The following is a 46,728-nucleotide window of genomic DNA, read 5'->3' on the forward strand; positions in this document are numbered from 1 at the left end:
AGCTGAATTATTCTGAAACGAGCAGTTGGTCAACGTCACATTGCTGCTTTCGTTGCAAATGCCCCCCCCAGTAGTACCTGAATTGTTCTGAAACGAACAGTTGGTCAATGTCGAATTGCTTTTGTAATTGTATATACCTCCGCCATAACCTGCCGAGTTATTGAGGAAGATGCAATTGCGCAACGTGGGGCTATTTGCTTGCGTAGGGATTGAACCATCCGGATTTACTGCGACGTTGAGGATGCCACCGCCGTATAGCCCAAACGAAACACCAAAATTATTCGCGTTACCATCCCTAATAATAAATCCGTCGAGCACCGCTGTGCTAGTCAAGGCTATAACATTATGGATGACATGGTAGCTGTTGTCGGTGGAGTTGCCCGCCGTGCCGATGTCGCCACTGAGAACGGTGGTAAAGCTGCTAGGCTTCCGTTCGCTGAGGCTGGTGGGGCTACCGGTAGGCGCAAAACCTCCGTAGATGGCTACCCCGCTCTTCATCGCGAAGCTTATGGTGCGGCTGGCAGGCCCCGTTGTGGAGGTGGGCTTGTAGGTACCCTGGGCTACCCAGACCTGCTGGGCGCCTGCTACGTTGATCTGGCTTTGCAAATCGCCACTGGCATCGGTCCAACTACCCCCTGATCCAGATGCACCCGCCCGAACGTAGCGGATGGGCGAAGCGGGTACCACAGTCAGTACGTAGGCGGCACTCAATACCGAACAACCGGTAGCGTCAGTAGTCCGCACGGTAAGGGTAAAGCTGCCCGACTGGGTAGGTGTGCCGCTTAAGATACCCGTTGAGGCCAGACTTAGCCCTGCAGGCAAACTGCCGCTGACCAGACTGTAGCTATAGGGGCTGCTCCCCCCCGAGGCCACAAAAGACTGGCTAAACGTAGTACCTGCCGTAACCGTACCCGCGCTGGGGATGGTAAGCGTGATAGACGAAGGGGTCGCCTGGAACTCGTAAGCACCCATGTCGATGCGGCTGCCAAACACGCGAGCGTTACCTGTCACATCGGTAGTGGTAGTATTAGCTGCATTGTCGCCCGCATTAAGGGCCAAACTGCATCCGTTGAGCCGCGCATCACTGCCGCTTACAAAGGGCAGGATCGACGTAGTGAGATTACCCGTTCCGGCGTTATATCCCGTCACCGAGGGCTCAAAAAGACTATAGTTGACCGAAATCGAAGCTTCCTGGTTATTGAAAGTGCTGGCACCGCCGTTGTTCCATACCACACAGTTGATTAGTGTTTGTATACTGGTGCCCTGATCTCTGCCATCGTTGAAAAGAGCCCCGCCCGAGCGGGTTGCCGAATTGGCCACAAACGAGCAATTGACCAGAGTGAGGCTGCTGTTGCCGCTCGAATACCCGGCGTTGCAGATGGCTCCGCCATTGTTGGTGGCATTGTTACGCTGAAAAACGCAATTGACCAGCCTGGGGTTACTGGTACCGCTCGAATAGCCAGCATTGTAGATAGCCCCACCATCGGCGAACGCCCTGTTGTCCTGAAAAACGCAATTGATTAGGCTGGGGCTGCTGGCCCCGCTCGTATAGCCAGCATTGTAAATAGCCCCGCCATTGTTGATGGCACTGTTATTCTGAAAGATGCAGTTGCGAATCAGTGGGCTACAAGTGTTTCCTGATCCGCTGCCATTATTGAGCATGCCCCCGCCATTGTTGTCGGGAGAGTTGAAAGTGTTGGCGTTGCCGCCATTGATGACAAATCCATCCAGAATGGCCGAGTTATTGAGCCCTGCGGGGTTGCTGATGACGTGATAGCTGTTGTCGGCGGAGTTGTTGGACGTACCAATGTAGCCACTGAGAACGGTGGTAAAGCTAGCGGGGTTACGTTCGCTGAGGCTGGCAGGGTTACCTGTAGGGGCAAAACCTCCATAGATAGTTACCCCGTTCTTCATCGAGAAGCTGAGGGCACGGTTGGTGCTACCCGTTGGGCCGGGTTTATAGGTACCCTGAGCCACCCAGACCTGTTGAGCACCTATCAGGTCGATCTGGCTTTGCAGGTCACTACTGGCATTGGCCCAACTGTCGCCCAGTCCAGTACCAGACCCTCCCGCTTTCACGTAGCGAATGGGTGAATTAGGATCACTTATCTGCAGGATATAGGGCTGACTTAGGGCCGAACATCCGTAGGCGTCGGTGGCCCATACCGTGAGCGTGAAGCTGCCATTCTGGGTGGGTGTACCCGATAGTACGCCCGTTGTAGACAGATTCAGGCCCGTGGATGGGCTACCACTAGCCAGACTGTAGCTGTAAGGGCTGCTCCCCCCCGAAGCCACAAAGGATTGGCTAAAGGCTTGTCCCGACGTACCATTCGTGGTAGCCGGTTTGCCAACGGTGATAGTTGCGACACGGTTCTCGACCGTCGTAGTAGCCAGGGCGGTACATCCATTGGCATTCGTGACCAGCACTGAATAGTTTCCGGCCTGCGATACGGTGTGCTGGTTGCCTGTGCCCGTATAACTGAGCCCCGGTCCGGCGAAGGCGTACGTGAACGGTCCCCCGGTACTTCCTCCTCCGGCAGTCAGCGTCATACTGGTTGAGGTACAGCTCAGCGGCCCACTGCTGACGAGCGTAGCCGTGGGTGGAGCGACGGGAGTCAGATCGGTGGTAGCCGTGGTACGTAGTCCGTTGCTCTCCACGACGAGCGTAAAGGACTGTATACCTGTGCCTGTAGCCATTCGACTCTGACTGAAAGCAGCCGCAGTGCCCGAGCCGCTGAGAGGGGTTCCACTGCCGCCTGAAAGAGTGTAGCTGTAGCTATCGGTAATATTTCCCAGGCTGGCCGTAAAGGTAATCGGGCTAACCGGGCAGATAATGTTGGGACTAGTAGCCAGCCCGGTAATGGTAGGGGCGAGTAGAGACCGATTAAGTCGTACACGCACCGTACTATTACTGTAATTATTGTCCACGGCCAGCAGGTCCAGATCGTTATCTCCATCCACATCGCCAAAAGCTACGCTGAGGGGATTAGATCCTAGCGCGAGTTCAGCGTTGCTGACAGGGGGGGTGAAGTTGCCCAATCCGTTATTAAGCCGCATACTCACCGTATCGTAACCATTAGCGACCACCAGGTCCAGATCGCCATCCGCATCTACATCCCCCAAAGCCATAACGCCAGGGCTAGTCCCGGTTGTGAAGTCTGGGTTATTGGTCGGTGGCGTGAGCCCTCCCGATCCATTGTTAAGCCGCACACTTACCGTAGCACTGTTGTAATTAGCGACGATTACATCCAGATCGCTATCCCCATCTATATCGCCCAATACCAAATTCTGGGGAAGCATTCCCACTTCGGAGTCAGGGTTAGTAGCCGGGGCGGTGAAACTCCCTGAACCATTGTTGAGCCGAACGCTCACTCTGCTGCCCGTACTGACCATATTCGTGACCACCAGATCCAGATACCCATCCCCATTCATATCACCAAGTGCCACACCCAGGGGATAGCTCGATAGAGATATCTCAGCGTTGGTGGCAGGGGGCGTGAAGTTACCTGCCCCATTGTTAAGCCGCACACTTACCGTACTACCGTTAAAACTATTGGGGTCGAATTTCAAACTAGCGGTGACCAAGTCCAGATCGCCATCGCCATCTATATCCCCCAGTGCTACGCTGCTTGCATTAGACCCTGCAGACCCTATTGCAGGATCAGGGTTAGTAGCCGGGGACGTAAAACTGCCCGACCCATTATTGAGCCGTACACTCACCGTATTGTCAAAGAGATTGAGGGTGACCAGATCCAGATCGCCATCCCCATCCAGATCGCCCAACAGCACGGTGGCAGAACCGTTCCCCACGGCGGCAGCAGGGTTAGTGGGGTGAGGTGTGAAATAGCCCGACCCATTGTTAAGCCGTACACTCACCGAGTTATTGGACGAATTAAAATGGGCGGTGACCATATCTAAATCGCCATCCCCATCTATATCCCCCACGGCTACGCTGCGGGGGTCATTTCCCACGGTTGGGTCGGGAGTGGCCGCCGGTAGCGGAACATTAAAATTACCCCGGCCACTGCCGCCTACCCCCGTGGTAAACTGGAAGACCTGCCCCCGGCTGAGTCGATTTCCTGCCGTGCTCTGTATGGCCGTTGTGCTGGTGATACGTACCGTCTCCCCCGGCTTAAAGTTGGTGCCAGGATCGAAGCTGATCGTGCTGCCGCTCACGCTGGTGATTCCCCCTTGTCCATTTTGCTGGAGCCCGCCCCGCTGAGCACTGAACACCCGCAAGCCGGTCAGATTGGCTACGTTACTGGAAATAGGCTGGCTAAACGTAACGCCCACATTAGTTGTGGTGGGAGCGGATCGAGCGTTGCGGGCGGGGCTAAGTCCTGTAATGGTCATGTTCTGGCCGGGTGCCTGTGTAGCCAGGCTCAGCAAGGCACCTAGAAATAGGAGCAGGCTGACGGCTCGCTGTAGGAAACAAGTGAAAACAGGTAAAGAAAGCCTCATAGAACTGATGAGTTACTAGATGGTTAGTGAGAACGTAAGCATACAAAAAGGGCCAGTATTATAGTGGGAAGCAGTCCGCTGAACAGGAACAGGCCATGGAAAAACGTAATGGTTGTCACTAGATCAGTTAGAGTAGAACAGCTGGCTCTAGGCTACCGAAAGCCCTTGCAAGTTTAGCCCACGGCTGTTAGAATCATGTGCAGATTTCGCCCAAATAGGTGCACATTTTACTCAATCCAGTACATTTTTGTCACATCTTAACCAAAAAGTGAAAAAGAAGTAGTCGATTTGCTTCATTCGTTCAGTAAAACAAACTTGATATATCCAGGTTAATCTAGCGGTGAGTCTATGTTCTTTCTGTGTTAAACCTCACTGTCAGAACAGAAGAAAAGCTTTACATTTATAGCAATGATCCAGCACGGGGTATGATGGCAGCAATCGAATTGCCTACTGGGTGTACGTATTAAACTAAGGCACTAATTAGAGTTGACAGCCCATCCTCCGAGTCGGACAATAAGTAATCACCATTGGCAAACGATCAGCCTGATCCTTGCTTTCCTATTAGGCAGTTGCCCATGGGCTGGAGGTCAACACTTTGTGGCCTCCGTTCAGCGGTATGGCCCCGATAACGGCCTGGCACATCGCGAAGTGAACGCTATTCTCCAAGACCGCCGGGACTTTATGTGGTTCGGTACGAACCTGGGACTTAGTCGCTTCGACGGGGCAACGTTCACGACTTATACTCGGGAAAAAAATGGGCTCGACTTTGACGATATTCGTTCTATCGCGCAGGATGCCGATGGTTTACTATGGCTGATGGGCCCCGTAGGCAAGTCAAACATTACCCTGTTTGATCCGATAACGGGCGTGGCCACCTCCTTTGAGAAACGCTTTCACCGATCCCGACCTACACACTTTTTCGGGGTAAGGCAGTCTCTGATGAATGGTAAAGATGGAACCATCGTGTTTGTCGATTACCAGCCAGCCAAGTTGAATAGTTACCATTCCAAAATGGGGTTACGGACGGTATCGCTACCGCAGTACAAGCGAGTGACGTTGGAGGCTGTTACGGCTCGAAATACGGTCTGGATCGCTGCCGACGAAACCAAGCTGGTCGAATTAACGATGGACGGGCGCGTGTTGCACACGTATGATCACCCACAAGCTATCCTCTCCTGCCGGGGTCAATCGAATTCCAGTGCGGAACTCTTTTATCGACACACAAAGGGAAATGGCCCATCAAGCCCGATCCTAAAGCTATATAAAATTGACGGGGCAGGTCATCGCCAGGCCTTTTCCCCTACCCTGATCGAATCGGCGAAAATACTATATCCATTAGCCTACGCTTTTAATCAGCATGGCCTACTCTGGAATGGCTGTCAATTGCGAGACTCCACCGGCCGAGTCCTTCTCGATATCACCAGCCAGCTACCCAGCGGTCTGATTGAAGACCGAAGTTTTTTTTGTGATCGGAATGGGGGTATGTGGCTGGGAACCAGCTTTGGGCTCTACCAGATCCGGGTGGGCCGAAACTACTTTCAGCGCTTATTCTATGAACCTGGCGAGGAAAAAAAACCCGCCGTTCGGGGCATTACCGCGCTGGGGAAAACACTCTATACGAATCTGGAAAATGTAGGTTTGTTCAGCAGTACGTTTTCGGGTGGGTCGGCCCGTCAGTTGCTGGCGGACCAGGGGGTTTTCAACAGTATGAGCAATCCACTGGGCGGAAAGCTGTATTTAGCCCAGATTACTACGTTGGTGTCCTACGACTGTAAGACCACAAAAACCACCGTGATGCCGACCCCTGGTCCAGGAGCGATGATCTGGAGCATTCATCCTTATTTGACAAAACCCCATCGGCTGCTGGCCGGTGGCGATCCAGGTCTGTGGCTGGTCGACCCGGTCGCTAACCGAGTAATTCCCTTCCAAAGTTATAACCAGTTTTCCGAATTAGCCCAGGCTCACATCCTGCACGTCGGCACCGACCGGCAAGGCACGATCTGGCTCTGCTCCACAACGGGGCTGTACACCGTCGACCCCGAAAAGGGTGTTACAGGCCGCTACTGGCAGAATGGCCGGGGATCATTCAGGCTACCAGCCGACAGCTACCAGCATTTTTACCAGGACTCGCAGGGGTTATTCTGGTTGGCAACGGCCAATAGCGGGTTGGTACGCTGGGATCGCGCCCGAAATAGCTACCGCCAGTTTCGGCGTGCCGACGGGCTGAATAACGATAACATTTACGCGGTGTATGCCGACCATCGGGGTCACCTCTGGCTCAGCAGCGATAACGGCATCATGCAGTTTGATCCGGTCCGGCTCACCACCCAGACCTATACGATGCCCGATGGCATTACCAACAACGAGTTCAATCGCATCGCCCATTACCAGGATACGCAGGGACGGCTTTATTTTGGCGGGCTGAACGGGATAACAGCTTTCGACCCGCGTGATTTCGACGCCGAGCCGCCCCTACCCGACCTGCCCCTGCGCGTGGTCTCCTTTCACCAGTTCGACACCGACCGTAACAAACTGGTCGACAAGACTGCGGAACTGCTCAAGACTAATCAGATCACCCTGCAACCCGGCGACCGAAGCAGTATCCTCGACTTCGCGCTACTCAACTACACCGATGCCCAGAAAAATACGTACGCCTACCAGTTTAGTGGACTGAACGATACCTGGCACTACCAGACCGAATCCCACCTGAGGCTGGGCAACCTGCCCTACGGCGACTATCAATTGCTAATCAGGGGAAAGGCCGCCGACGGGCGAATGTCGGCGGTCCCGCTTTCCATCGACATACACGTGTTGCGACCGTTTTACCTGCGGGGATGGTTTGCTATTCCACTCTTTTTGTTGCTGCTGGGTGGGGTATGGGCATGGGGCCGATGGCGTGACCGGCAACACCAGAAGGCACAAATCCGGTTACAAACCCAGATTGACGAGGCCACCCAGGTTATCGCCCGGCAAGCTCAGGATCTGCAACAGCTAGATGAAATCAAATCACGTTTTTTTGCCAACATCTCCCATGAGTTCCGCACGCCCCTGACGGTAATTTTAGGCCTGGCCGATACCCTATCCCAGTTGGCAGACCCTCAGCTACGACAGTCGGCTGCTCTAATCGAACGCAGCGGCCGCAACTTGCTGCGACTGGTCAATCAGATTCTGGACCTCTCCCGACTGGAGGCCGGCCAGATGCCGCTCAAACTCGTACGGGGCGACTTGAATCGCTTCATTCGGTACGTGGTTGAATCGTTCCACTCGATAGCCCGGACGAAGGAAATACAGTTGATCATACACGTTGACGAAGACGTTCGTGAGGCCGATTTCAATCCGGATAAGCTACAGGACATTGTGGTCAACCTACTAGGCAATGCCCTTAAATTTACCCCGGCTGGGGGGCAGGTGACGTGTTTGGTGGCCATTCAGCCCCGCTGGCAATCGTTTGCCCTGGCAGGCTACCACGAAGTACTAACGCCAACCGGCCATCTGAACGATCTGTGGATTCAGATCACTGTCAGCGATACCGGTCCCGGCATTAATCCCGCCAGCCTGACCCGGATTTTTGACCGCTTTTATCAGGTCCAGTCTGATACGGCCGAATCTGCCAGTGGGGGCACTGGTATTGGCCTCTCGCTGGTGAGGGAGTTGGTTAGCCTGATGCGGGGCGGTCTGGCCGTTCGTAACCGACTGGGTCCGGAGGAATCCAGTCTGAATCCGGGTGCTGAATTTGTCGTTTGTCTGCCCCTGACCCGGCAGGCTCCCTTGGCCGACGATGTACTGCCCGCGCCTGTCTGGTCTGACCCAGTCTGGAGGGGCCCAGACTGGGTCGAAGCCCTTGATCACCCCGTGCTGCTGCTGGTAGAAGATAATGACGATGTGGCAATCTACATTCAGACTTGCCTGCGGGAGGAGTATCAAATTATACGGGCCGAAAACGGGCAGATCGGTATTAACCAGGCCCTAGCCACCACACCGGACCTGATTCTGAGCGATGTGATGATGCCCGTCAAAGACGGCTTCGATCTCTGCGACACTCTAAAGAACGACGAACGCACGAGTCACATTCCGATTGTCCTGCTCACAGCCCGGGCGGCTTTAGACGATCGGCTTACCGGCTTACGGCGGGGGGGCGATGCGTATCTGGTCAAGCCGTTCCAGCGGGAAGAACTGCTCCTCGTGCTGGGCAATCTACTACAGGCCCAACGGCGACTACAGCGCTATTATAGCCAACGGGCGCTGGGTAATCTACAGTCCGGTTCGGCTCCCGCCAACGGAAGCGACGCGATGGAAGATCAGTTCATCATCAAACTGCGCACGACCCTGGAACGTCATTTGAGCAATGTGGCCCTTGATACGGCCATGATATGTAAATTGATGGGCATGAGCCGCAACTCGTTGTACCGCAAGGTAATGGCCCTGACGGGCATGTCGGTCATTCCGTATCTAAGGGTGCTTCGTCTGCAAAAAGCCGAAGAGTTACTTCTCAATTCATCCTTGAGCGTTGCCGATGTTGCTTATGCGGTGGGCTTTGACAATCCCCGGTACTTCAGTCGGGTTTTTTCGGAAGAGAAAGGGGTTTCTCCCAGTAGTTTTCGGGAGACTTAGTAGCCGATCTACCTTTCCCATTCGTTGGAAACGTTCTGCAATATTCCTGACTACACCCTTCTAAAGTAGTTTGGTCAACACTTTCCAGGACGAGTCAAAGCAAAATAGTCCTAGAAATTCTCCGATTCTAAATAGAGAAAGGCTCACAGAAAGGATATTAACGTTTCATTTTATACAACTGCACACCTGCCAGTAGAAAACATCCTAGCCCATAATCTTCAAAATCAGGTTTGGTGTCATACATAACGGGTTGGCCATCTTTAGGCTCTTTGCCAGTTCCCTGCACATAACCCAAAAAACCATTTGGGTGCACCGAATCAGTTGTCATAGCATTCCACGCTTTCGTAATAATCGGACGATACGTTTTTGCCTCAAGCAAACCATTGTTAATACCCCAGGCCATTCCGTACACAAAAAGTGCTGTTCCAGTAAGTTCTTTCCCTCCATAATTGGTTGAGTCGTGTAGACTTACGTTCCAGTAACCATCCGCACGTTGCAACGGAAGCAACGCCTGTGTCATTTCCCGATACGTTTTCACATATTCATCACGATGGGGAGCGTCTTTCGGGATGATTTCCAGTACCCGAACCAGAGCAGCCACAACCCAGCCATTGCCCCGCGACCAATAACAGTCCTGACCATTGGGTTCCTGATAGGGTGGCACAAAATCCTTATCTCGCCACCATAGCCGGTCTGCCGGATTATAAAGCCCGCTACCGCCATGCTTGCTTTTCGAGTACATATAAATCTGGTACATCTTCTCGAAATAAGCCGGGTCTTTGTACAGAACGCCCAACTGGGCGAATACTGGCATCGCCATTTGAAGCGCGTCTATCCAGTTCCAGTCATCTACTTTATCACTACGTACCATGGCATCAATCGACGCTTTGATGTCATGAATGCGTTCGGGCTTGCGATCAAGTAGATAAAGTTCAATATAGGTTTGACCGCAGCATTGGTCGTCAGCGTTACGTGTATTTATACCGCTACGTAGCCCCCACTTATGTTTTTCACCCCAGTCAACGGCATAATCGTAGTACGCTTTCTGTTTATCGATGCCATACAGCGCCATCAAACCTTCGTAATACACGGCCCGCGTCCAGATATTGCTGGGTCGAGTTTTGTTGGTAACGATTTCCTTTCCAGGATCAGGCCAGGCTTTCATGAAGTAGCTATTGGCCAACGTCATTTTAGCCAGAATTTCCTTTTTATCTGGTAGTTTAGACGAAGTTGGTTGGGCCAGCACAAGAGAACAATTCATTAAAAAGAGTATCCCGCAACCAGCCAGTTTTTGCAGGGAGGATTTCAAAATGGTACGTAGCATGTGCTATTGAGGGATAAAGATAATGTGCAGAACAGGTTTTCGAGCTATGATCAGCTATCGTTTGGCACTGCTCAGATACGATTGCAGAGGACATTTTTTCATTTCCCGCAATCCCTCCGCAACAGAGCGGGCATTAAACTGGGCTCCTGCCCGATTGGTATGGGTATGATCGACCGGAAAAAAGGCCGCTTTTAGGGTTTCTTCCGTGTAGCCAGCTTCATATTGGCGTGCGATAATCTCATTCAGGTCGATAAAAAAGGCCCCTTCTGCTTTTGCGACTTGAGAAGCCCATTGCGCATAATTATCCGAAGCTCTAACCACTTTGTTCTCTCGCCAGACATTACGCGGCACCAGCGAACAAACAATGGGAATTGCTCCTCTGGTTTTCGTATCGGCAATATACTGACGCATATACCAGCCATACGAATGGACGATTTCATGCTTTTTTGTCAGCTGGTTGTCAATTTCTTCGGTTTCGTCACCAATTCCCCGAATGGTACCACGGGCGCGTGACGTATCGTTGATAGCCCCGGCATCATTGTGGCCAAACTGCATCATCACAAAATCGCCGGGTTTTAGTTTGGCTTTAATTTTCTCCCAGCGGCCTTCAGTCAAAAAAGTACGGCTGCTACGTCCGCCAATCGCCTGATTGTCGATATGAATCCGGGACGTATCGAAGTACTCCCCAATTACACTCCCCCAGCCCCAGAGGCCGTCGGTACCTTTGCCCGATCCATTCCGTACGGTTGAATCCCCGATCAGGTAAAGGGTGGGCCGCTGAGACTGTCGGCCAGCCAGACAAAACAGTGCGAGACAGGAAAAAATAACGTAACGAAATAAGGTCATCGTTTGAGCTGATTAGAAGTAGGAAAACGATACGTTGGGCGGGGTGGCTGTTTCATGCCTTGCCCCAAAAAGAAACCCGGATGAGGAGGCTGGTTGTACCCAACGTTTTGCCAGGCAATACTGAGCCGATACTGCGGGTCCTGCATGAGTGTTACCAACCGATGCTGGGTAGGGATCGTGGTGGTATAAATCCGCAGGCTCTTATTGTCATTGCTACGTAACACGATTTCCTCGCGCCAGTCACCAAACAAATCGGCACTGAGGGCGGGCGTGGCTTTCGTACCGTTGTTCGACGAACAGCTATCTGCCGTAAACAACCGAATTGCGGGCCCGTTCGTCTGATACTTATCCACATGATTGCCATCCAACAATTCACGGGTTAAGTCACCATCCCACCAGACCAGAAAATTGACCGAGGAAGGGCTGTCGCCGATACGTTTTCCTTTGGTCGAGAATAAGCCATTGGAACCCGACCACCACAATTCCGCGCCAGGATTGGCGGGATCAATATCGTCGGCAACGCCCCGGCCTACGTCCTCACCAGAAAACGTCCCCCAGAGAATGTCGCCAGTACGGGCATCATACAGGGCTGCACCAAATCCTTTTTCGTAGCCGGGAATGGGGGATTCGTTTTCGTGAATACCCCAGACTTCCAATCCCGGCCGGGCTGGATCGAGGTCTGATACGTGCAGGGCGTCGCCGTGACGTAATCGGGTCGTGTATAACCCCTTACCGTTATCGTCTACGCACATGGACCCGTAAATGATTTCGTCTTTACCGTCGTTATCGACATCGGCAACGGTCAGATTGTGATTTCCCATACCCGAAAATCCATCCGGTGCCTGCTGCGAATCGAACACCCACCGGGACGTCAATTTCCCATCCCGCCAGTCCCAGGCGGCCAGAACGGTACGTCCATAATAGCCCCGGCACATCACCACGCTGGGCAATTTCCCATCCAGATAAGCCACGCACGCCAGAAAACGATCGACCCGGTTGCCATTGTTATCATTGCCGCCGATGCCCCCAATTCCGCCCCAACCATCCGTCGGATAGCGCGATGGAATGTAATCGGTAGTGGCGAGAGCAGCACCAGTTTTTCCGTCGAAAATGGTAAAGAACTCGGGGCCATCCAGAATTTTACCTTCCAGCGGTCCGTCGGTTTTGGCCCAGTGTTTCGTCGAATCGCCAATTACTTTTCCAGTACCATCAATCGTTCCATCTGCTGTTTTGCAGGCTAGTTCGGCCCGTCCGTCCCCATCCAGATCATACACCATAAACTGGGTGTAATGGGCGCCTTCCCGAATGTTACGTCCCAGATTGATACGCCAAAGCAACGTGCCATCTAGTTTATAGGCTTCCAGAATGGGCGGATCAGTACGTCCTTTTTGGGAATTATCACGGCCCCGGCCAGCCTGGTGCAGAATCAGTTCGTAGGTTCCATCGCCATCCAGATCGGCCGCTGAGGCATCGTTGGGTGTATAACCGGTGGGCGTTTGCAGGGGAATAGTTAAATAGGGGGACGTAGCACTTGTTGAAAGCGTATACGAACCTTCTGGTTTCTGTTCTGTTTTTCCCACCACAGAACGGACACTGTACTGTGTATCCTGCCGGAACGTAGCACTGGTATCAACAAAATTGGTGCCTCCTGTTAACGGGCGTTGATTTAGTTTGACTGGTCGGCTGCCCGTAACGGTACGATATACATTAAACGCTACGTTATCAGGATCATTGATCAATAGTCGCCAGCTTAAAAACACCTGATTCGGACTTGTACGGACAGCTATAATGCCCCGATCCAATCGCTCCAAAGTACGTTGCGCCGATGACGGAACTGTCTGGAACAGCAGCCCAGCTACCAACAAATAAAGAATTGATTTTGCCATAACGATTCTCTAAGTGGAGTGTCGCTTGCCAGATGATTTGTAGCTTAAAGAGCCTGAGCGTTTTTATCGCCTACCAGTAAGAGCGCAAAAAATACCCCAAAGTCAGATTTAAAACCCGCCTTTGGGGTGGCTATTTTACCAGCCGGGATTTTGCACGGTCGTTTTTTGATCGGCCGTCAGAATGGCCCCGTTTTGTTTTACACCGTCCAGAAATTTCTGTGGAATGGGACGTAGCAAATGCTTCGGCATGACCGGTTTAGCTTCGTCGTTAAAGGCAATTGCTCTGGCCGATAAGGTTTTGGTGCGCGACAGATCTTCCCAGCGCATCAATTCGCCCATCAATTCTCTGGAGCGTTCGTTCAGGATAAAGGCAATAAACTGATCTGCTTGCGACGTAGCACCCACTTTAGTATAAAACTGGTTGGTTGCGCTAAAGATGTCGGCCTCACTTTTCAGGTGCATGGCGTCGAGCGTAGTGGCGGTAGTAACGGTCAAATTGTTCGATTCGAAATAGCTGTTTTTATCTGAGTAGGATACAAACTGAGCCGTGTTGGCAGCGGTATTATTTTTGTACGCTACGCCCCCGTCGACATACGTAGCACGATCTTCTCCTGCTTTATAAGCTGCCCGATCACGGATTTTGTTCAGATACGGAATCGCAGCCGCGTATTGCCCCAGCCGGCCCTGTGCTTCGGCGGCAATCAGGTATGTTTCGGCCAACCGGGCCAGAATACCGTCCCGCTGGCCGAACTGCGAGGCAACTGCATTGCGGGAACCATCCATAAACTTGGATAATGCTACGTACTGACTTGTGTTGTAATTGCCATGACCGCCCAAAAAGTTTTCAGCCTGCCCGGCAAAATAGCGAACAAACATGGAGGGGGCACGTAACGTAATGCTAGTGGCTGTGTAGCGCGTATCGCCGGGTGCATTCACGATGTACAAAACGGCCTCTTCACCACCCGCAAATTTTGGCTTACCAACCAGACTCGGGTTGGGTGCCGTAGCTGCTGTCCAGGTGGGCGCCGACGATGGCCGGTTACAGAGGTAACGGGTTTTGAAGCTTTTCCAGAAACGGGAATCGTTCACCCGGTCATAGACATCGATCGAGTAATCGGTGGTACGTAACCGCTGAAATTCCCGGTCGCCAGGAATATCCCGCTGCATACCCGGCAAAGTCTGGTAAATAGACGGATAATAAAGGTGCACCTGGTTACCATAACGACCCTGGGTAGCCGTGTTGCCGGAAAACTGAGCTGATAGAATGATTTCCTTATTGGTTTCGTTCGGGCCGTCGATCGCGCTAAAATTCCATAAATCGCTGAAGTTGGTGGCTAGTGTATGTCCGCTGGTGTTAATGACCAAATCAGCGTATTTAACAGTATTTTGCAGATCAGCGGTTTTCGTGCTGCTGTTCCAGTCGCTGTTGATTTCACTCGCGCGGTACAGGTACGCCTTAGCCAGAAAATGGGCCGCTGCCCACTTGGTAAGCCGTCCGGTTTCGGTAACAGTCGCCGGCAGTAACTCATACGCTTGGGTAAAGTCCTTCACGATCTGATCATAAACCTGCTGCGCCGAGGATCGGGTAAACTCCTCTTCAATGCTGGTCGACGGAATCAGTTTCAAAGGAACACCGCCAAACTGACGTACCAGTTTAAAGTAATCGAATGCCCGCATGAAGTACCCCTCGCCTAATCGGGTATTGGCGGCAGTGCCACCACCATAATATTTCGGTACGTTCTCGATCATGATGTTGGCCGAGTTGATGTTCCCGTACATATTATCCCAGACGGTCGCTACGTCGCCATTCTGAGAGTTCAGGTTGGCATCATACGAATTAAACATTTGCTCGGTACGGTCGCCCCCGACGGTAAACTCGTCGGTTCCGTAATTAGTCGTCGCATAGGCCCACTCATAGTTAAAGTGAAAGCGTAAGCTCTGGTACATGCCAATCGACAAACCATCTAAACCGCTGGGGGTTTGGAAGTTCTGCGTGGTCAGTAGCGTGATCTGGTTTTCTTCCAGAAATTCTTCTTTGCAACTGGTCGATACGCTCACCAGAGCCGCAACCAGTGCTGCCGAATATATAGATCGAGTAATAGGTTTCATGGATGATTAGGTTAAGAATTAGAAGCCGACGTTTACACCGAAGACAAGGCCCCGGTTGAAGTTGGAACTTCCCGTATCAGGATCAAGCCAGTTTATTTTTGAATAAATCAATCCGGGATTCAGCAACTGAGCGTATACCTTCGCCCGCGACAAGCCTATTTTTTGGACCAATGTTGTGGGGAGAATATAGCCTAACGTAACGTTGCGGATTTTGACAAATGAGCCATCCTGATAATTCATTGCATTTCTAAAGGGATCACCTGCTGCACTGTTGTAATTGGGAGCCGGGTAGTCATTGGTCGGGTTAGTGGGCGTCCAATAATCGACCATGCGTTGGGTATACCGCCCCTGCAAGCTTTCTGCTCCCGACTGCACAAGGAAATTTAACCGCGAGAAAATAAACGCCGATAGTTCAAGTCCTTTGTAGGAGAACGTATTGGTAATGCCACCCGTCCACGCTGGGCTGCTGCTGCCCCGAATTACCCGGTCGTTATTGGCATCAATTTTATAGTCGCCATTCTGGTCAACTACTTTAATATCACCCGGACGGAAGGTTTGTCCGTTGGCCGCAAACTTCGCCATCTCTTCCAAATCCTGCGGGGTATTTTGCCAGATTCGGTCTTTCTGATAATCGTAGTAAACGCTCAGCCGCCGACCAATGAACCAGAGATTATTAAGGTCATCAACGGCACCATTGGCCAGGCTAACGATGCGATCTCTATTGGTACCGATGTTCAGAGTAGAGGTCCAGCCAAACTGATTTGTCCGGATGTTTTCCGTATTTATAGTCAACTCAATTCCCCGGTTAGCCGTCTCACCAATGTTCGTCAGCGAAGTTGTGTATCCATTGATAGACAGGATACTACGTAGCATCAGCAGATCGGTAGTACGTGACGTGTAGAAGTCCAGGGCACCGTTGATACGTCCTTTGAACAGATTGAAATCGACCCCCAGATTCCATTGCCGCGTGTGTTCCCATCCCAGTTGCGGGTTTGGCAGTGAAATGGGGGTAGCCAGCGACGCATCCGACGAAACGTAGCCCGCCTGTACCGAACTGCCGAAAGTATAATAAAGTGTTTGTAGTACGCCCTGCGTGGTATACGGCGAAATAGCTGCGTTACCGGTCACCCCCACTCCTACGCGCAGTTTCAACTCATCGATCCAGGAAACGTTTTTAATAAAGTCCTCCTGATCCAGCCGCCAGGCGCCCGATACCGAGGGGAAGAAATCCCACTTCTTGCCCGGAGCCAACTGAGAAGCGCCATCCCACCGGCCAAATGCCGTCAGTATATACTTACTGTTGAAGTTATAATTCGCCCGGGCCATGTAGGATACAAGCGACGACTGAACCAGGTTACTGCCAAAGCCATCCAGCGCGCTCACCGAGTTCAACTGATACCATAACTGACTGTTATAGGGTAGCTTGGTAGCCGTCATCGACGAGGTTTCCTGCCGATACGACGTAGCATTCTGCAACAACGTCAGGCCAATACTGTGCTTACCAAAAGATTTGTCAAAGTAAACTAGTTGATCCAGCGACCAGGAGAAATTGTTGGTATTGTTTAGTTGGGCATAATTGGTTGAACCCGGCTCACCGCCCCCCCGGTTGATGGAGTTTTGGTCCATCCAGCGGCCGTTGTTATTGTAATAAAAGTCAGGGCCAAAGTTCATCCGGTACCGTAATCCGTCCAGAATCGTAACCTCGCCGTACAGGGAGGCCATAGCACGGGTCACTTTGCGCAGGTTGATATTATATTGATCTTCCCCAATCGGATTCAGAATCGTAATGTCGCCACCGGGCAGGTTGATACGTCGGCCCGTACTGTCATACGGAACGGCAAAGGGAAGCATTCCATTGGCCGCTGCATATAGACTTCCGGGACCCGTTGCGTTGGACGTGGCAAATCCGTAATTCTGTTTGCTGAACGTACCATCAATCGTTCCGCCCATTTTCAGCCACTTTACCGGATTGACATCGACGCTCACTTTGGCACTGTAACGGGTAAAATCCTGCCCAAGCTGAGTACCTTCATTGCGTAGATACCCGAACGAACCGTAGGCTTTAATTTTGTCGGTTCCTCCGCTGGCGCTGAGAATATGGTCGTGCGTAATACCGGTTCGTTTTACCAGACTTCTCCAGTCGGTTGTTGGCACCAGATCGCCGTTCCAGGTACCATTCGACCACCCTTTATTTATATTGGCCAGCGCGTAGGCATCGCCCGCAAATATACGCTGATCGTCTACCTGACTGGGGGCATCCGGGTAGCCCGTGCCCGCTGGCGTTGTTCGTCCGGCCAACGTATTGAGGTAGTTGATACGTCGATACGCATTTCTCCGGAAGTCAACGTACTGAGCCGAGTTCATCAACTGAAGCCGGTCCTGAATCTGCTCGAACGTAGCGGTTCCTACGTATTCAAGCACCAAACGACCACTTTTTCCCCGTTTGGTATTCACCATAATCACCCCATTCGCTCCGCGTGAGCCATAAATGGCAGTAGCCGAAGCATCCTTTAAAATGTCAATCGTCTCAATATCATTCGGGTTGATGAATTCGATACCGCCCGACGAAAGGGGTATACCATCCACTACGTAGAGCGGATTGTTGGTAGCGGTTAATGAGCGATTACCCCGAATCCGGATGCTTCCCATTTCGCCGGGGCGCTCATTCGACGTGATATCTACACCAGCAGCTTTCCCCTGAATAGCCTGTAACGCATTGGCAACGGGTCTGGAACGAATCTCGTCGGCATTGACACTCACCACCGCAGAAGTCACATCGGTACGTTTCACTGTGTTGTAGCCTACTACCACAACTTCATTGAGCGTTTTGTTATCGGGTGATAAATTAACATTCACCGAAGTTTGTGTGCCAACCACCACCTCCTGCGAAGCATACCCTACCAACGAAAATACCAGGGTAGTTGCGGTGCCCTCTGGCACGGTCAATCGGTAACGGCCTTCCGCATCGGTGGTTGTACCCCGATTCGTTCCTTTCAAAACAACATTGACACCGGGTAAGCCAGCATTATTTTCGTCTACTACTTTTCCGGTAATGGTCTGATCCTGAATTACCGACGTAGCGGCCACAACAATTTCCCCGGCAGGTTGTGTGGTCGTATTGCTGGTTTGATTATTCCCCGTTGCGTTGAGTTGTTTATTTAAGATGATGTTCTCTCCCGACACCGAAAACTGAATCTGAAATGGGTTTAACAGTTTTTCCAACACTTCGTTCAAGCGTTCGTTATGCGCTTTCAGGCTCACTTTACGATTGCGAACCAGCGATGGAACGTAGGAGAAACGAACTTTGGTTGATTTTTCCAACTTCTTTAAAACGACACTCAGATCTATCTGCTCGACCTCAATCGAGACAGGCCGATTCAATAGCTCCTGCGCGAAACCATCCCGCCCATAGGCTAAACTGCCCAGCAGGAAAATCAGCATTAACGGAATACTGGCTTTCATAATCAGCGCAATACAGTTGCGTTTGGTACTAGTTTTTTTCATAATTTACCGACGGTTTTTGGATTTTTAAAAACAAAAGCCCCCTGGCTCCTGCAAAAGGAGTTGTGTTCGCCAAAACATCAAGGGATTACTTAAGTCGCGGGGTAGAATGGATCATGAGGCCAATCATGAACCGTTCGTATACCCGGCGGCTTTTTTGTGAAAGGGTACTTGCGTTACGTCATTGAGATGGGTTTATGGTTCGGTTTAGTTTAGGTCAGCAATTGCGGTAATTAATTATTCGCAGCCCGCACTGGTAATCACGATCTGCGTATTCTCCACTTTGTAGCTGGCGCCAATGGTCTTGCAGATGATATCTAATTTGGTGTAGAAAGGTTCATCGGCCAGCGTTGAGGTCAGAAAACAGTTTTTCATCTGGCTGGCATTATATTGAATCGGAATCCCGTAGGTTTTTTCCAGTTGAGCAAATACATCGGCTATTGGCGTATCTTCAAATTGAAGTATTGGCGGCTGACTATTCAGGTGTAAGCTGATGGGCTGGCTAGCAATAGTCCGGGTTAATTGATTTTCGTCCGTCACAAACGTAGCCTGCTGATTGGGAGCCAACATTAACTTTTCGGCTTGCCCGGCGTTGGCCGTCTTGTTCATGAAATAAACAGCCACTTTACCCGACCGGACAATTACGGATACCTGTTTGCCACTTGTTTTGATAATAAAGCTTGTTCCGACCACACGGGTAACCAGTCCGTCTGCATACACAAAAAATGGATGTTGTATGTCTTTGGTAACCTCAAAAAACGCTTCGCCACTCAGATAAACATTACGGGAGGCTTCTTTGGCCATTTGGCCTGAGTAACTAATTCGGGCGTTTTTTGCCAGTGTAACATGGCTTCCATCCGGTAGAGTTACGGATTGGGCCGTTTGATTAGCATTAACAATCTCAGTCAGAGACGTAGTGGATGTTTTGACGAGCTTTTCATACGCATAAGCGGATTGGTTCGATTGCCAGGTCCAGTTGAAAATAGTCCAGCCTAGTCCTATCAGTAACGTAACGGCTGCCGCTACGCGCCACCCGGTTGAATAACTGTCCAACCGACGTACCGGTACCTCTTGGGCTTCTGTTCGGGCTAATACGTTGTTAATGTGATACGTTACTTCTGCGTCGGGTAGGCTTGGCAAGTGTCCCCCCTGCCGTTGGTCGTCAATAAATGCTTTTGCTTCATCGACAGCTTGCTGTTTCTCCGGATAAGCAGCAAGAAAGTCGTTCCAGATCGTTCCCGTCGACGGACAGCCAGCTCGCACCCAAACCAGAAAACCATCGTCCAGCAGGAAGTCTTCAACGGTGTAATCCTTATATTGCTTCATGGTTAAACACCATTCCTGGCAAGTTCTATAAGGAAGGGCAAAAAACTAAAGGAGAATAATCAAAAATTAGACAAAAAATTTTATATTTTTTCTATTATACTGATAATCTTATGGTTACGATTCAAAAAAGTCAACTGAAGATATAACAGAAAACTAGAAGAAGCGGCTTCCAATGCTGGCGAAAAGCGCGAATGGCCTGAAACAATAAATTTGCAACAGCCGGACGGGAAATATCCAGCAACTCTGCAATCTGTTCGTTGCTTAACTCCTCGTAAAATTTAAGATGGATAATTTCCTGCTGCCGCTTGGTTAGGTGAACAAGCGTTTTTTGAACCTGAGATTGTTTTTCCTGATGGGTTTCTTCAGTTATAATACGGTCTTCGGTATACGTATCAGTAACAGGTTCGTCCCATTCATCGGGTATTTCCTCCCAGTTGAGGAAACGTTTCTTTTCTTTAAAAATCAGGTTTCGTAAAGCTGAAAAGAGATAAAGTTTTAGGTTTCTGGCATCGTTCAAAAAAATCCGACGTTCCCAGAGATCAACAAATAGATCCTGAACACAATCGTTTATTTGATCTTTGTCTTTTAAAAACTTGGTTCCATAGTGAAATAAGGGTCTATAATAGACATTCAGGAGCGTCTCAAAGGCGCTGCGGTCACCTTCTCGAAATGCCTGCCAAAGAATTTTATCATCCTCACTCACGAACCTCGTTATTTGTCTATCTCCTAGGGAACACCACAAATATAAATGCGTAACTACGTTAAAGAATAATTAATATAGTAATGTTTCAATGTTGTTAATAGCGAAATGTACCAAATTTACCCCCTTCTCAAATTAAATGATAGTATCCGGGGAGAGCATGACGACATACTTCCAGTAAAGGGCATACACTACCATTTAGCCTTGTATTAAAAACGAATGATTGTCTATTTATGATGGGAGTAGTATATAGAATTACACTTTCTAGTTTCCATGTTTCGACTGCTTTGGCTCTAGATGATTTACAGTGTCCAATGATGAACTTGTTCGTGCAAACACAATCGGACGGTTATCAACAAAACCATTCAGAAAAGAAAATTAAAAATAAACCACCATTAACTAACTATCTGCAATTAAGCGGTTTATATGAATTTATTACTTAAGTAACACCGGTCACGAAAGCGTCGGTAAATTTTAAGAACAAGACACTTACGGAGTGTCGTCCGGATTGGCCATTATTGCGAATTTGTATTTATCGCCGTGGTAATACGATTGTTCAATTTCTACTACTTGATCGCCTGTACAGATAACAGCACTATCGAGCACAAAAGCGGGTGTTGGTTTATTGAGCTCAAAATTGGTGGTATTCGGTTCCAGGATTTTCACACTCAGCGTTTGTTGGACTTCCGTGATCGTCAGATGAAACATATTTTCGTATATCCTGAAATAAGATACTTCCGTGGGTATTCGGTTGATCTTCGGACAGAGTCTGATAGAAATATATTTGACCTCATCTTTAAGCAGTAGATCATCTGCATAACGGAGCTGGTGAAGTTTCAGGGCAGGGCCGTTGATAATAAAATGTCGTCCGTTTATCTCGGATGAAACGCCATCTGGCAAAACTGTTTTTTCCAGGACGATATTCTTGGGGGTAAATCCTTCCGCAATCAGGCTATCGTGAAAACCGCGACGGGTGGCGTATATAGAGCCTAATTTACGCAGTAAATTAGGCTCTTCCGTCCGATTTAAGACGTAAGTCCCTTTGCCTTTTATGCGTCGTGCCCATCCTTTGGATTCAATTTCGAGAAGCGTTTTACGCGCAGTTGTATTACTAATTTTAAACGTTTTAATGAGTTCATTTTCAGAAGGCACCTGATCCCCTGGCAGTAATTCCCCTTTTTTTATTTTCTCGATAATGCGTTCGCTTAGTTCAATAAATTTCGCTTTTGCTGTGTTTAGCTGAGTAGCTGCCCCTTCTATTCCCATCCAGTTCAATAGAAAAATAAGCTGTTAATAAGTTATTTTTGGCTTATTACCTAGGTAAAATGTATTGTCATTAATACATTTTACAAACTCTGTAAATATACATATTCCATTTCAGGATTAAATCTAAACTGTAGAGGACTGAGCCTGTTTCAATAAGTTAAGATCAAGCTATTCATCTGGCCCGAAGCGCATGAGTTGGTCTTTAAAAGTAAGGTCTCCAGCACGACCAGAGACCTTTACCAGTTCCAACCTATTTATAAAAAACACAATAAATCACCGTTTTCTTTAGGGTGTTTCGTTAAAAAAGACAACAAGGCCGTCTTTGCCAGCCACGATAATATCCTTTTTTCCAGTGCCTCGTAAGTCCGTAACAGAGAAATAAAGACCAGCACCTTTGCCCTCTCCATACGGGCCATAGCTGATGAAATTTTTCGTAAATGACTCACCATTCCACTTAAAATAATACAGCCCTACAGGATCAGTCGCTCCGGGGTCATTGCCATTGTGCGCCCGGTAACGCTTTCCCGTTATTAACTCCTGCTCACCATCCTGATCAATATCGACCCACTCCATGCTATGATATTGCGATTGAAACGGATCAATGGGATGCTTTTTAAACGTTATCTGTTGCCCCTCTCTTTTCTGCTCATACCAATCCAGACCATACTTGTGGGCTTGCCCTACAATCAAATCCATGAGTCCATCTTTATTCACATCCGCCACAATGATGGGTATGCTGGCATGGTCTAACTTAAGGCCAGGGTGATGTTTCCATAACTGTTTATCCGATAGCTTTTCGGGCGCTTCTAGCCAGCCGTCGGAAACAATAAAATCGCCCCGACCGTCGCCATTTATATCCCCAAAGCCGAGGCCATGCCCGTGTTTCTCCGCTACTTTGGTGGCCGTAAACTGACCTGTCGGTTTACCGGCCTGATCAAGAATCAAGCTATAATAGACTAATGGCTGGAACGGCGTATTCGGAACAATCTCCATTCGACCATCGCCATCAACATCCCAGGCACGTATCGTTTCGACATTGCCTGTTTGAGCAAGATCATGTTCTTTCCACTCGCCATTATTACCCGGATTTTCACGCCAAATCATTTTTTTATTGAACCAGCCTCCGGTTATGTAATCCATTTTCCCATCGCCATTTACATCTAATGGAATGGTGGAGAAATCATCAAAATATTCGCCCTTTCGATTATTCTGGCCAATCAAATGTCGGTTTTGGAAAGCAGGTCCTTCATACCAGTAACTTCCCGATACGAGATCCAGCTTCTGATCGCCGTTGACATCGAATACCCCAACTGATTCTGCGCTTTCGGAAGCGATTAATTGTTTTCGAAACTCAACACGCGGTTGAGATTGACCGGAAGCCCCTTGAAAACTACTCAGTAAAAACAGGATGATGATACGTTGTTGTTTTAGACGTTGGGTTATTTGGTTGATCATGGTTTGATTCATTAGTATTCATGATAATTAGCGCAATCGTGCTTCTCTGCTACGTATCTGCTATGGATTGGCCGCTCGCTCAATATCTTTTACCCACCCTTCCTGCAACAGGAAATGCAGCCGGGCATACTGCCCATTTTTCAGGCAGTCAAGGGCCTTCTGATAGTAAGGTTTAAACGGCGCTATCACATCTGCCTGCGTCGAATTGATGGTCGACGTTACGTCATTAAGGTTTGCCTCGATTGTTTTCATCCAGGGACCCGGCTTAATAGTCCCACCCGTTACGTTCAGGTCAGGGTTATCACTTTGAAAAACCAGTAACGCATAGGGTTTCAATGCCAAGGGCTGTTCTTTCGAAAGGACGAATTCTTTTCCAGTTGCCGGTTCGGCAACTTTTCCATCGCCCGACAATGTCAATGTTAATTGAAGCGGTACCGGCAAACGATTCAGGACGTAGTAATAACGCTTTCCGTTAACGATTGCCTGCCTCACCCGAACAGGATCTTCTACCGATGCTACGTCGTCAAATTTTACCGCCGGAATCGCTCGAAAAGCTTTACTAAATTCGGCCAGATGATCTTCCATTCCATACGTACCAATCAGGAAACCCCCTTTGGTAATACGTAGCGCATCCGAATTATTTAAAGCCGCAACATAAGACTCAAGGCTATGAAAATCAGTCGCATTCAAGGTCGATACGCGCCAGGTCAGTTCGCCGATACCGTTCTTACCGACAAGCCCTGCCAGCGGTTTTGTTTTGCCAATGGGATCTTCCCAGTATCGATCATGAATAGTTACTTCCGTTTGCTGTTTTGCGGCGAATGCTTTAATAACTTCCGGTGCCAGAAACACGGTTCTGGTTGATTCGATATTTACCGCTTTATAGTTTTGGGATAGCCTCCACCGCAAATCGGCGGGAACCTGCGTAAAGCCCAAAACAATATTGCTGTCCTGTGTATAAAGGCGTGGGTCCATACCCGATTCACGAAGGGCGTCCAAAGCTGATTCATCCAAATAGTGGGAAAGCTGGTTATAGATCGCAAACCCAACAAACACGCTTAACGTCAGCTTGATATCTTTCCCGAAGCGAGCTAATTCATCCGCGAGATCCTTGTAGTGATCGTGCATTTTTTTACAACGCCAGTCTATCCACGCTTCCCGAGCCTGAGCATTGTTCATCAGCCACTTGTAACTATCCGAATAACGGCTCTCTTTTCCGGGCTTATAAACCGGAATTGTGATACCTGATTCCCGCTGAAAGTCGTTCAGGTTTACATCATTGTAACCGGATTCTATCGAGCCAAACCCAAAAAGCTTAACTCTGGCTATGGTCAACGTAACCCCGGTGAAGGCAGGCTCCTGACCATACCGTTGGCCAATTTCTCTGACGATAGTTTTCACAGCGCCCTGCACCCGTTTGTCCAGCGGATTATACGAGGGATCGGAGCCGTGAAATTTACCATACCAAACCTCACCATTCCCTTTGACGTTCAAAACCGTTTCCTGCCCTGCGTCGATTTTTGTCCTGTCGGTAATGGCAATATCTTCAAGACTTTGCAGGGTGTGTATATGCAATCCTGCATTAAACTTCATACCTCGCTGGTGCAACCGTTTAAGCAGATACCTTACATACCCATGCGGATGCGGACGCTGTCCTCCCTGCCCGCTGTAAAGATCAGGTTCATAACGCTCAGCCTCTGTTCCATAGAGCGGCCCGCCATACCAGACAACCGGATAATGAAGGGTGTTTTGCCCGAACGAACCCATGTAATCGAGGAGTTTTGTGGATGCATCTGAGAATCCCTTCAGGTCACTACCAGTGCCGAAATTCCGATGTATTACAGGATCTTCATAATACAAGCCAATTTCTCTACCCGGCGTTTTTTCGTTGGAAACAGCGTTTACAGCTAGGGGTGTAAGTTGATTCAGCCTATTGATTTGAATGTCTTTTACGGCAGCAGGCTGGCCATTTAATTCGGTCATGAAAATAATCGACTGCTGCTCGGAACGTGGCCAGAATAAGAAACGAAGTTCCTTCATTTTACCACTGAGGCCATACTCATTACCCGTTAATACGCCGGTTTGGGCCTGATAGTCGCGAAACCCATTCATGTCCTGCAGCACGATTTCCATCGCCCGTGTCTTATCATCAGGATAGCGGATAATAGCTTCGTGCAATGCACCTACATCTTTGATTGAGAAGCTGACCACAAACCGATCATTTTTCATACTACCTGCCTCCCGATAGTTACCCAATTCCGAATGGACGACCGATGTCTTAACAGATTCAGTCAGAGGAGCAACGCTAGCCAGGTCAATCGATTGAATCGCTTCCACTTTGGACGTAGTGGCATCGTTTGGTTTATACGGTTCCAAAACAACGATGGTATCGGAATGAGCAACCGAACGACCATTGTCTTTGTATTTCACGGTCAACAGATAATTACCGGGTTTGGTAATCGGCCCTATCGGAAGATTCACTGTAGACCGGCTTTGGGCGGCAAGGGACATGTTGTTGATCTTACCGGCCTGCAATTTTGCGTTTTGCGTAGTCGATACCAGAAATTCGCCTGATGTGATGCTGACCGGTTTATGATCACGGTTTACAAAAAGTACAGGAACAGATTGTTTGTCGCCAACCTCTTTAAAAGGATCTAGTAAGGTCGTTTCAGTTTGAACGGTTCCTCCTGATTTTATATAATAATCCCAAACTTCCTGTTCGTTCAACTCATAATTAAAGATCGAAAACTCATCGAGCACCAGCGGCAAATGCTGTTTCGACGTGGGGGTGCCACCCACGAAAAACGCTTCCTGATTTGGCACCGGTAATTTTGGCGTTAATTTATTCAGGACCAGACTACCATTTACGAATATCTTTATGCCTCTGGTGTAATCCCAGGTATAGGTAATCTGATGCCACTTATTTACCTTTTCCAGGGTGTAAACAGGCAATGAATAAATAACATTATTGCGATTTTGATCTTTCCCCGTTTCCAGGAACGTACCAAAATCGGGTAAAATACCCGCTGAAAGCAGCCCGCTGGTGACGTCTTTGCCATCCACAGAAAATAAATACCTACGTCCGTTGAACGTAGTGGCACTGTTGTTTTCTGAAGGATTTTTAACCCAAAGTGAAATAGATCCCTTTGAGGGATTCAATTTTCCTCCCGCTACGTAGTTCAGAAATTGACCGTTTGAAAACAGGGCTCCTTTTCCTATCAGGCCATCTGTCAATTCGGGGAGATTTTCGCTGTTAAGGGGTGATTGGCCGTCTGCTACGTTAAACCCCTGATCAAACGACAAATAGAAAAGTTTCTTTTTCGCTTCTCCTGATGCATTAGCCTCTTTGTTGAGTTGGCCAAAAGACAGGGAGGTAAAGAAAAGTGGAAACAGAAATGTGAACAGCAGGGTGAAGTAGGGATAAAATCCTTTCCATCGGAGAGCTGTAATAGCCCGCGCTTCATACGGATAGTTCATATGCTTTTGGTTTTATTGATCAGGTTTTGGCAAAGGTTCTTGCCCATTTTTGCATGAGAAAGGCATAGGAGTCCCTAATGAGTAAAATCCTTACTAGTAGGATTTTACTCATTATTTATTTGCGGATTGTGTTTAAACAATAGACCCAACTTCTACCAACCCGGATTTTGTTTCAACGTGGGATTTAGCCCGATTTCGTTGACGGGGAACGGCCACAGATAGTCCTTGGCCGGATCAAAACGGCGGAAAGAAGCGGCCTGCACAACAATGAAGTTGTCCTTGTCTACCTGAACCGGCGTATCTTTTCCGTATTCCTTTTCAAAATAGTAGCTACCCAACAGTGGCTTTGGCAACTCTACCTCTGCCGTTTTCCAGCGGATCAAGTCCCAATACCTTAGATTTTCGATGGCAAGTTCCACCCGTCTTTCCCGGCGGATTTCTTCGCGCATATCCAGGCCATTAGCATTGACAAATGCATTGGATAGTTTGGCAACTTGTGCCCGAACACGTAGCGCATTAATTGTCAGATCAAGATCTGCATCCGATATAGTTCCATCGATTTCATACTTTGCTTCGGCGTAGGTAAGCAGTACTTCGGCATAGCGTATAAAAATCCAGTCAATCATTCCCTGCCGTGTGACTACGTCCGCTGCATTGAAATACTTTTTAGTACCAAATCCAGTTTTGTGAGCGGCTAAAGGCACGGTATACGTAGTGTTAACCGCGTATGGATCACCTCGTTTGAATACGGTTTCGTTCAAACGGAGATCTCGATCCGTGAATACGTCTGTTGAGGCCAATGGTGCTTTATAGAGCGGTGATTTGGAGATAGGAAGTCCATCTTTCATTAAGTAGCTATCGACCAAACTTTTGGTTAAGGATAACCAGCCATTTACAGTTCGCTCTGGAAACAAATGGGTCAATACAATATTATTGGTGCTCGCCCCATATTGCTTTACCAAAATCACTTCCTTATTGGCAAATCCTTCTCCTTCATACTGGAACAAGGTAAAGTAGCGCGAGAATAGACTGTGTTGTTTACTATCAATAATGGCTTTGGAAGCATCAACGGCTAGTTGTAGGTGTTTAGTCGCGTCGCCGTCCTTATGGAATTTCGCCCTCGTTCCTTCGAAAAGAGCAATTCTTGCTTTCAACGCGAGTGCGGTCGATTTGGCAACTCGGCCATAATTGGCGGCTCCGAGCTGTGAATACGTTGGCAAATTGGTAGCCGCTACGTCCAGATCAGCATAAATCTGGTTCATGATTACCTGCCTTGGTGAAACTGGCTGGGTTAACTCCGGGGAGATCTCAGTCAGCGTTTTCAGGATTAGGGGTACTGATCCATATTTTTGGACGAGTTGACAATAGGCAAAAGCACGAAAGAAAAGAGCCTCGGCCAAATACCGATCTCGTACGGCTGGCGTTACGTTTGCCCTTGGCGCTTTTTCGAGAATATTATTGGCCGCCCGAATCAATTGATACGGCAGGGTGTAGTAGTCCGACGTAGCAGGTGCCAGTCTGGTGCCATCACTGGTATTGTCGGGCGTACCGCCATACGCATTATCCGACCAGACCTCTTCCAGAGGCAGCTGATTTGGATAATCCGTCAGGAACGAATAGAGGTAATTACAACCCTCACGAATATCTTTTTCCGTGTTCCAGAAAGAAGCATCCGTTATTTGCGTTTCGGGTAAACGGTCGACTTCACAGGATAGGGAGCCAAGAATCAGGGCTCCGCAAATCAGATAGTTTATTGTCTTTTTCATCACTGTAATGCGTTTGAATGAGTCTATAAAATCCCAGATAGGTGATGATCAGAATGTCAGATTAAGTCCAGCAGCAACGGTGGCGAAGTAAGGGTAATCGACTGATACACCGTTACGTTGTTCGGGATCGAAATACCCTTTGAATAAGCCCAGCTTCGAAAACGTGAGCAGATCCTGCCCGGTAAAATAGATTCTGGCTCTGGCAATTTTCAGCTTACTGAGAAGAGACGTTGGGAGAGAATAGCCTACTTGAAGATTTTTCAGTCGCATATATTGGCCGTCGAGCGCCCATCGGTCGGAGGGTAAAAAATTATGCGTTGCGTTTACGAACGGACGTGGCCAGGCAGCGTTGGGGTTTTCCGGGGTCCAGTAATCGCGGTGGATAGCCAGAGGAAAGTAGCCAGCACGTAGTACAGGGTCAAGTGAGATGGACGAGGTAAGGAAATTCCGTTTGCCTACGCCCTGAAAAAATGCGGTAAAGTCAAACCCTTGCCACTGTACCGACAAATTAGCGCCAAACAGGTAACGGGGTTGTGTTGTCCCAAGATTTACCAGATCACCGTAATCGTCTATGCTTCCTTTACCTACAGTGATTTTTTTATCGCCGTTTATATCCACATATTTTATGTCGCCCGCGCCAGTTCTACTATCCTGAAAAGCAGCAGCCTTCACCTCATCCAACGTCTGGAAATAACCGTCTGTCTGGTACCCCCAAATCGAATTTAACGGGTATCCTTCAAGCGCAGAGACGAGTCCGGAAGAAATAACCCGTCGACCTGAAAAGGAGATCAGTCGATTTTGGTTATCTGAGACATTGAGGGCTACTGAATAGGAGAGTTTTTTCCCGATCCGGTCACGGAATTTTACTTCAGTTTCCCACCCCCACGATTTCAACTTCCCATTGTTTACTCTCGGGCCTGTAATACCGAAGGTGGACGGCAACTGAATAACCGCGAGCATATCGTTGTTATACTTTACGTAATAATCAAATGTCAGTGATAGCTTGTTTTTAAACAGGCCAACATCTACCCCACCGTTTGTTGTTTCGATAGTCTCCCACGATAACTGAGAGGATGGCACCGCCAATTGAGCGTAGTAGGCGGTTTTTACTTCTGGGGAACTCAGTACTAAGTTTGTTCGCTGGGTGAGCAACGCCAGATAATCGTACAGACCAATGCCCGAAGCTGCTCCCAGTCGGCCCCACGACCCTCGGAGTTTAAACTGCGAAATAACGGGAAGAGAAAACCAGGATTCGCGGTGCAGATTCCATCCGCCAGACAAGGATGGGAAGAATTTTGTTCGTAATCCGGGGGCCAACCGCGAACTCTCATCGAACCGGAATGTAGCTTCGAAAAGGTATTTGTCGGCATAGCTGTAATTGAACCGACCGAAATAGGATTGGAAGGCGAATGTTGAAATGGTTTGGGTGCTTGTTTTAGTAGTTGGGTCTCCAAGGCCCAACGCGGGTAAATTGTTATTCACAAGTGCACTCACGCCTGACCCTATGGACTCAGATCGTTGATCCTGCCATTGGTAACCTCCCAGTAGATGAAACTTATGTTTTAGCCCAATCGAGTAATCATAATCGGCCAGAAACTGAAGATTATTGCTGTTTGAGTAGTCTTTGGTAACGGTATATCCATTGGTTGGATTGAGAGTTTGACTAATTCGGGTTCTAAACCAGGTATCCACCGAACGGACGAAAACAGCCCGGTCTCCCCGATTGAACTGTGTGCCGTAGACGGCGCGTATACTGAGCCCTTTTGCAAAGTTTGCCAACGTAGCGGTAAAAACGCCATCCAGAATATTCCGGTTATAATTGTTGTAGCCGCCTTCATTTAGAATCGCATAGATACCGCCAGCCGCGTTTGTATACCGGCCTTCTGGCGTCAATAAAGGCGTAAGATTATTATTACGGTACAGATTAAACAGTAACGCGCCATCCCCATTTGTGCCCTGAGGGGCGGCCTGTTGTTGCGTTATGGTATAATTTATCCGTGAATCGAGCGAAAGATGTTTGGTTAATTGGGTGCCAACATTAAACCGGAAATTATACCGACGATTCTGATCGGGGCCAACTTTAGCTATCCCCTGTTTATCGTACAAGCCTACGGATGCCAGAAAATTCAGCTTGTTTGTACCTCCACGAGCGGTAATATTATGCGTCTGGTTAATGGTCGATTTTCTTAAGATCTGATCAATCGTACTTTGTGTACTGAAATATTGATACTGCGTGGTATCCGTAGCGAGAATGCGGTACGGAATCTTCCCTTCTTTCAATATCTGAATCATCTCATCGGTAAAGCCTGGCGCTGTACCTGAGTTTTTCCGAGCAAGATTGTTGTAGTCAAGTTCTTCCCATGTTTCGAGCTTCTTAGGTATGTTGATGGCCCAGTCCACACCCACGATAGACGAATACTCAAAAACGGTCTTACCTTCTTTTCCTTTCTTGGTCGTAACCAGAATTACGCCACCAGCCGCCTGAGCCCCATAAATGGCAGCAGCAGCCGCATCTTTCAGTACACTTATATTTTCAATATCATTGGGGTTGAGGGTTTCAAGTGCCACGCCCGGACTGATTACCCCATCAACAACGACAAGCGGAGCCACATTACCATTGGCAGAACTTGCTCCCCGAACCTGAATATCGATCCCCTCGCTTCCTGGCTGGCCCGTCTGACGTGTTATGGATAACCCAGGTGAAAGTCCCTGAAGGGCCAATGCTACGTTAGAGACAGGCCTGTTTTCAATTTCTTTCGCACTAATTGTGGAAACTGCCCCCGTGAGACTTTCTTTTTTCTGAGTGCCATACCCTACAACCACCACATCGGTTAATTGCTGCGTATCTTGTTGCAGCGTTACCGTTAGTACCGATCGATTTCCTATTTTCTCTTCCTGAAAAATATACCCAATAAAGCTTACTACGATTGTTGCATTCGACGTAACGTCTATTCTGAAATTGCCATTTGCATCTGTCGTAGCTCCGTTAGTGGTTCCCTTTTCTGCAATCGTTGCCCCAATAAGTGGCTGCCCATCTTCTTTAGAAACGACTTTCCCGGTAATCTTCACCTTCTGTTGCTGTTGGGCCTGCGCGTTGAGGCAAAGCAACAGGCTGGTCAGGGTACAGTAAAGAAACAGTACCCATTTTTGGTATACGATTTGTCTCATGTTGAATTGATTAGTACGGTTTAGTATAAGAGTTTCAGGTAAGGCAAGGACATAATTCGACCACTCACATGCGCTAGGTATGTTTCAGGTTTATTCATCATGAATGGCTACGTTGAGCAGCTAAGCTGTCAATCCTGTATGATAATCATAGCTTCGATATTGAGCTAGTTGGCAAGTTCAGCAATCGTTTGGGCATGGTGTCCCACACCTAACGCCAAGTAATGCGTTGTCGTTAATCCATCGCTGTGAAAATGTGCGAACGTCCGGGTTGAAAAGCTTCTCGTATTGGTATTGTCAGTTGGCAGGATAAGGCCTTCAACAGCTTGACCCTCTGGGATTATAACGTAGATTTATCCATCAAATGTAGAGCTGATAGGTAACATTGTGATTGGCCCCTCCCTAATCATCAATTCGACACCCTTATCAATACCTGATTTCCCTCGATGCTTGGTTGGGCTCCTAAAAACAGCTTTCCTCCGGGCAGTTGCTACGTTGAGAGGACTAGTGTGACCTATCAGCACATTCTTCCCCTTACAATCGACGGGATGGAACTCCGGAACGCTACCGTATATCCTTATACGTTCCATGATCAACATGGCAAAGCAGGTTTTCAAATTAGACTCCGTATCAATTGAAATTCCTGGACCAGTAAGCAGTGAATTTTCCTCAATAAAGTTGGACAGGATCGTTTGCGCCTTGCAGTCTGGAGGCACTTCATAACAACAGACAAGTCCGTCCAGTTTTTTGTTGACAATTAATTTCTCCAAATCAACGGTTTCTCTGGTCCCCGTTTTCAGATCATGCAATACCACTGCGATTCGACAGTAATTCTCGATTTGGGCATCCGTCTGCGGATCATCAAATAAAGTACCGATAATCAAGTCAGGCATTTTCTTCTCTATTCGAACTACGTAACCCGCGAATTCGCTCCATGAGCAAATGTCATCATTGAAGCGTTGTATAGAGGTAGTATCAGGCGAATAATACATCGCGTTGTCCGGTTGCAATGCCACTAGAACGACTGGGATGTTTATGTGCCTGATCGCTGCCTCAGACGTACTAATGGAAGTATATGTGTTCTTTTTACAAAATATAAGATCCAAGTTGGCTGCATTTAATTTCGGAATGAGGATATACGCCTTATGAACACCATCGATGTGGCCAAAATTGACAATGTCAACCAGAGAACCCGTTTCTATTTTTTGGATGAAGGCTACTTTTTTGTGTTGCATTTCCTCCGACGAACCAGCAAACTGACGCCAGCACTTAGAATAACCTGCCCCAAATAAGCCGACTTTTCGCATCTCAATGATGGGCTTTCTTTTTACCTGACTCACGTTTGGTATAGGATCTAGCATCAGTTCCTTTATTAAAGTCTTAACGCACTAAGTATGATTGAGGCAAAAAAATAGCGTTTTTTCGTTGATGTTGCTTTGAAAAGGCTAAGAGAATACTAACACATATCAGCTATAGCACTTCATGGCAGTACTAGGATTTCTTATCCTGGTTAATGTTTATAATTCGGCGATGCAGTAACCTTTTTTACGTGTCTACCATAAGCATAAGTGGCTTCACCTATAATAAATTGACACCTGAAGGATTGCACTTGCGACAAGTTAGTTATTAACCATCAAGTTCATAAGTAATCAGGTACGACTTATAAGCCTTTTAAGATTTTCAGTTACTTATTTTTGGGTAGAAATTTAAGCATTCAACAAAGAAAGCATCTGGTTGCCCAAAAAGATACAATGCCGATTCAGGCAAGCGCTTTTCAATTCGAAATAATAGCCTTGTAGAATGCCAATCACCTAGCTAATACAATTGATTATCAAGAATATAAGTTAGTACTTATAACTATTACCCTTAACGCACTAACTTAATTCGATTCAAATGTAAATACCTAAAATCTAAAAAGCAATATTTTATAAAAATTCTTGAAAAAAGTAAACCTTGACTATCCGCTCTTATTCTGATCTAGGGTGAACCGCACGTGCTTTCTATAACTTCCTTATTTTTAAATCCATATACATTACATAGTTGGATAATCACTTTAGTAAATCGACAAGGTTTTAAACACCAGACAATTTACAGATTCAGTAAGAGTTTGAACAAATAAGAGGATATCACTCGGTACCAAGTACGCACCTACAGATTGATCGTACGTATCAAGTTATTTACATCTCTTTACACAATAACTTTAGAACTTGAAAATTAAGTTTTGTCCAAATCTGGTATTCGCTGTAATATCAACTGGATATTAGCTAAAAAACAACCAACTCACAGAAGAAGATACGGTACATTCGTAGTCCTTCACTGTCCGACGAAAAAAGTTGGTCCACACAACCGTTCGTTCCACAACCCAACCTTAGCCACTGTCACAAAACCAAGAGCCGATTCAGGTCGAGTGGTTTTCTCAAAAGCAACATCCCACTCTCCTAAAGCCGTTGCAAAAACACCGTTATACGCTTGAATCCCATAGACTTTTCTCAGACGATCCCCAATGTAGAGAATATCCCTGACCAACGAAAGGCTTGCTGGGCCATCGGCCAGATGAGCTGCATGGACTTTAGCCGCCCAGAGTCGTACGCCACTATCCACCACCAATTGGCGTTTACGTCTATTTACTTTCTTATTGGCATCAAGACCCCGCTCTTAAAAAATCACAGGTCAAAATTTAACTATCTGACTGTCAATACTCAAAATGGAAAGCAAACTCTCTCGATCTTCTCCCAGAAGATCCACTTGATTGAGTTCTGGGTTCCCCGATCTAAAATACCATCGGTTTTCCATTTGACAAAGTAGTAGTAAACTGCTTGCTAGTTGGGTCACGGTTGGTTACACCATTGTAAACTAGTTCGAAGCATGAACAAAAAAGCGTGTCTATGACCACTCGAAGGTCGTGCTTTCGCTTGCCTTTGTAAAAAAGGGAGAATTGCACCCACTGGGAGTCGGTCAGTTTTGAGAACTGTTTAGTCACTACTTTGCATTTTGGTCGATACAAAGGTGACACGGCACTCAGCTTTTAGCAATTCCCCAACACACTCTTAATGATACTATGTAATGTTTTAAGTCCTGATTTATTGTTAAAATCATACTCCTCTTCTTCAATAAGCATACATTCTCTATCAGATAAAGGCCAAACCTCAGTAACTAAAAGGATTACATCGTGTAGTTAACGAGTTACTTTTAAAGAAAATACGCATTAATGAAAACAGTCAATGAAAACCTCCAATTATTTTCAGTTAGGACATATCGAAGCCCTAATAAAGCCAATTGACGATGCAGGATGGCAGGAGGCCTATCTACCTTCCCTGACAAAAACCATTAATTGATGTGTTAACACTCGTATTCATGCTTTTGAATAGATAATCGAAATCTGTCCTACTACAGGAATAGTTTAGGCTTTCTTATTTTCTGCGATGATCTCGCCCAATGAGTTCACCAGCTTATCTAAATCTGCTAGTGTCGTATACACATGGGGCGTTACCCGAACACAGCTAATGTTTTCCCAAACTGTGGGCGACGTATTGATCTTATATTTAGCCATTAATTTTCCCTCTACTTCACCCGGCGTCATGCCCTTGATACTTACCCCACAAATGCCACAGGAAAATTGGGGTTTCAGCGAGGTCGATAAGCTAACGCCCGGCAGCTTTAGGGCTTTTTCAGCCCAGTAATTTTTCAGGTATCGCACGCGCTCTTCTTTGCGTTTACTACCGATGGCGTTATGAAAATTGATGGCTTCGTTAATGCCTTGTTCAATAGCAAAACTTCGGGTACCCAGTGTTTCAAATTTCCGAATGTCGCTGCTTTTGGGTTGGCTGTTACAGAGCAATGGCCAAATAGCAGCGATCTTTTCCTTTTTGATCCAAAGCATACCCGTACCAACCGGAGCGGATAAAAACTTGTGTAGACTAGTTCCGAAATAATCGCAGCCCAGTTCGGGTATTTTAAAGTCCAGTAGGCCAAACGAGTGGGCTCCATCGACTAGTACTTCAACGCCGTGTTTGCGGGCCATCTGGCAAATTTTCTGCACGGGCATGATTTGGCCAACCCAGTTGATGACGTGCGTTACGTGAAGGAGTTTGGTTTTGGACGTAATGGCTTTTTCGTACTCGCGGACAATCTGCTCGTCGTCTTCAATTGGGAATTTGAAACTCAGTTGCCTGTATACAATACCTTCTCGCTGGGCCCGTTGGCGCCAGGCCTGAATAACATTGGGATAATCCTGTAGGGTTCCAACCACTTCGTCACCCTTCGCCAAATCGAGTCCGTAAATGACCGTATTCAGCGCTTCAGTAGCGTTACGATTGATGGCAATCTCGTCAGATAACGTACCAGCCAGTAAAGCCAGTTTTTCACGCACCGGTTCGCGTCCCTGATCCAATAGTCGCCACATGTAGTAAGAAGGGCCCTGATTGATCAGTTGGTTGTAGCGATCCACAGCCTGCTGCACAACGAGTGGCGACGGGGAAACACCCCCATTGTTCAGAATGATAATGGAGGAGGACGAGGCTGTATAGCCCTGCTGGATGGTGTGCCAATAGTCTTCATCAGCAGCAACTTCCAGCGGGCTAAGGTGTTGTACACGTTGGTTAGCGGCCGCTAAGTCGGCTACGTACCCTGTTTCCAGAAGACCATTTACGGAAAACGTACTCCCAGCGACAGCTAGTTTTTTAACGAAATTGCGACGATTATGCGCCATACTTACACGTATTTGTCAGTTTATAAACTATCCCACCAGTTCTTAACAGCCTGCGTATCGCCACCAATGTTGTTAGCAGCTGTAGCGCTGTTAGTGGCGTTACTGGTCCGGCTTGCACTTGGATATTTCAATCGTTTGGGTACGTCTTTTACATCCGGGTCCAGACTTCCCGAGGCTGGATCGATGAACAGAATTTCACCATTCGGTTTTTTAATGTCTAACCGCAATCGTTCCATCCAGGCTTGCAGCCCCTGCATGTAGAGTGCCAGCCATTTTTGCGTACCAATCACGTTTTTAAAGGTACCTGCTTTATACGGTACGTTCTCCAGATAGGTTGCGACCGTTTTTGCATCAGTGACACCCCACTGGGTCATTGAGGCTGTTACAGCGGCTTTGTACAAATCCTCTGGCGTTTCAGTACCCACATTCATACCACGGGCAGCGGCTTCGGCTTTGGCAAAAGCAACTTCTGCATACGTAATCAGATAGCCTTTGGCCGAACCGCTGTAAGCAATCACGCCCGGTTTGGATAAACCGATCATTGTCGGCGAATTGGCTTCCGTACCGTAGATTTTACCAACGTATTTACCATTCGTTTCGTCGGGACGGGCGTAAATGGGTAATCGGGGATCGTTGGTTGCCCTCATGTAATCAACCAACGTAGCAGTCACAGCAAATTCAACCAATGGTCTTTCTACGTCGTTGTATGGAAAGCGGCTGGTTGTCGCCGTCAGGTTATAGGGAAAGAAGGCGTCCTGGCTAACGCTGGTTAACGTATTCTTCACCGCTTCTTCGATTATGGCTTTGGCTTCTGCTGGCTGAACGTCAGCGGTTCTCAACGCCATACGGATACGTAGTGCATTACCAATCCGGACCCACTGTTTGGCATCACCATTGGCAATAATGTCACCCCTAATCTGACCTGCGGTGGAGTTCTGCAGAATATCAACCTGCTTTTTCAACGAAGCCAACAGACCGGCATATACATCTTTGCCTTTGTCAAAAGCTGGCTGTGGAATGTCATCCCCTTTGAGCGCCTGTGAATACGGAATATCGATATAAGCGTCGGTCAGGACGTGAAACAGCCAGGCTTTCATTATTTCGGCCACCGCCAGTACGTGCGGATTAACTTCTGTCGGATGCCTATTGTAGTAATTTTGAATCTCCTGAAGATCCATCAGCGGCCCGGCGTAGAGTCCAGCCCACAAACCATCGTTGGTAAATAAGTACCGACCGTCGGATGTTTTATCGGTACCCATCCAGAATTGCGACAGCTCCATGCCGATACGTCCGTTGAAATACGAATCGTACATCAGATCGGCCGCTCTTTTCTGGGCGGTGGCCAGCAGAAACTCCGGCTGGGTTTCGCTGGAACGAGCTGGGTTTGTATTAAGAGTTTCAAAATCTTTGCAGCCTGTAGAACCTACGAACAGGAGGGCCAGCAGAAAAATAGTGATACGTTTCATTATGATTAAGGATATGATGTTACGTGCCAGAACGGGCACTAATTAGAAAGTCACGTTTAGATTGACACCATAACTCCGGACCGGTGGTAGAGCGCCCCCTTCAAAACCAATCTGGTTGCTGATTGAATTGGTGATGTTGGCGGGGTCCACATTCGGTGCGTTACTTTTGATCAGCCAGAGGTTGCGGCCTGTCAGGGTGAGCCGTACACCCTGCATTTTGATTTTTTGCGTCCAGGTTTCCGGTAAATTCCAGCCCAGCCGAACTTCGCGCAGATAGATGAAGCTGCCATCGTATAAGTTGGCGCTACTGATCCGGTTACCACCATCAGCGTTGAAGTGCGTACGGGCTGTGACCACTACGTCGTTCGGTGAACCATCTGCTTTTACACCCGGATTGATCAGGCCATTTTCACGGATACCGTTTTCGGCGGTTTCCAGCAGCATGCCAGATTTATTACCGTATAAATTAGTATACGAAAAGAAATCACCGCCTTTCTGGAAATCGACAAGAGCAGACAGATAGAGTGCCCGGTAGCTAAACGTATTGGAAAAGCCACCGATAAAATCCGGATTAGCATCCCCAATGATCACTGGAGCCGCCGTTACGTTGTAGGTACCGTTGGCACCGACCGTTTTGTTTCCTCTGGCGTCGTAAACAAAGTCGGTACCTAGCATGGTACCCAGCGACATACCTTTCTGCGCAACCATTGACACTTTATTGGTGCGCCGTTCCGTACCGATAATAAATCGCTCGATGCCCTGGATATTGTCCGTGTTCAGGTCAAGTACCGTGTTTTTGTTTTTTGAAAAATTCAGCGCTGCTCGCCAGCTAAAATTTCGCGTAGTGATTGGTGCAACCGAGAGCGACACCTCAATGCCCTTGTTTTGGACGGTTCCGCCGTTGACAATCTTCGTTGAGAAACCACTTTCTGCGGGTACCTGTACATCCCAAATCTGATTTTTGGTCCGGCGGTCGTAATACGTGAAATTTAACCCTAGCAGTTCATTGAAAAATTTGAAGTCAACCCCACCTTCTACCTCCGACGAAAGCTCGGGTTTGAGTTTACTATTGAATAGCTTATCCGATGTGCTTTGCAGCGGGTACGTACTAAACGGTGCTACGTAGTCATAGTATCGGGAAACGTTATACGGAACGGCGTCATTGCCGACCTGTGCAAACGATAAACGCGCTTTACCCATCGTAAGCCAACTGCTCTTGGGTAATACATCCGTGAAAATAAACGAGCCAGCAATCGACGGGTAAAAATAGGAGAAGTTGCCGGTCTGTTGCAGCGTTGAGGCCCAGTCGTTCCGGCCGGTAGCGGTCAGATACAAAAACCGCTTGTAGCCTACCGTAGCGGATGCAAAAAGGGAGTTTGTCTGCCGGTTCCCATATTCGTTCGAGACGGTTGCGGGTGTTACTGAATTTTGCAGCACATACACCAGCGGATTCTGAAGGCCACCATTCGTCGTTCCGGCGTCCACCGTCGATTGAATACTCAGGATATTACCCCCCAAAACGCCTTCCAGGCTGATTTTAGAATCTAGCAAGGTCTTATTGATGTTCAGCGTAGCCTGGTAATTGGCTTCGTTGTAAACAGCTACCCGTTTGGCATACGACCCAACGAAAAAGCCTTTCGCACTTCTGACCTCATCCAGGTGATTCAAATAATCGGAAAAGACCCGCACATCGGTGGAAAGCCAATCGGTAATTTTGTACGTCAACCCCGCATTACCAAAGTAGCGATTGTTTTGATCGGTATTAAAACTTTCATACTGGTTCCAGTACGGGTTCTGCGTAAAGGCCGGTTTCTGAATATTCCAGGCGGTCCGGTTCCACGACTGCTCGGTGCCATCGGCGTATTTGTATTCTCTCAGGTACGCATCGTCAATCTGCCGCTGCCCGAACATGACGTAAAAAAGCATGGGGTTGTTCCCAAAGAAGCCCGTACCGGGTCGGCCTTTGGAATCGTCGTGAACATAATTAATACCTCCGCTGAACGTGAATTTATCGGTAAATTTATACGTAGTGTTCAGGCTCATAAAAAACCGACCGAGCTGGCTACCGGGATAAATGAAGCGCTGATTCGTCTGACCAAGCGAAAACCGGATAGAGCCCTGATCGGTGCTACTGGCAACCGACAAATTATTGGAAAAGGTAAAACCAGTTTTAAAGAAATCCTTCGCGTTGTTGGGATGGGCACTCCAGGGGGCGGTTTTTCCGAAATTAGGATTGTTTCGGTCCTGATCCCACGACCAGTAATGGCGAACGAGTGCACCATCTAATTTAGGGCCCCAGGATTCATCGGTTCCGTAGTCTGGAATCAGATCATATTTACCTTTGCCATCGTTATCATCGTACGTACCGCCACCGGGTAAAAAACCGGTCGGATTCTGATTGACGTATAACTTGGTGAATGCGGAACTACCACCCCCGCCGTACAAATTCTGAAACTTGGGTAAATAGGAAACCTGATCGACCTGCATGTTGAGATCGTAATTCACCGAAATTTTCCCGGACCCTTTCCCCGTTTTGGTCGTGATGTAAATAACGCCATTTTGTCCACGGCTACCGTAGAGGGCCGTTGCTGCGGCACCTTTCAGCACTGAAATGTTTTCAACATCATTTGGATTAATCAGTTGGGCGGGATTACCGTAATCATAGCCACCACCACCTGTACCCTGTCCACCTGTAGTGCCATACGAATTTAAGTTCATATTGGCCATCGGTACGCCATCTACGATAAACAAAGCATTGTTGTTGCCAGAAATGGACTTTAGGCCGCGGATTGTGACCCGTGCCGAACCGCCCATAGACCCGCTATTACCGCCTATCTGTACCCCTGCCAGTTTGCCCTGTAGTGAATTGATAAAATTGACTTCTCGGGCTTCCTGAATCGCTTTGCCGTCGATTTGCTGAACCGAGTAGCCCACATTACGGGTATTCCGTTGTACGCCCAACGCAGTAACGACAACTTCACCCAAACTTTTGACATCCGGTAACAGCTTGATGATTAGCTTGGTCACGGCGGGCGATACGTCAACTTCCTGCGTTTTGAACCCGATTGATGACACAATTAAGGTTCGATCGCCAGATGGAATGGCAATGGTGAAACTACCATCCGATGCTGAATTGGTGCCAATATTTTTCCCTTTTACCAAAATATTGGCACCAGGCACCGCAACATTCGTTTCATCCACTACTTTTCCAGAAACGTCCAGAGTTTGCGCCTGAACGTCGATTATGCCAATCGATAACCCAATACCGATAAGAAAGCAACTAAGTAGATTTTTTCGCATGGTTTAGGATTATATGTTAAAAGTTTGATTGGGTAATTTTACATAAAAAAAACGCATAATGTATGCGTTTTCACCTGTTATTAAACAAAGTGACTACGTTTTAACTTTCTCGTTTTAAGGGTTTATTGTAATGGTCCAGCTTAATTAGTATAAAATTCGTTTTTTAACAACCTGAAGGGCACTTTGTGTACGAATTGCGTATGATCTGTCCAAAAATGAATCATTCAGAAAACATCCGAATAAACCAGAGCAGATTCCGATTGCTACATGTCAAGGCTTAAATCAATACGTTAAAATTAGCTCCCATACCAGAACGGTACTTTACTCAGCGCGCCCCTTTAAATCACCATCCTATGTCTCTATCTCTGGAAGCTTTCACCCTTGGCGTGGAAGAAGAATACCAGATCATCCATCCCCAAACTCGACAACTTCGCTCCCGAGCGAAGTCCATTTTGCATAAAGCCCAGCAAACGCTGGGGGATCAGGTTACTCAGGAGATGTATCTATCCCAGATTGAGATTGGCACATCGATTTGCCAAACCTTACAGCAGGTGCGACTTGAGCTACAGGTTTTGCGAGGACAGGTCATTGCTTCAGCCCAAAAATCAGATAGTCAACTGGTCGCTGCCGGTACGCACCCCTTCTCCCATTGGCAGGATCAAAAACTGACACCGACCGAACGCTACAGGGGCTTGGAAACCGACTTTCAACAGCTCACCCGGGAACAACTCATCTTTGGATGTCATATTCATGTGGGTATCCCCGATCGGGAATTGGCCATTCAGGTGATGAATCGGGTACGACCCTGGTTAAGCGCTTTAGTGGCTTTGGCTAGTAACTCGCCCTATTGGCTAGGGAACGATACGGGCTACGCCAGTTTTCGAACCGAAATCTGGGGCCGTTGGCCAACGGCGGGTATCCCCTACCATTTTGATTCACGAGCTGACTACGACCGGCTGATCGAGGAGTTAACAGCTATGGGTAGCATTGCTGACGCGTCCAAAATCTATTGGGACGTGCGCCCCTCTTCTCATTTTGAGACCTTGGAGTTTCGTGTCACCGATGTGTGTTTAACCATCGACGAAGCTGTTTTAATAGCAGGTCTAGTGCGGGCATTAGCGCGAACCTGTGCTTTAGAAGCCCAGACGAATAGTCCGCTACTGGCGATACGGCCTGAAATTTTGCAGGCGGTCAAATGGCAGGCGGCACGTTTCGGCTTAACCCAATCACTGATTGATCCTCGAGCGGGCCGAGCAGTTGCGGCATCAGAGGTGATTTATCAGTTGCTAAGCTACGTTCGGACTGCGCTGGAAGAATACAACGATTGGGATGAGATTTCGGGCTTAGTCGAGCAGGTCCTCAAAAGAGGAAGTGGTTCAGATCGTCAGCGAGAAGCCTTCAAACGGCGTGGTAAGCTGGAAGATGTAGTTGATTTGCTGGTGCAGGAAACGGCTATAGGAGCGGTCGTTAGCTAGTCTATTAAAAGCCCCCTCTGCCTGCTGACTTTGATTCCCAAGCCTACTCATTCTCCAATAGGCCGGTGTTGCTGAAAATAACCCCGATAAAGAGGAATCTAGGTTATTGTATTACTAAAATTTCGCCAACGTATCCGCTTTCAACACAATACCAACAAAAAGCACTGACGGTATTATCGTCAGTGCTAACATGCTCATTAATTAATAAACGCGCTTTCAGCCCATTCATTATTTACCTTGAAACGTAGCGCTGATTATTTATCACTTTTTTTCGGGGTCTGCCCAGCGTTTGGTTCCAGCATTTTATCCGTAAGCTCCTCGCCAAATTCGCGCTGCAACGTACCGAGTTCTTTATCCGAGCGAGCATCACTCTGGTCTGGATTGCGGATCGTACCCGCCGGCAGTTTATGTTTCTTTTCGAGATTGCCGACCTGAATATCTGATCGGTCTTTGCGTAGCTTGCTCATACAGTTTAGGTTAGCTTGATGCCTTGATTCCTATAAGCAGGCAAACCAGTATTTGTTTCGTTCATTCTATTAAAACACGTAAATGGAACGTATCAGTTACAACGTATTATCGCTGGTAGCCAGACGGTTATTGACCAGATGGGCTTAGCGATTACCCGATCTTTGGGCATACCCACCGGTGGTGTTGCCCCTAGAGATTATCTAACGAAAAACGGCCCCGATGAGCGATTGCAGGACTATGGACTCTCGGAACGTACCTCGTCAAAATATCCCCCCGAACGCGAATTAATTTCCAGCAATCCGATGATTTTCGGCAACGTAACAGGAGGCATGAAACTTACACTTGATATCTGTGTACATGGAAAAAAACCTATTTGATCGACGTGTGTTAACCAACGCGCTGCTTAATTCATATACGATTTAGCATTAACGTAGCAAATTGTATATGAATTAACACACCCCATACTATTACAACTAAAACATACAACCTACTAGAAATACGTATAAATCATATTATTTAAGCTTATTTCAAAAAACAATCACGCTACCCACTCAGTTTATAATACAAATAAAATATAACGTTATGAAAATTGCTGTTAAAGAAGGGCAAGAGAAATCACTTCTGGCCGATGGTCGCCAGCTAGTTACTATTACCCATATTGACGAGGGTAAAAGCGAATATAAAGACATTCCCTTTTTTGCTGTACGCTTTGAAAACGATGAGGGGTATGTATCGCACCGATTCTATCAATCGCAGGCGGGTATGCCAGCCATTATTAGTCTGTTCGAAGAAGTGGGAATACCTGTTGAGTCTGGGAAGGATTTGGATACTAAACAACTACTAGGTAAACAGCTTACCATTGAGGTAGGCGAACGATCGTATACTGATCCGGAAACTCAGAACGAACGTACGCTTAAACAGGCTGTCAATTTCCTGGTCAGTTAAGTTGACTGACTGATAGTCTATCGGTTCGTCCGGTCATTACGTTGGTGATGCCGGACGAACCGATTTTTGTTTATCCAGATCGACACTTCTCTCCTATTCCTAGGCCTCGCTGCTCAACGTATAATTTTGAATTGTGTTTGTTGCTACAACCGCCTGGCTAACCCAGTCTTAGCTAATCGAAGCGCGGGTGTAGCCCGTGATTGGTAATTAAGATAAAATTCACCACCTGATTCCGCCAGAGGCTAACCAGATGATTTCGAGATAGATTGGCCACTCTATTTTTCTTCTCATCAGCGAGTTATCTTCATTTTCCCTGTGATGAGAGGGTGATCAATTGGCAACGGAATCAGGTGGTCTGTGGCAGCGAAACTTCCAGCTATCACCAAGAATTTATTCTTCTTGAAAAAGTTAGTACATTTTAAAAATGTGTTTGGGAATTATCTTTTTGGATTAGGCTGGATTCGCTGAAGCATAATCTGAATATTAGCTAAATACAGCTCACTTACCGAAGATAATAGCGTGTACTCGTAATCTTTGACAATCCGACGGAAGTAATTTGTCCAGACAATGGTTCGCGTTTGGCAACAGACACAAACCCTTCAGCCGATTCAGGGAGCGAGGCCTTCTCAAACTGGGTCGCCGGAGCGATCAATGCTCCAATCACTAATGCTTTGGCAAAAACACCATTATATGACTGATCGCCATATACTTTTTCTAGGCGCTCACCCTCTCGCCAAAGCAGATACCCAATCAGCGAAACCGCTGCTGGTCCGTCGGCTTGATCGGCTGAGTGAACCACAGCTACCTAGAGTCGACTTTGCGTGTCAACGACAAGTTGGCGTTTACCAACATTGACGCGCTCAAAGAGCATCAGGGCTCATTTAACGCTCTAGGTATCAATAAACAATGTGAGAGGAAAGCTTCTCTGTCAATTTCCTTACGATCTAATTGATTCAAAGCTAGGTTGATTCGTTCAAACGTGCCATCTTAACTCCATAGTAGTAAACGACCTGCCAATTGGGCCATCTAACTATGGGACTTCCTAGAAAATGTATCAAGCAAGCATTGTAATACGAAACAGAGTTAAAGATAGCGTGACCATAAATATCTCGGCATATATTGTAAATACGAACTTAAAATGTGAATCAAGAGTAGAAAGCAAGGACGTACAAGCCAGCCGCTAAACGGCCTAAACAATGTAGCCAAACTCCTTTTTCGGAGCGGATGCGACTGCCGTCCTGCAAATCAACCCGGTTAATGAGCCATTTGAACAGACTTTCCACCGGCTGGCCCATGCTACTCACGTAACGCCAATACAGCTTCTCAGCCGCATCCAGTCGACGCTGGCCTTTAGCTTTTTTGACCGGTGTCCATAAAACTCACCTGCTGTTGGCTAACCAACTCAGCCGCAAAGGGCGCACTAGCATAGGCCTTCTCACCCACCAAAGCCACCGACTCAAGAGCCGCTACCGGCACCCGAAGCGCCGTTAAGTCGTTAACCGAGGCTGCCCTCAGGTGCAGCCGCTGGGGGAGTGGCAGTCGGCCTAAGCGGTCGGTAGCCAGCATATGCCACTTCAGACCGTGATAAAACAGCTTTTTAGTAGCGCAGTAGCCTTTATCGGCTAGGCCCAAGGCTACGGTAGCCGAAGCAGGTTGGCGCGAGAGAATAATGGGTACTGAATCGGTTAAAACTACGTCAGCCAGCAAATCAGAACGGGTTTGCAAGTGCTGGCTAAGAGCATCAAGTAGGGATTCAAAGTGCCAACTGATTTGGTTAAGGCGGTAGTTGACGGCCTGATAGGACGGCAGTTGGGGAAACCAGTCGGCCCAGTGCTCAACGATGTAATCATAGGTGAGCCGCAAGCTGAATCGGTGCTTTAGCAAGCCGAAAAGGTAGATGGTCATCAGTTCCTGATCAGTAAAAGTAGGGCAATAATTATTGCTCTGTCGTTGGAAATGCAGGGCCGGATGCGTAGCATAGTGTCGGCAAACGTAGTCGTAGAGGGCAATGAGTTGTAGTTGTAGCATTATACAAACTTATCACTCACGCTACGTTTGTCGTTTTCAACCCTTGATTCACATGAATAGTTAACAAGTATAAAGAATCCGCTCTATAATTGAAATAATTAAAATCCGACCTAGTTCTGGATCATATGCATGAACATCTTTGCCGTCTGAGTTGGGAGCGATTTTTGAGATAATTTTATAGAGATAAGGTTTGGGTTTCTCTGATTTTACCCTCTTTTTTCAGATGATGTTTCTTAGCTTTATCTGTCCAGTAAAAAGTAGCAAGTCCAGTTGCACCGTTCGATTGGGTTTATAACACCCCAGCAAAAATGGGAGAATGCACAGGTAGTTTACGACACAACCTTTTCAGAAAATCTGTCCAGTTAATAGGCTCTTACGCACTTTGTGTGGTTGAATATCGATAGAGGACTCGCTGTCGTAATAAATCTAATTTGGCTCTACCATA

The 46,728-nt window shown here is 47.8% G+C and carries 25 protein-coding genes (1 of these 25 only partly in view); 4 read left to right on the forward strand and 21 right to left on the reverse strand.

The genetic code is table 11. The annotated features are described in order from the left end of the window. Positions 1–4,461, reverse strand: partial view of an FG-GAP-like repeat-containing protein gene (locus tag ACYVD4_RS09225; RefSeq protein ID WP_460944681.1) — the 5' portion only. It extends 2,679 nt beyond the left edge of the window; the window shows 4,461 of its 7,140 coding nt (coding positions 1–4,461); its start codon is at positions 4,459–4,461; its stop codon lies beyond the left edge, outside the window. A 597-nt stretch (positions 4,462–5,058) separates the two neighbouring features. Here ACYVD4_RS09225 and ACYVD4_RS09230 point away from each other — a divergent pair. Continuing rightward, positions 5,059–9,072: a two-component regulator propeller domain-containing protein gene (locus ACYVD4_RS09230; RefSeq protein WP_460944683.1), complete on the forward strand. Its 4,014-nt coding sequence runs from the start codon at positions 5,059–5,061 to the stop codon at positions 9,070–9,072. Between the two features lie 157 nt (positions 9,073–9,229). On the opposite strand, the gene ACYVD4_RS09235 is transcribed toward ACYVD4_RS09230, so the two are convergent. The 17 genes from ACYVD4_RS09235 to ACYVD4_RS09315 form a co-directional block, all read right to left on the reverse strand. After that, on the reverse strand, positions 9,230–10,333 hold the full coding sequence (locus ACYVD4_RS09235) for a glycoside hydrolase family 88/105 protein (RefSeq protein WP_460944685.1): 1,104 nt from the start codon (positions 10,331–10,333) through the stop codon (positions 9,230–9,232). Positions 10,334–10,450: 117 nt separating this feature from the next. Next, positions 10,451–11,242, reverse strand: a complete 792-nt coding sequence (locus ACYVD4_RS09240) for a rhamnogalacturonan acetylesterase (RefSeq protein ID WP_460944687.1) — start codon at positions 11,240–11,242, stop codon at positions 10,451–10,453. Beyond that, positions 11,239–13,128: a rhamnogalacturonan lyase gene (locus ACYVD4_RS09245; RefSeq protein ID WP_460944689.1), complete on the reverse strand. Its 1,890-nt coding sequence runs from the start codon at positions 13,126–13,128 to the stop codon at positions 11,239–11,241. The genes ACYVD4_RS09240 and ACYVD4_RS09245 overlap by 4 nt, the downstream gene beginning before the upstream one ends. Before the next feature lie 135 nt (positions 13,129–13,263). Continuing rightward, positions 13,264–15,237, reverse strand: coding sequence for a RagB/SusD family nutrient uptake outer membrane protein (locus ACYVD4_RS09250; protein ID WP_460944691.1), 1,974 nt, complete (start codon positions 15,235–15,237; stop codon positions 13,264–13,266). A gap of 18 nt (positions 15,238–15,255) precedes the next feature. Continuing rightward, a complete protein-coding gene (locus ACYVD4_RS09255; RefSeq protein WP_460944693.1) occupies positions 15,256–18,741 on the reverse strand; it encodes a SusC/RagA family TonB-linked outer membrane protein in 3,486 nt (1,161 codons plus the stop codon). A gap of 234 nt (positions 18,742–18,975) precedes the next feature. Beyond that, positions 18,976–20,064, reverse strand: coding sequence for a FecR family protein (locus ACYVD4_RS09260; protein ID WP_460944695.1), 1,089 nt, complete (start codon positions 20,062–20,064; stop codon positions 18,976–18,978). 130 nt (positions 20,065–20,194) lie between these two features. Further along, positions 20,195–20,767: an RNA polymerase sigma factor gene (locus ACYVD4_RS09265; protein WP_460944697.1), complete on the reverse strand. Its 573-nt coding sequence runs from the start codon at positions 20,765–20,767 to the stop codon at positions 20,195–20,197. Between the two features lie 486 nt (positions 20,768–21,253). After that, a complete protein-coding gene (locus tag ACYVD4_RS09270) occupies positions 21,254–22,030 on the reverse strand; it encodes a GntR family transcriptional regulator (RefSeq protein ID WP_460944773.1) in 777 nt (258 codons plus the stop codon). A gap of 285 nt (positions 22,031–22,315) precedes the next feature. Continuing rightward, the gene (locus ACYVD4_RS09275; protein ID WP_460944699.1) at positions 22,316–23,485 is read right to left on the reverse strand and encodes an FG-GAP repeat domain-containing protein; all 1,170 of its coding nucleotides are present in this window, start codon (positions 23,483–23,485) and stop codon (positions 22,316–22,318) included. Between the two features lie 60 nt (positions 23,486–23,545). Beyond that, positions 23,546–26,962 carry a LamG domain-containing protein gene (locus ACYVD4_RS09280; RefSeq protein ID WP_460944701.1) on the reverse strand — a complete coding sequence of 1,139 codons (3,417 nt, stop codon included), beginning with the start codon at positions 26,960–26,962 and terminating at the stop codon, positions 23,546–23,548. Positions 26,963–27,114: 152 nt separating this feature from the next. Then, a complete protein-coding gene (locus ACYVD4_RS09285; RefSeq protein WP_460944703.1) occupies positions 27,115–28,728 on the reverse strand; it encodes a RagB/SusD family nutrient uptake outer membrane protein in 1,614 nt (537 codons plus the stop codon). Positions 28,729–28,776: 48 nt separating this feature from the next. Further along, entirely contained in the window at positions 28,777–31,896 is a 3,120-nt protein-coding gene (locus ACYVD4_RS09290) for a SusC/RagA family TonB-linked outer membrane protein (protein ID WP_460944705.1), read from the reverse strand. A 350-nt stretch (positions 31,897–32,246) separates the two neighbouring features. Continuing rightward, positions 32,247–33,254, reverse strand: coding sequence for a hypothetical protein (locus ACYVD4_RS09295; RefSeq protein WP_460944708.1), 1,008 nt, complete (start codon positions 33,252–33,254; stop codon positions 32,247–32,249). 952 nt (positions 33,255–34,206) lie between these two features. After that, on the reverse strand, positions 34,207–34,494 hold the full coding sequence (locus ACYVD4_RS09300; protein WP_460944710.1) for a hypothetical protein: 288 nt from the start codon (positions 34,492–34,494) through the stop codon (positions 34,207–34,209). 799 nt (positions 34,495–35,293) lie between these two features. Beyond that, positions 35,294–36,601, reverse strand: a complete 1,308-nt coding sequence (locus ACYVD4_RS09305; RefSeq protein WP_460944712.1) for an aminotransferase class V-fold PLP-dependent enzyme — start codon at positions 36,599–36,601, stop codon at positions 35,294–35,296. Between the two features lie 20 nt (positions 36,602–36,621). Beyond that, a complete protein-coding gene (locus tag ACYVD4_RS09310; RefSeq protein WP_460944714.1) occupies positions 36,622–38,067 on the reverse strand; it encodes a SusD/RagB family nutrient-binding outer membrane lipoprotein in 1,446 nt (481 codons plus the stop codon). Between the two features lie 42 nt (positions 38,068–38,109). Next, complete coding sequence (locus tag ACYVD4_RS09315; protein WP_460944716.1) at positions 38,110–41,367, reverse strand: SusC/RagA family TonB-linked outer membrane protein; 3,258 nt, start codon at positions 41,365–41,367, stop codon at positions 38,110–38,112. Positions 41,368–41,720: 353 nt separating this feature from the next. Between ACYVD4_RS09315 and ACYVD4_RS09320 the strand changes: the two genes are divergently transcribed. Continuing rightward, on the forward strand, positions 41,721–42,842 hold the full coding sequence (locus tag ACYVD4_RS09320; protein ID WP_460944718.1) for a carboxylate-amine ligase: 1,122 nt from the start codon (positions 41,721–41,723) through the stop codon (positions 42,840–42,842). A gap of 254 nt (positions 42,843–43,096) precedes the next feature. Here ACYVD4_RS09320 and ACYVD4_RS09325 read toward each other — a convergent pair whose 3' ends face one another. Beyond that, positions 43,097–43,309 carry a hypothetical protein gene (locus ACYVD4_RS09325; protein ID WP_460944720.1) on the reverse strand — a complete coding sequence of 71 codons (213 nt, stop codon included), beginning with the start codon at positions 43,307–43,309 and terminating at the stop codon, positions 43,097–43,099. Positions 43,310–43,417: 108 nt separating this feature from the next. Between ACYVD4_RS09325 and ACYVD4_RS09330 the strand changes: the two genes are divergently transcribed. Together ACYVD4_RS09330 and ACYVD4_RS09335 are read left to right on the forward strand one after the other, a co-directional pair. Beyond that, positions 43,418–43,687 (forward strand): YpsA SLOG family protein, encoded by a 270-nt coding sequence (locus tag ACYVD4_RS09330; protein WP_460944775.1) that lies wholly within the window; start codon positions 43,418–43,420, stop codon positions 43,685–43,687. 205 nt (positions 43,688–43,892) lie between these two features. After that, positions 43,893–44,255, forward strand: a complete 363-nt coding sequence (locus ACYVD4_RS09335; RefSeq protein WP_460944722.1) for a hypothetical protein — start codon at positions 43,893–43,895, stop codon at positions 44,253–44,255. A 502-nt stretch (positions 44,256–44,757) separates the two neighbouring features. On the opposite strand, the gene ACYVD4_RS09340 is transcribed toward ACYVD4_RS09335, so the two are convergent. Both ACYVD4_RS09340 and ACYVD4_RS09345 read right to left on the reverse strand, forming a co-directional pair. After that, positions 44,758–45,054 carry a hypothetical protein gene (locus tag ACYVD4_RS09340; protein ID WP_460944724.1) on the reverse strand — a complete coding sequence of 99 codons (297 nt, stop codon included), beginning with the start codon at positions 45,052–45,054 and terminating at the stop codon, positions 44,758–44,760. A gap of 551 nt (positions 45,055–45,605) precedes the next feature. Then, positions 45,606–46,283: a transposase family protein gene (locus ACYVD4_RS09345; RefSeq protein WP_460944726.1), complete on the reverse strand. Its 678-nt coding sequence runs from the start codon at positions 46,281–46,283 to the stop codon at positions 45,606–45,608. Positions 46,284–46,728: the final 445 nt, after the last annotated feature.

It is taken from the genome of Spirosoma daeguense (assembly GCF_054776875.1).

Coding starts and splice junctions, on each gene's coding strand:
- ACYVD4_RS09235 (WP_460944685.1), bottom strand. CDS start 10,333: ATGAATTGTTCTCTTGTGCTGGCCCAACCAACTTCGTCTAAACTACCA.
- ACYVD4_RS09240 (WP_460944687.1), bottom strand. CDS start 11,242: ATGACCTTATTTCGTTACGTTATTTTTTCCTGTCTCGCACTGTTTTGT.
- ACYVD4_RS09245 (WP_460944689.1), bottom strand. CDS start 13,128: ATGGCAAAATCAATTCTTTATTTGTTGGTAGCTGGGCTGCTGTTCCAG.
- ACYVD4_RS09250 (WP_460944691.1), bottom strand. CDS start 15,237: ATGAAACCTATTACTCGATCTATATATTCGGCAGCACTGGTTGCGGCT.
- ACYVD4_RS09255 (WP_460944693.1), bottom strand. CDS start 18,741: ATGAAAAAAACTAGTACCAAACGCAACTGTATTGCGCTGATTATGAAA.
- ACYVD4_RS09260 (WP_460944695.1), bottom strand. CDS start 20,064: ATGAAGCAATATAAGGATTACACCGTTGAAGACTTCCTGCTGGACGAT.
- ACYVD4_RS09270 (WP_460944773.1), bottom strand. CDS start 22,030: ATGGGAATAGAAGGGGCAGCTACTCAGCTAAACACAGCAAAAGCGAAA.
- ACYVD4_RS09275 (WP_460944699.1), bottom strand. CDS start 23,485: ATGATCAACCAAATAACCCAACGTCTAAAACAACAACGTATCATCATC.
- ACYVD4_RS09280 (WP_460944701.1), bottom strand. CDS start 26,962: ATGAACTATCCGTATGAAGCGCGGGCTATTACAGCTCTCCGATGGAAA.
- ACYVD4_RS09285 (WP_460944703.1), bottom strand. CDS start 28,728: ATGAAAAAGACAATAAACTATCTGATTTGCGGAGCCCTGATTCTTGGC.
- ACYVD4_RS09290 (WP_460944705.1), bottom strand. CDS start 31,896: ATGAGACAAATCGTATACCAAAAATGGGTACTGTTTCTTTACTGTACC.
- ACYVD4_RS09295 (WP_460944708.1), bottom strand. CDS start 33,254: ATGCTAGATCCTATACCAAACGTGAGTCAGGTAAAAAGAAAGCCCATC.
- ACYVD4_RS09305 (WP_460944712.1), bottom strand. CDS start 36,601: ATGGCGCATAATCGTCGCAATTTCGTTAAAAAACTAGCTGTCGCTGGG.
- ACYVD4_RS09310 (WP_460944714.1), bottom strand. CDS start 38,067: ATGAAACGTATCACTATTTTTCTGCTGGCCCTCCTGTTCGTAGGTTCT.
- ACYVD4_RS09315 (WP_460944716.1), bottom strand. CDS start 41,367: ATGCGAAAAAATCTACTTAGTTGCTTTCTTATCGGTATTGGGTTATCG.
- ACYVD4_RS09320 (WP_460944718.1), top strand. CDS start 41,721: ATGTCTCTATCTCTGGAAGCTTTCACCCTTGGCGTGGAAGAAGAATAC.
- ACYVD4_RS09325 (WP_460944720.1), bottom strand. CDS start 43,309: ATGAGCAAGCTACGCAAAGACCGATCAGATATTCAGGTCGGCAATCTC.
- ACYVD4_RS09335 (WP_460944722.1), top strand. CDS start 43,893: ATGAAAATTGCTGTTAAAGAAGGGCAAGAGAAATCACTTCTGGCCGAT.
- ACYVD4_RS09345 (WP_460944726.1), bottom strand. CDS start 46,283: ATGCTACAACTACAACTCATTGCCCTCTACGACTACGTTTGCCGACAC.